The organism is Tardiphaga sp. 866_E4_N1_4 (assembly GCF_052076075.1).
In the GTDB taxonomy this organism is placed as follows: Bacteria; Pseudomonadota; Alphaproteobacteria; order Rhizobiales; family Xanthobacteraceae; genus Tardiphaga; species Tardiphaga robiniae.
Genome location: NZ_CP197242.1, coordinates 1,406,804 through 1,463,219, shown reverse-complemented (window position 1 = coordinate 1,463,219; position 56,416 = coordinate 1,406,804). Strand labels below are relative to the sequence as shown.

Sequence of the window (56,416 nt, the reverse complement as noted above, 5' to 3'; positions counted from 1 at the left end):
AATAGTGCGTGCGACGCGCCCCGTGAAGCGGGCTTCGTCGAATGGAGTATTCTTGCATTGCGATTTCAGGTCCGCGGGATCCAGCACCCACGGTACGTCGGCGTCAATGACGATGATGTCGGCGACAGCGCCGGGGCGTAGCGTGCCCCCCGGCAGGCCGAGCAGTTCGGCCGGGCGTGTCGACATCGCACGGATCAACTGGGTGAAGGTGAGCTCGCCATTGTGGATCAGCCGCAATCCCGCCGACAGCATTGTTTCGAGGCCGATGGCACCCGGCGCGGCTTCGGCGAATGGCAGGCGCTTGGTTTCGACGTCCTGCGGATTGTGATCGGACATGATGACGTCGATCAATCCTGACGCGACGGCCTCGACCAGCGCACGGCGGTTCTCTTCGGTGCGGAGCGGCGGCGACAATTTGAGATAAGAGCGATAGGGCCCGATATCGTTTTCGTTCAGCGTCAGGTGATTGATCGATGCGGAGGCGCTGACACGCAAGCCGGCGTCGCGGGCACGCTTCAGGATCTCGATGGATTCGATGCAGGTCAGTGAGGCCGCATGGTAGCGCCCGCCGGTGAGGGCGACGAGACGCATGTCGCGCTCCAGCATGATGGCTTCGGCGGCATTGGGAATGCCCATCAGGCCGAGCCGTGACGCGCGCTCGCCTTCATTCATCACGCCTTCGCCGACGAGGTTGGGATCCTCGGTGTAATGCACGATCAGTGCGTCGAAATCGCGCGCATAGGTCAGCGCACGGCGCATGATCTGCGCGTTGGTGATGCTCTTGTCGGCATCTGTGAAAGCGACGGCGCCGGCCGCTTTCAGCAGCCCGATCTCGGTCATCTCGTGGCCTTCGAGGCCCTTGGTCAGGGCGGCCATCGGATGGATGTTGACGATGGCGGTGTCGCGGGCGCGGCGCAGGACGAAGTCGACGGTGGCAGAATTGTCGATGGTCGGCGAGGTGTCCGGCTGGCAGATGATGGTGGTGATGCCGCCGGCTGCGGCTGCACGGCTGGCGGAGGCGAAAGTCTCGCGGTGGCTGGCGCCGGGTTCGCCGACGAAAGCGCGCATGTCGACGAGGCCGGGGGCCACGACCTTGCCGACGCAATTGATGATGTCGGTGCCTTCAGGCACACCGGCCGCGCCGATGCCACGGCGGGCATCGCGGATCACGCCGTCGGCGATCAGGACGTCACCGACGCCGTCGAGATCGCTGGATGGATCGATCAGGTGCGCATTGGCGAGGAGGATAGGGCGGCGATCTGTCAGCATGGGCATCACGCGTTCGGCAGGTTGCGCGCGAGCGCTTCGAGCACGGCCATGCGGACCGCTACGCCCATCTCGACCTGTTCGCGGATCAGCGACTGCGCGCCGTCCGCGACGAGGGAGTCGATCTCGACGCCGCGGTTCATCGGGCCGGGATGCATCACCAGCGCATCGGGCTTGGCGTAAGCGAGCTTCTTCTGATCGAGGCCGAAATATTGGAAGTATTCGGCGGACGACGGCACGAAGGAGCCGTTCATGCGCTCGCGCTGCAGCCGCAGCATCATCACGATGTCGGCGCCGTTGAGGCCCTCGCGCATGTCGCGCGCGACCTCGACGCCCATGCGCTCGATGCCCGGTGGCAGCAGCGTGGAGGGCGCGACCACGCGGACGCGTGCGCCCATCGTGTTGAGCAAGAGAATGTTGGAGCGGGCGACCCGCGAATGCAGCACGTCGCCGCAGATCGCAATCGTGAGACCTTCGAGGCGGCCCTTGTTGCGACGGATGGTCAATGCGTCGAGCAGGGCTTGCGTCGGATGTTCATGGGCGCCGTCGCCGGCATTGATGACGGAGCCGTCGACCTTGCGCGCCAGCAGTTCGACCGCGCCGGAGGCATGATGGCGCATCACGAGAATGTCCGGATGCATCGCGTTCAGCGTCATCGCGGTGTCGATCAGCGTCTCGCCTTTTTTGATCGAGGACGACGACACCGACATGTTCATGACGTCGGCGCCGAGCCGCTTGCCGGCCAGTTCGAACGACGACTGGGTGCGTGTCGAATTCTCGAAAAACAGATTGATCTGGGTGCGACCGCGCAGGCTGGAGCGCTTCTTGTCGACCTGGCGGTTCAGCTCGACATATTCCTCGGACAGGTCGAGGAGGCCGGTGATATCCGCGGCGGAAAGGCCCTCGATGCCCAGCAAATGCCGGTGTCCGAGGACGAAAGAGGATTTCGTGGCTTGGGTCATTAAAACGAAAGCTATAGGCAGAGTTGAAAAGCGGAGCAAGCGCGATTCGGCCGGTTTCGGGTTATCCCCCGGTCAGTCCAGCGGCAGGGTAAAGATGGTGAGGCCAAATTCCCGCGGAATCGCCTTGGTTGGAGCTCCGGAACCCGTCATGAGACATGCTCTAAACCAGGTGGTCGCGACGGTTTCGGCGGGGCTTTTTCTGGCCTTCGGCGCTGTAGCCGCACATGGGCAAAATCTGCCTGACGATTTCGTGTTCCTGCGCGATATCGATCCCTCGATCCGGCAGGACATCCGCTATGCCGGCGTCAACAATTTCGTCGGCCGCAAGCTCAGCGGCTATGATAGCGCGGAATGCGTGGTGAAGCGCCCGGTCGGCCTCGCTCTGCAGAAGGTGCAGCGCGAGTTGATGGCGCAAAACCTGTCGCTGAAAATGCTGGATTGCTATCGGCCGGCGCGGGCGTCGCGCGACATGGTGGCGTGGGCGCGCGATGGCAACGAGACGCCGGCGCAGAAGCGCTATAATCCAGCCTTCAGTAAAACCGATCTGTTCAGGCTCGGCTATATCGCCGAGCGCTCGGGCCACTCCACCGGCGCGGCGCTCGATCTGACGTTGGTCGATCTGCGTGCGCCTGCGTCGGCGGCATTCGATCCGAACAAGGCCTATGCAAGCTGCATCGCGCCGGAAGCACAGCGCGCGCCCGAGGGCAGCGTCGACATGGGCACGGGTTACGATTGCTCCGATGCCAAGGCGCATACCGGATCGCGCGCGATCTCACCCGCGCAGCGGCGCTGGCGCGATCTCCTGGCGACTGCGATGGGCAGGCAGGGCTTTGTGAATTATTCCAAGGAATGGTGGCACTTCTCGCTCCCGGGCACAGGTGCGCGCGCCTACGATTTCCCGATTGCACGGCAGGCAAGATAGCCCCGTGAAATCCCGGTCGATCCGGCGTAAAATGATTCGCAATACCGCCTCCAGCCGGAACTGATTCATGACCGACGCCACCTCTGCCATTCATGCGGTGCTCAACCAGTCGCCACCATTCGAGGACGTCAATCTGTTCGAGCTGGACCGGCCGCTCGTGGAAGCGGTTGCGATGAATGAGGGCTCGTTCGCCTATGTCGACCACGCCGAATTCGGTCAGCTCTGGGGATCGGCCGAGATGGCGCAACGCGCGCGGCTGGCCAACGAGAATACGCCGAAGCTGCGGACTTTCGATGCGCGCGGCAATCGGCGTGATGAGGTCGAGTTTCATCCGGCCTATCACGAGCTGATGGCACAGAGCATTGCAGCGGGAATTCACAATTCGACATGGACGCGTGACGGCAAGTCCGCACGCGGCGCGTCCGAAGTGGCGCGCGCCGCAAAATTCTATATAGCGGCGCAGGTCGAGACCGGGCATCTATGCCCGATCACCATGACGCGCGCTGCCGTGGGGGCATTGGCGATGCAGCCGGATGTGCTGGCGCAGGTGATGCCGGTCATTGCCAGCCGCGACTACGATCCGAGCTTTGCGCCATGGTCGGCTAAGCGTGGCATGACGCTGGGCATGGGCATGACCGAGCGGCAGGGCGGCACGGACGTGCGCAGCAACATGACGCGCGCCGTGCGCGACGGCGATGCGTATCGGATCAGCGGGCACAAATGGTTCATGTCGGCACCGATGTGCGACGCGTTTCTGGTACTCGCGCAAGCCGAAGATGGCCTCAGCTGTTTCTTCATGCCGCGATTCCGGCCCGACGGCTCGCTCAACGCGCTGAACTTCCAGCGCCTGAAGGACAAGCTCGGCAATCGCTCCAATGCGTCGTCGGAAGTCGAGTTCAACGATGCCTATGCACTGCGCGTCGGCGACGAGGGCAAGGGCATCCGCACCATCATCCAGATGGTGCAACTGACGCGGCAGGATTGCGCCACAGCATCCGCCGGTTTGATGCGCTCGGGTCTGGTCCATGCGCTGCATCACGCAAGACATCGCAGCGTGTTCCAGAAACACCTCGCCGATCAGCCGATGATGCAAAGTGTGCTCGCCGACATGGCGCTGCATGTGGAGGCGTCGACGGCGCTGGTGATGCGGCTGTGCCGCGCCTTCGATCTCGCGCCGGAGGATACGTCCGAGGCGGCGTATATGCGTTTCCTGACGCCGGTGGTGAAGTACTGGGTCTGCAAATCGGCGCCGGGCTTCCTCTATGAGGCCATGGAATGCATGGGCGGCAACGGTTACGTCGAGGAGGGCATTCTGGCGCGGCATTATCGCGAGGCGCCGGTCAATGCGATCTGGGAAGGCTCCGGCAATGTGATGTGCCTCGATGTGCTGCGGGCACTGTCGCGCGAAGGCGACGCATCGACCGCGGTGCTGCAGGATCTGATGCTGGAGACGCGCGGACTGCCCGGCGCGGCCGACACTGCGGCCTTTATCATTCGCACCTTGCTGCGGCCCGATAGCGAGCGTGTAGCGCGGCAAGCAGTGGAATCGCTGGCGTTGCTGGCGGCCTGCGCCGCGCTGAACATGGTGCATCCGCCCCATGCTGAACTTTTTGCGCGGACACGCCTCGATGGTGCGCGCAACGCGATCTACGGCACCGCTGAATTGACCGAAGCTCAGGGTCGGGGCCTGCTCGAGCGGGCGTTGCCGCAGTGAGTGCACTGGAGACGCCGATCGCTCCCATCGCACCCTCGGATCTGCCACCCGCGACGAAGCCGCCCCGGGTCTGGAAATTCTGGGGCACCTGCCTCTGGGGGCTGTTCGCTTTTGCCGCGATGTTCGTCGGTCAGTTGACCGTCGTCGCCTATTACCTGCTGATCAAGGATGCGCCACTCGATGCGACGCTGTTGATCAAGGCGATGAGCAGCGGTACGACCATCGCTGCGTCGGTTCTCATGGGGCTTCCGGCAGTGTGTCTGGCGCTGTGGCTGGCGACGCGCATGGCGCGGCAATCCTTTGCGGACTATCTGGGGCTACGCGGAACATCCTGGAAAAACTACGTCATCGGCACGGTGGCGCTGATCGCGCTGGTCGGCGCCTGGGAGCTGGTCGCAAAAGGCATGGGGCGCGACTCCGCGCCGACTTTCATGCTGGAAGTGCTGAAGTCGGCCCGCGCCGACGGCGCTCTGTGGCTGCTCGTGATCGCGTTCTGCGTCGGGGCGCCGATGACCGAAGAGTTTTTCGCGCGTGGCTTCCTCTATCGCGGCTGGTCGGAATCGTTTTTGCGGCCGTTTGGCGCCATCGTGGCGTCATCGCTGGTCTGGACGGCGATGCATCTGCAATACGATTGGTTCTTCTTCGGCGAGATTTTCACCATCGGCCTGCTGTTCGGCTATATGCGCTATCGCAGCCACTCGACATGGCTGACGATCTATCTGCATGGCCTCAACAATCTGGCGGCGACTGTTCAGACGCTGCTCATCGCGAACGGTGTGATATCGCCCTAGACCATGATCCCGAAAAGTGGGAACCGGTTTTCGGGCAAGATCATGCTCAAAAAAAGAAAAACCTATTCCGCCAGCGCAATGAAGACGGGCATGGTCAGGACCGCCAGCGTGGTCTGAATGGTCAGGATCTGCGCCAGGAGGGGCGCGTCGCCGCCCATCTGCCGCGCCAGAATATAGCCGTTCGACGCCGACGGCACCGACGCGCAGCAGACGACCACCGCGAGATTGGCGCCGGACAGGCCGAAGGCGATGCCGAGGCCCATGGCGATCAGCGGCATCACGGCCAGTTTCAAGACGACCGTCAGTGCTGCAGCCATGCCGGGTCTGTGTAGGCCTTCGAGTTGAAGACCTGCGCCGACAATGAGCAGGCCCATCGCCAGAGAGCAGCGCCCGAGCGCATCGAGGAATTCGTGTGCGGGGCGCGGCACGGGCAATCCGGCCAGGTTGATCGCGAGGCCGATCACGCAGGCCCAGATCAGCGGGTTCTTGGCGATGGTCAGCAGCAGCGCTGGCCACGCCATCCGCTGCGGTGAGGCGTAATGCGCCAGCACCCAGACCGCCAGAATATTCAGCAGCGGGATCATCGCCACCATGGCGACGGAGGCCAGCGTGATGCCGAGATCGCCCCACAGATTGCCGGCGACCGATAGTGCCACGAAGGTCTGCCAACGCGTGGCGCCCTGAAACAGCGACGTAAATGCCGGCCCATCGAGGCCGATGGCCCGCGCCAGCAACGGACGCAGCGCCAGACATAGCGCGGACATCAGGATGACGGAGAGCAACAAGGCACCGCCGACACCTGCGATGGGCACCGACGCCAGATTGGCGCGCGCCAGTGTGTCGATGAGCAGGGCGGGGAACAGGACATAATAGACGAGCTGTTCCAGCCCGACCCATTCGATGTTCTGTTTCAGCAGCAGGCGCCGCAGCGCGTAGCCGAGCACGATGAGCAGGAAGACCGGAACGAGGGCGGCAAATACCGTCAGCATGGGGTCAGCGAATATCCGGCGTGCGCAGCAAGGCGGCGAGGCGATCTAGCGCGCCCTGAAGAATGAAGATCGCGGCATGTTCGTCGATGACCTTGGCGCGTTTGGCGCGGCTGACATCATTGGCAATCAGTTCGCGCTCGACCGCAGATGTGGAGAGCCGCTCGTCCCAGAAGGCGATCGGCAGTTCAGTCAGTTTCGAGAAGTTGCGGGCGAAGGCGCGTGTCGATTGCGCGCGCGGTCCCTCGCTGCCGTCCATATTGATGGGAAGACCAAGGACGAAGCCGCAGATATTTCGCTCAGCGGCAAGCTTGATGAGGCGTGCGGCATCGGCCTTGAAGGCAGTTCGCTCGACAGTCTCAATGCCGGTCGCGAGACGGCGATCGGGATCGGACGCCGCGACACCAATGGTCTTGGTGCCGAGATCGAGACCGATCAGTGCGCCGCGGGCGGGCAGATATGCGGCGGCTTCGACGAGGGGAAGGATGACTGCAGGCATGGTCCCGCATAACACGCGGAGCCATCAGATCAAACGCTGCGCCGCAATTATCGGAGCGGACGGCGGCTGCGCCATTCCTCGGCGGTCATTTCCCAGATTTCCGAGGGCCAACGGCCGGAGACGTAGTCGCGATCCTCGGTGGCGATCACGCGCGTGCCGGACGTTTCCGAAATCCGGCGCGATGCGGTGTTGGCGATGGCCTTGATGACACGCAGGACGGGCCGCTGCAGGGTGTCGAACCAGTAATCGGTGACGGCGTCGCTGGCCTCGGTCATCAGGCCTTGTCCGTGCCAGGCGGGATCGAGCCAGAAGCCGCGGTTGTCGTCGCCGCTGTCCCTGACATTGATCATGCCGATCAGTTGCTCCGGTGCGCTCTTCAGGCGGATCGACCAGTGCCATTCGGTGCCGCGCTCCATGCCTGGCAGCACGACATCGCGCAGGAAAGTGAAGGCGCCGTCAGCCGGGTAGGGCCATGGCACGCGGCTGGCCAGGAAACGCACGACATCCATCTGCGGAAAGAGCCGTTGCACGGCATCGGAGTCACCCAGCACGAGTGGGCGCAGGATCAGTCTGGGCGTGATGAGTTCGGGAATGGCAGCGGTCATCGGTCGCGTTTCACATCGGTGGTGATTTGCGGCAAGGTAGCATCGTTCCCGCGTTTCTGCGTCTTACGTCACGAGCCCGATCTATGGACGCCCTCAGCCTGTTTGGATTGTTCGCGGTCAGCGCCATGCTGGTCTGCTACGCGCTGGAGGCGCGCAGTCCGTGGTTCACACTGGCCTTTGCCGGCGCTTGCGGGCTTGGATCGCTCTATGGCTTCCTGCAGGGCGCCTGGCCGTTCGGGCTGGTGGAGGCAATCTGGGCTGGCGTGGCGCTGCGCAAGTGGATGCTCATCCCCCGCGCAACCGCATAGCTCGCGCGGGTGCGGCCGTGTTAGCCTCAACGTGGCTCGGCAATGACGCGCGTGCCATTTCCTCACGTTTGTCTCAAGATCGTCACTGCTTTGCCGCTGGATTCAGAGGCATTGCCGCAAGATTGTCGCAAGAATCCGGAGATCCCCCATGTGGCCCGACCGCCGACTGATCGACCTTTTCGGCACCGAATTTCCCATCGTGCAGGCGCCGATGGCCGGTGTGCAGGATGCCGACATCATGATCGGCGCAGCGGAGGGCGGCGCGCTGGCCTCGTTGCCGTGCGCAATGATCTCGCCGGAGAAAGCCCGTGAGCAGATCAATATAGTGCGCCAACGCGTCTCCGCGCCGGTCAACATGAATTACTTCTGCCATACGGCGGTGGACGCCGATCCGGCACGCGAGGCCAACTGGCGCAAGCGGCTGTCGTCCTATTACGCCGAACTCGGGCTCGATCCGAATGCAGACATCAATGCGGCCAACCGCGCGCCGTTCGATGAGGCGATGTGCGCGCTGGTGGAAGAGCTGAAGCCCGAAGTGGTCAGCTTTCACTTCGGCCTGCCGGACCCGGCGCTCTTGAAGCGCATCAAGGCAGCCGGCTGTCGGGTCATCGCCTCGGCGACCATCGTCAAGGAAGCTGTCTGGCTCGAAGAGCGCGGCGTCGACGCGGTCATTGCGCAGGGGGCGGAGGCCGGCGGTCATCGCGGCATGTTCCTGACCGAGGATATCGCCACGCAGCCCGGCCTGTTCGCGCTGTTGCCGCAGGTGGTGGATGCGGTGAAGGTGCCGGTGATCGCGGCCGGCGGTATCGCCGATGGGCGTGGCATCGCGGCGGCCTTTGCGCTCGGCGCGGCCGGTGTGCAGATCGGTACCGCCTATCTGCGTACGCCCGAATCGAAGGTCAGCGGGCCGGGTCGTGCGGCCCTGGCCGGGGCGTCGGATGCCTCCACCGTCATCACCAATGTCATGACCGGGCGGCCGGCGCGGGGCGTCGTCAACCGGGTGATGCGGGAAGTTGGACCGGTCTCGCCCGATGCGCCTGCATTCCCGCATTCGGCGACCGCGCTGGGGCCGCTGAAAGCCGCCGCCGAGAAGCTCGGTCGGGCCGATTTTACCAATCTCTGGGCCGGACAGTCGGTCGGAATGGGCAGTGAACGGCCTGCGGCAGAGCTGACGCGGTCGCTGGCGGCGGCGGCATTGGCGCGGATGGCCGAATTGCGGGGCTAGGGCGTCAAACAAGGCGGAGGCGTCCGCCGGTTGCGGCGCGAAACCTCCGTCTGCTATACGGCGGGCAGATTTCGCCTGAGGCCCTATATAATGTCCGTCGATGCTGCCACCGTTCGCCGTATCGCGCATCTCGCGCGGATCGCGGTCACAGACGCTGAAGTTCCCCATCTGCAGGGCGAGCTGAACGCGATGCTGGCCTTTGTCGAGCAGTTGCAGGAAGTGAATGTCGACGGCGTCGAGCCGATGACCTCGGTGATGCCGATGGAGATGAAGAAGCGCGCCGACGTGGTCAATGACGGCGAGATCGTCGATGCGGTGACGGCGAATGCGCCGGAGTCGGAGGATCACTTCTTCCTGGTGCCGAAGGTCGTCGAGTAATCGAGCAAGAACCGTTTGGACGGAAACCGCCATGTGCCTGCTTTGCGACGATGAAAAGTCCTATCAGCTCTATATGGACTACCTCGACGAGATGGAGCGTCAGGGGAAGGTCAAGGACGTCGACGCGGCCATGGATGCCATCCTCGACAAGGTTCAGGCCGCACAGGAGACTGACGACAAGCTCCGCCGCAGCTCTTTCAAAAAAGATGCACCTGAAAACGACAAGACGCTCTCTCCCTTCTTTTGCAGCCCGGTCAATAAATAGATGACAGATCTGACGTCGCTGACACTCGCCGAGGCGCGTGACGGCCTTGCGACCAAATCCTTCACGTCAGTCGAACTGACCGATGCGCATCTCAAGGCGATGGAAGCCGCACGCGTGCTAAACGCCTATGTGCTGGAGACGCCGGATCAGGCGCGCGCCATGGCGCAGGCGGCCGACGCGAAACTCGCCAAGGGCGAGGGCGGCTGGCTCGGCGGCGTCCCGCTCGGCATCAAGGATCTGTTCGCGACCAAGGGCGTGCGCACAACCGCATGTTCGAAGATACTTGGCAATTTCGTGCCGCCTTACGAGTCGACCGTGACCGCACAGCTATGGCGTGACGGTGCCGTGATGCTCGGCAAGCTCAATAACGACGAATTCGCCATGGGCTCGGCGAACGAGACTTCGTTCTTCGGTCCGGTGATCAATCCGTGGCGGCGCGACGGCTCCGACGTCAATCTGGTGCCCGGTGGCTCGTCCGGCGGTTCGGCATCGGCGGTCGCTGCAGGTCTGTGCCTCGGTGCCACCGCGACCGACACCGGCGGTTCGATCCGCCAGCCCGCGGCCTTCGCCGGCATCGTCGGCATGAAGCCGACCTATGGCCGCTGCTCGCGCTGGGGTACCGTCGCTTTCGCATCGTCGCTCGACCAGGCCGGGCCGATCGCGCGCACCGTGCGCGATACCGCGATCCTGATGCGTTCGATGGCCGGCTACGATCCGAAGGACTCAACGTCCGTGGATCGTGACGTGCCGGACTACGAGGCGGCGATCGGCAAGTCCGTGAAGGGCATGAAGATCGGCATTCCCAAGGAGTATCGCATCGACGGCATGCCGGCCGAGATAGAAAAGCTTTGGTCGGAAGGCGCTGCGCAGCTCAAGGCCGCCGGTGCCGAACTCGTCGATGTCTCCCTGCCGCACACCAAATACGCGCTGCCGGCCTATTACATCGTGGCGCCCGCCGAAGCTTCGTCGAACCTCGCGCGCTATGACGGCGTGCGCTACGGCCTGCGCGTGCCCGGCCGCAGCATCAGTGACATGTATGAGAATACCCGCGCTGAAGGTTTTGGCGCGGAAGTGCGTCGCCGCGTCATGATCGGGACTTACGTTCTCTCGGCCGGCTATTACGACGCCTATTATCTGCGCGCGCAGAAGGTGCGCACGCTGATCAAGCGCGACTTCGAGGAGTGCTTCGCCAAGGGCATCCATGCGATCCTGACGCCGGCGACACCGTCGGCCGCCTTCGGCATCGGTGAGAAGGGTGGCGCCGATCCGATCGAGATGTATCTCAACGACATCTTCACGGTGACGGTGAACATGGCCGGCCTGCCGGGCATCGCGGTTCCCGCCGGCAAGGACGCGCAGGGATTGCCGCTCGGGCTGCAGCTGATCGGGCGTCCATTCGACGAGGAAACGCTGTTCTCGCTCGGCGAAACCATTGAGCAGGCATCGGGGCGTTTCACGCCGCCCAAGTGGTGGGCCTGACATCATCCGCCTGGAGTTCTTGTGTGGCGCGCGTTTTCTTGACGCGAGCCAGCTGCCACTCCGCTCAAGAACGCTTTAGGGTGTTGCGCGTTTGACATTGCGTTTTGCGGTGCACTTGGCCATGCTTTGCCTATGAGCATGGACCGTGCATGAGCACCGACGACGGGCTTCCGCCTTCCCAACAGGTCGATCAGATTCTGGGTTCCCCGAAGCTTGCGCAGGCGATCGAGAATGATCGCTACAAGCATCTGCTGGATCATGTTCCCGTTGCGCTCGCCATCTCGCGCGGGTTGGGCAGCGATCAGCAGGTTGTCTATATCAACAAGGCCTTCGAGCAACTGATGACAATGGCGCCGGCCGATGTCGAAGGCCAGAGCTGGACCTGTCTCGACGGCTTTCTCAACGAAGACAACCAGAGCCAGACGCTGGGCGAAGCGATCCGCGACGGCGAGGATTTCATCGGTGTTTTCCGTCCGTCGGTGCCGGTCGATCGGCTGGTGATCGTGCAGGCCTATGCCTCGGTGATCGAGAGTGACGACGGCGTCGAGAATTTCCGGATCGCCGCGCTGGTCGATGTCGGCGGCCGCGAGCGGGCGCAGATCGAGCAATTCGAGAACCAGATACGCGACCGCGACATGCTGATGCGCGAGCTGCAGCATCGGGTGAAGAACAATCTGCAGCTCATCACGGCGCTGGTGCGGCTCGAAGCCCGCTCGGCAGTAGAAGGCGAGGCTGTTGCGCTTGGCCGGCTGGCGAGCCGGATCGATGCGCTGACAGTACTGTACCGGACGCTGTCCGACGAGAATGCGACGCCCGAGATCGATCTTGGCCAGTATCTGTCGGACATCGCCAATGCCGTGATGGCTGCGAGCGCGACGGCGGATATCACGCTCGATCTGCAGGTTGGCTATTGCCCGATGTCGATCAATATCGCGATGCCGGCGGGACTGCTGGTCAACGAGATGCTGACCAATGCGCTGAAATACGCCTTCGTCGGCCGTGCCGGCGGTCAGATCAAACTGATCTGCAAGCTGGAAGGCGGCCTCGTCGCGGTGGTTGTCGCCGATGACGGCATCGGCCTTGGCGAAGGACAGGACTGGCCGTCGCCGCGCAAGCTCGGGGCGCTGATCCTGCAGACGCTCAAAGAGAATGCGCCGAACGTGAAGTTCAACGCCGAGAGCATTCGCGGGCAGGGCAGCTGGTTCACGCTGGTATTCGATGCCGCGCCGGGCACGCAGCTGAACTGAGGATTGGCGCCGCGCCATTTGGCGCGCACCTTGTTTCACCATTCATTAGCCACGTTACTGGCGCGATTGGTGCCGGATCGTCAGTTTGCATCGAATTGCAATGCTTTACGGTAATATCTGATTGAGATTCCGGATTGGGGACCGTCCGGACACGGTCCGTGCCGTTTGGTGCGGCCGTCTTGTGGGATCGGTAGAGAAGTGATGAGTGCGTTGCGTTCCATCGGTGTCGTGGTCACGACCTGTGCGCTGCTGCTGGGCTGTACGTCGGTCTACAACCTTCCCGCCAACGTGCCGCTGGCCGGCGCCTCCCTCGATCCCAATCTCGACGCCGTTTTCAAGGATGCTGCCGAGCAGGACGACCTGTTGATCGGATTTTCGTTCTCAGGCGGTGGCACGCGCGCTGCGGCGTTTTCGTTCGGTGTCCTGGAAGAACTGGGCAGCATCCGCATGCGCGGCGGATCCGACACCATGCTGGAGCGCATCGACTTTCTGTCCGGCGTTTCCGGCGGTTCGGTCACGGCGGCCTATTACGGTTTGAAGAAGCGCGCGGCGCTGTCGGACTTCCGTGAACGTTTCCTGCTGCAGAATGCCGAGGCCGGACTGACGACGCAGTTGTCGCTAGGTACTATCGGCCGTGCCTTGGGCGGTGGCATCAATGACTCCAAGGGCTTCACCAGTTGGCTCGACGCCAACCTGTTCCAGAATGCGACTTTCGGCAGCCTGCGAAATAGCGGTTCTCCACGGGTCTGGATCAACGCCTCGGATATCTATAACCGCGTGCCGTTTGTGTTCGACAACACGGCCTTCGCTGCGATCTGCAGCGATCTCAGCAAGTATCCGCTGTCGGGCGCCGTGGCTGCGTCGGCCGCGGTGCCGCTCGCCTTTGCGCCGGCCGTGGTGCAGGCCTTCCCCGGCACATGCAACGAGCCGCTACCGCCTTGGGTCGCGCGCGCAGCCGCGAACCGCAATGCGTCGCCGATGTTGAGTGCCTATTCCAAGGCAGTGATGCGTTACCGCGACGGCGCGGTGCCCTACATCAAGCTGATGGATGGCGGGCTGGTCGACAACTACGGCGTCTCTGCGCTGACCATCGTGCGCGAATCCTCCGAGACGCCCTATGGCCCGATGACACCGCAGCAGGCGGTCCGGCTGCGCCGCGGGATATTCATGGTGGTGGATTCCAAAGTCGGCCTCTCCGGCAACTGGATCAATACGGTGGAAGGGCCTGAAGGCGTCGATCTGATCAAGGCTGCGGTGGACACCACTATGGATGCGAGCATCGGCTCCAGCTACACCGCATTCGACCGAACCATGAAGGACTGGCAATCGTCGCTGATCAAGTGGCGCTGCGGCTTGTCGGCGGCAGAGCGAGTCCGCTATGGCGCGCGGCCCGGCTGGCGCTGTACCGATCTGCAGCTCTTCGTCGGCCGGCTTGGGTTCGATCAGCTAGATCCGGCGCGTGCCGCAGTGCTCGAAGCCGTTCCGACGCGTTTCCAGCTGCCGCAGGGACAGGTCGATGACTTGATCCTGGCCGGTCGCGAGACGTTGCGTGCCAGCTCCGTGTTCAGGGCCTTCGCTTCGGGGATATAGCCGGCCTCCTAACGGAATGCGACAAGCGGCTCGGACCCGCCCGTGCATTCCGGGATTGGATGTTACGCAGCGCGATCGAGATTAAGCGGGTGGCGATAGATTGCATCGCGAATATCGACCTTGCGTGGCAGCAGACCAAACCTGAAGAAAAGATCGGCTGCCTTCTGCTGCTCGGCGATGAACCTGTCGTCGACCTGATGGATGCCCCATGGGCGCTGTGCGATGTGCTTTTCCCATTCGGCGGCGTCGAGCGGCCCCCCGGCGACGCGTGCGAGGATCGCTGCAGCGTCCGCCGGATGCTGCGCAATCCAGCCATCCGTTTCGTGCAAGGCGCTCGCTGTGTCCGCAATAATGTTCGGATTATCATCGGCGAAATCGCGGCGTGCGAAGAACACCGACGGGTTGGTGACGAGATCGCGGGTGTTGGCGATGGCCCGGATCTCATCCGCGCCGCCACGAAGTCCTCCGCCTGAAACCCACGCATCGATGTCGCCAGCCAACAATGCCTGACGTGACTCCGGCTCGGTAAGATCAAGCGGCACAATATCGTTCCAGGTCAGGCCGGCACGGTCGAGCGCCGTTGCTAGCAGGGCCTGCAGCCACGAGCCGACACCGAGCGAGATCGTCTTGCCGGCGAGATCGGCAACCGTTTTCACCGGACTGTCCTTGCGAACATAGATGCCGCCGACTGCGCGCGCTTCTGATGCGGCGAAAGTAACGATCGGCACGCCTTTGGCCTGCGCGGCGATAGGCGGTGTCAGGCCGGTGCCGCCGATCTGGATCAGATTGGCGCCGACATATTCGACAGTGCGTGCGCCTGCCGCGATCTTCACCCATTCGACGCTTCCGCCGTGCGCCGAGATCCGTTTTTCGAGCAACCCGTTGTTGCTGAGCACAAGAAGAGACGGATTGTTGGCGTGGACGCCAATGCGAAGAACAAATGTCATTACATCTCTCCTGATAGCAGCGTGTTCATTTCAAACTACACTTCGATGCTCTTTTTCGGTCGTTCATCCATCGATGATGGTCTATCGAAGTTTCACAACGCGCTCGATTTACTTACAGGAGATGCCGATGACTGTAACGACGGAACGTTTGGCAACGTGTGAGTTTGAAAAATCATCCTCCGTCAATGAGCTCTGGTACACGCGTTGTCCTGTGCCGACGGCGTCCGGCATAGCGCTTGATCTAGGGCTGCTGCGCGATGAATTCGCGACGTCTGGAATCGTACTTCGATCGATCCGCGATTCCGAAGATCCGCGCATCAACATTTCGCATTTCGATCATTCGCTGCCCGGCCTGTTTCGCGAAGGCGGCAACATTCCCGCGATCTGGGCGCGCTCCGAAGGACGCGACACGGTAACCGTGGCGCTGACGTGGATAGATGAATACCAGGCCATCGTCGTTCGCGCGGATTCGGACATTCATTCTCTGGCCGACCTTCGCGGCAGAAGGATCGGTCTGCCGCGGCAGGATGGTCAACGCGTCGATTTCGCGCGCGCCATGTCGCTACGCGGCATCGAGACCGGTCTCGGGATTGCCGGGCTGCACCTCGCGGACAGCGAACTCGTCGATATCACCAGCGATCAGCCGACATTCGCCGTGGCGGCTGGCGTCGCCAATGGCCGCTTTCACGAGCTCGAAGCCGCCGCGCTCGCGCGCGGTGAGGTCGATGCCATTTATGTGAAGGGCGCGCCGGGGCTCGGAACCGTGGGGACGCATGGACTGCGGTCGCTGATCAATCTGGCGGAGCAGGACGATCCGTTGCTGCGCGTCAACAACGGCAATCCGCGGCCGGTGACGGTCGATCGGCGCACCGCGCTCGAGCGCCCGGATCTGGTGGCACGCTATCTCGCAGTGCTGTTGCGGGCGTCGCACTGGGCACAGGGGCATCCGGCCGAGGTGTTCGACATCATCGGCAAGGAGGTCGGGCGCTCGGCCGACGAGGCGCGCGCGGCCTATGGATCGGCCGCGCCGCGAAGTTTCGGGCTCGATCTCTCGGATGTGAGGAAACGGGGCCTGGCAAGCCAGAAGGATTTCCTGCTGCGCCACGGCTTCATCGTCAGGGATTTCGACGTGGCCGGCTGGATCAACCCGGAGCCGCTCGCGCTCGCGCATGAGCTGCTCAAGTAAGGCTGGGAGGTTACGATGGAGATCTATTGGTACCTGATCCCGCAAGATGGCCCGTATCCCTGGAACGCCAAGGGCCGGCGCCCGGTCGATCATGACTATCTCGCGCAGATCGCACGCGCGGTCGATCAGCTCGGCTATACGGGCGCGCTGCTGGCGACCGGTGGCGGCGAGCATGATGCCTGGGTTCTGGGCGCGTCGCTGATCCCGCTCACCAAGCGCATGAAGTTCATCATTGCCGTGCATCCGGGCATCGTCGCGCCGCTGATGCTGGCGCAGAAGGCGGCGACCTTCGACCAGTTTTCGGACGGCCGACTGATCCTCAACATGGTCACCGGCGAGCAGCACCAGATGCCGCCTTACGGCATCGAGCTCGCTCATGACGAACGCTACGCGCTCACCGACGAATACTGGGGCCTGTATCGCCGGCTGATGACGGGCGAGGTGGTCGATTTCCAGGGCAAGTACCTGAACCTGCGCAACGCCCAACTCAAATTGCCTGCGGTGCAGAAGCCGTATCCGCCACTGTTCTTCGGCGGTTCGTCGGAGCCCGCGCTGTCCGTCGCGGCGCGCCATGCCGACACCTACCTGACATGGGGCGAGCCGCCGCCCCAGGCTGCGGAGAAGATCAAGGTGGTGCGCGAGCGTGCCAGGGCGCTCGGTCGCAACGTGAAATTCGGCATCAGGATCAATCTGATCGTCCGTGAGACGAAGCAGGAAGCGTGGGATGCCGCGCAGTGGCTGCTCGATCGCATGGACGACACTGCGGTGCAGGGCGCCCAGGCGCGCAATGCCGCCTCCGACTCCGTCGGCCAGCGCCGGATGCGAGAGATTGTCGGCACGCGGAAGCCTAAACACGCGCAGGAGCTGGAGATCTATCCGGATATCTGGGCCGGCTTCGGACTGGTGCGGAACGGGCCGGGCACCGCCATCGTCGGAGATCCGGAAACGGTCGCGGCGCGCATCCTGGAATATCGCGATGTCGGTTTCGACACTTTCATCGTCTCTGGCCAGCCTCTGCTCGAGGAAACCTACCGCGTGGCGGACCTGCTGCTGCCGCTGCTTCCTTTCGATCGTGGTGACCGGCGACAAACGGCACATCCGATCGGTCCTTTCTTCAACGCTGCACGAGGTTGACGATGTTGCGCTCTACTTTCCTGCGGGCGGCTGTCGCCGCGTTTCTGATCGGGCTTGCCTCCACGTCAGCGAGCGTGGCCGCATCTCCGGCGACGCCGGTGACAGTCCGGCTCGGCTTCCTGCGCGGACCTGAACCGCTGTCGATCAGCCGCCTGCGCGGCACGCTGGAGAAGCGTCTGGCGGCCAGGAACGTCAAGGTTGCCTGGGTCGGGCCGTTCATCGCCTATGCGCCGGCGGCGGAAGCCTTGAATGCCAATGCGATCGACATCACGATCGGAAGTTCAAGCGCGGCAATCTCGTCGCTGGTCGGCACCGCACCGATTTCGCTCTTTGCCTATCAGTGGGATGCCGGGGATTCCTCGGGCATCGTGGTCAGGAACGGGTCGGACATCAAGACCGTCGCGGATCTCGCCGGCCGCTCGGTGGCGGTCAATCGTGGCGGCACCGGCGACTATCAACTGACCAAGGCCCTGGAAAAGGCGGGTGTGCCGTCCTCGGGGGTCAAGCGCGCTTTTCTCAGCCCGGTGGATTCCGCTGCAGCCTTCGCCAGCGGCCATGTGGACGCATGGTCGGCCTGGAGCATCTTCTTTCCGACCGCGCTGGTCGACGGGGATGCCCGCGTGATTGCGCAGGCGAGCGATTTCGGTTCGCAGAACGCTGTTGTCTATGTCGTGCGGACGCCGTTTGCCGCGGAGCATCCGGATATTCTGAAGGATGTCCTGGAGAATCTGCGGGAGTCGGCGCGGTGGGCTCAGCAGAATCGCGAGGAAGCCGCGCGCCTGTGGGTGCAGGAGCTGAAGCTCAGCCCCGCGGTCGCCACCCGGGTGGCAAATTACCGGAACGACGAACCCGTTCCGGTCGGCGAGAAGGAACTGGTGGCGCTGGAGAGCCTGAATGACTGGCTGGTGGGCAGCAAGCTGCTGCCGAAGCCTGCGGCAGTCAAGGATCACGTCATCGCCGTGGCCCGCTGACGCTCGAAAGACCGGCCCGGTCGTGCCGTGGCAATGCTGCGGGAACGCGCGAGGAGGGGTTTTCCCGCGCCTCGTGTCGCGGTAGAAACCGCTCCATGAACGCACCTGTCAAACCTTCGAAGCTCATCAAGGGCGCCACCGGCGACTGGGAAATGGTCATCGGTCTGGAGATCCACGCCCAGGTCAATTCTCAAGCCAAGCTGTTCTCCGGCTCGTCCACGGAGTTCGGGGGCGCGCCGAACAGCCACGTGTCGCTGGTCGATGCGGCCATGCCGGGCATGCTGCCGGTCATCAACGAGGAATGCGTCCGGCAGGCGGTGCGTACCGGCCTTGGTCTGAATGCCGTGATCAACCGGCGCTCGATCTTCGACCGCAAGAACTACTTCTATCCGGACTCGCCGCAGGGCTATCAGATCAGCCAGTACAAGTCGCCGATCGTCGGCGAGGGCGAGGTCACCGTCGAACTGTCCGATGGCGAGACCATCACCATCGGCATCGAGCGGCTGCATCTGGAGCAGGATGCCGGCAAGCTGGTGCATGACCAGAGCCCGACCAATACCTTCGTCGACCTCAACCGCTGCGGCGTGGCGCTGATGGAGATCGTCTCCAAGCCGGACATGCGCTCAAGCGAACAGGCGCAGGCCTATGTGTCGAAGCTGCGCACCATCCTGCGCTATCTCGGCACCTGCGACGGCGATATGGAGAAGGGCAACCTGCGCGCCGACTGCAACGTCTCGGTTCGCAAGCCAGGCGATCCCTATGGCACCCGCTGCGAGATCAAGAACGTCAACTCGATCCGCTTCATCGGCCAGGCCATCGACTATGAAGCCCGGCGCCAGATCGGAATCCTCGAGGACGGCGGGGCGATCGAACAGGAGACCCGGCTCTACGACCCCAACAAGGGCGAGACGCGCTCGATGCGCTCCAAGGAAGAGGCGCATGACTACCGCTATTTCCCGGATCCTGACCTGCTGCCGCTGGAATTCAGCGAAGACTATGTCGCTGAACTGAAGGCCGGGCTGCCGGAACTACCGGACGAGAAGAAGGCACGCTTCATCAGCGCCTTCGGCCTGTCCCCCTATGACGCCAGCGTGCTCGTCACCGAGCGCGAGAGCGCCGAGTTCTTCGAGACGACCCTGGATGGTCTCGCCAACAAGGCGCGTGACGGCAAGCTGGCCGCCAACTGGGTGATCAACGAGCTGTTCGGCCGTCTCAACAAGGAAGGTCAGGACATCACGTCCTCCCCGGTGTCGGCTGTACAGATGTCCGCCATCGTCGATCTGATCGGCGAGGGCGTGATCTCCGGCAAGATCGCCAAGGACCTGTTCGAGATCGTCTGGACCGAGGGCGGCGACCCGCGCGCGCTCGTCGAAGAACGCGGCATGAAGCAGGTGACGGACACCGGCGCGATCGAGAAGGTGGTCGACGACATCATCGCAGCCAATCCCGACAAGGTCGCACAGGCGCAGGCCAAGCCGGCGCTGATGGGCTGGTTCGTCGGCCAGGTGATGAAATCATCTGGCGGCAAAGCCAATCCGCAGGTCGTCAACGACATCCTCAAGAGCAAACTCGGGATCTGACAATTACCCTTTCGATGACCGCGGCGCCGCCTTGAGCGGCGCCGTTTTCGTTTCAGCGGACCGCGTTGGCGCGTCGTAACGTGGGCGATGAACGGTCGCGCGCGCGATATTAGATCGCGAATCGGCATGCCGTCAGTCGACAGAAAGTGCGGTTGTGGCCAGCACCGATAAGTCGCGAACGCGTTTTCCCGAAAAATATTTTCATTGCCAAAAATACCGACTCAGAGTCCGCAGCACCTGTTTTGAGTGCCTCGACTCACGTCTGGGAGCGGCAAAAGTTTGTGTAGTTGTTTGGTAGTACGAATCGCGGGCGCTCGGAAAAAATAAGCACTTTCTGCAATCTTGACATTTGTGGACGCAGCGTTTCCGGGCGTTTCTCGCGCCGCCCCGCATGCCGGATTTCAAGTTGTGACTGAGCCCGTGGGGGAAGTGGCGCGTTGCGCTCATCAACACTTCCTTAAGCGAGAGACTGTTCTTTTGAAATCGTTGGTGTATTCGGGATGAAGTGCATTTCGATTCCCGAGTGCACGCAGCGATCAAGTCATCTCTTTATGGAGGGCAACATGGCCAAGAAAGCTACGAAGAAGGCAGTCAAGAAGACCGTCAAGAAGGCAGCGAAGAGCGCTGTGAAGAAGACCGCGAAGAAGACCAAGAAGGTCGCCAAGAAGAAGTAACTTCTTCTGCCACGATCGACGCCGGTGGCAACGCCGGCGACGTCACGAGAGCCTCGACGACAATTTGCTTCTCGAAGCGGATATTGATCGCAGCTCTGGTCGACGAAAGAGGGTGTCGGCGAGACATCAGGTCAAACGGCTGGACCGTCACTCCGGGGCAGGGCTTGCTCTTCCCGCGAGCCGGTCCGGCAAAGAAGCCGGTCATTCCGTGATTGGCGTTCTTTATTCGGTGCGGATCATTGGTCCGCAGTTTCATCGGTGGCTCCGGCCACATGAGATATGATCCTGACGTGTTGCCGACGCCCTCGTTTTTGCCGGTGCGGTTCATCCCCGGCGCTTTGAATGTCCCGATCCCGAATAGCTTTTGATCTGCTCGCTGTGACGTATCTCGCATTGGCGTCGTCGCATGCGCGGAGCAGGCCTTTTAATATCCCTGGTCGCCGACGCTGCCGAGATGGTTACGGCATCCCCAAACAGCAGGGTAAACCGAATTCCGCGAAAATGCAGAAAACCCGCATAAATGCTGGGTTTTTGGCGGCGTATGAGCCGGTTTCGGCTTCGGCTCTTCAGATTTCGTTCATCCCGATACTTAAACTGCTCTTCAAATTTGATCGGTCATATTGATCCCAACAAGCCGGCAAACGGCGGTTGGGATTGCATCAAATAACGGACAGGAGCCGCGCTCGGTTGGGGGCGGCAAAACTAAAAAAAGGAATGACCGATGTTTCAGGGGCAGATCGATTTTGAAGCTGCGATGCCGATCGCAGAGACCGCCATCCAGGACGTGCTGTTCGAGCGCGGTCTGTACTGGGCGTCGGGTCGCTCGGGGATCGTTGACCTCGTCGCCGCCCACAAGTGGTTCAACCTCGCTGCCCTCAAGGGCCGGGTCGACGCCATCCCGATGCGCCGCGAAGTCGCCGAGATGATGTCGGATGTCGAAATCGCTGCCGCGCAGCGCGATGCCCGCGCCTGGTTGTCGACGGTTCACTAAGCCGACTGCGTGTTTTCGCGGTGGTTCGGCAGGCGCGATGCCCACCGGGGCAGGGTGATGAGCCGCTACTTCTTGACGATGGTGAAGATGCCGTCGGTCTCCGGCTCCGCCACATAGCGGTTGTCCGGCGTCGAGAACTGGATGCGCAGTTTGCGGGTCGCGTCGGCAAAGCCGATCGTCCAACCCTCATAGAGCCGCCACGCCGCGATTTCGTCCATGACGGGGAAAGTCCTGGCGCAGTCCTTGGCCACGTCGATCTGTGAGCCGCCGATGGTGCTTTCGCTCTTCAAAACCACGCGGCAGCGTTTCCTGCCCTTGGCGTCCTGGAGTTCCCAGGTCCCGTAGATATCCCTGAGCAGCGCCGGATCGACCTCCTTGAGATCCATCAGCTTGAGGGGCTGCCCCGAGGCGGCAGATGCGATCGCCATCGCGGCGGCCATCACGGCAGCCCATTTCATATCGCGCACTCCCCTCGCATGTTTCCAAATGTACCGTAGCCACGTCACGGCCTTGTTACGAGCATCGCGGTTGTAACGGGCATGTGCGCCCCAATGTCTGTCTCGTCGCTTGCACAGCGAGGCCGGGAGGCCGCGCAACAAAAAGGACAATGCCATGTCGACGAAGAAACTTACGCTCCCATCGATCATCCGCGCCAGCGGCCTTGCGAGTCTGGTGGTTATTGCCGTTGGCGCAGCCCAGCCTGCAGTTGCTGCATCGGCGCCCGCATATCTGCAATCGATCAACGCGTCCGCTGTTGTCACATCCACCGATATCAGTGCGGCACGCAAGAACCGGCAGGTGAGGCGCACATCTCCGCGTGATGCCTATGGCAGCTATGTCGGCGGGGCAGGCGGGGTATCGCAGTCCTATCCCGGCTACGGCTATGGCGTTGGAGACAATTCGCGGAACCAGACTTGGTAGATCCGTTATCTAGGATGTGACGCCACGGCGGCGACCGCGAGCGTCGTCCGGGGAGGGTGCGTGCTGTCGTGGCAGGTGATGGCGGATTCGTACCCGGCTTCGTCTATCATAATCATGTCTCGCAGCGAGGACGGCGGATGTCAGACCTGAATCCAAAAAGCTTAGGCCGACTTGCTTTGGGCGGCTTCTTTGTTGCCTTTGCTGACGTCGAAATGAGAATTGGAGAAGTACTGAAATCTCTGCTCAAGGCTGAGGGGCCGCATCAGGATTTTATACTTGCAGCGATCGGAAATTTCGCCGCCAAGACCAATGCTATTAAAGCGGGTCTTGATAATGCGACTTCGTATGGCAGCCAGCCGGGCACTCAGGACAGACCCAAACTAGAGCAACCCGTTGTCGAGATGGCTAGGAAGGCAATGAGCAAGGCTCTGGCACTGAACGAAATGCGGGTAAAACTCGCACACGGCCATCTCGCGCAAATGGATGATGGCTCATTTGTCGTAACCCACCTGAAGATTCAGGATGGCCGACAAAGAAGGACCCTTACGAATTTTCGGTCCAAGCTTTGGAGGATAAATGCACGGAGCTGGAAGGTCTGGCCCGGGACATTGCCGAGATCAGGAGGCGGCTTGCCTCCACGGTCATCTTGTTTCCGGCAATTCGGCTCAATCTCTCCACAGGACGGCTACGAGGCGTTGCTAGCGTCGGCTCAGCCGAGCCGTTTGGGCTACTCTAATCGCGCGCGTTTGGGGCACGTCTTGGGGCAGAATCCAATCGACGAGCCTAAATCAATGATTTCAGATAGTTGCAGGAAGTAATGGCGGAGCCGGAGGGATTCGAACCCTCGATACCCTTGAGAGGTATGCCGCTTTAGCAAAGCGGTGCCTTCAGCCACTCGGCCACAGCTCCATCATTGCTGCATATGCCCGACACCGTCGCGAGCCGCAAGCGCCAGATCGCAGTCTTCAGCGCATGTTCGCAGAAATCGGACACGTCCGATGTGGATGTGTCTTTATAATCTTCCGATGCCGAGCCGGCCTGTGGTGCATTTGCCTTTGGGAAATAGGCCCCGGGGCCGTCTATCGATTGTCATCCACCGTTCCGCACTTGCCGGAGTTTATCGCCCCGGCAGATACGAGACGATTCGGCGATGGACCAGGAAAGCCGGTCAGATACATCGAATGCGAGTGTGGATGTGTTGCTACTCGTTACGGGATGAGTCGGTGCCTCGAAATGTGGCGCTTGAAATTCTGATGTTGAAACAATTGCTTGCGAAGAATGCCCATTCACGAGTCCGTGTGATTTAAGCAACACAGCCCGGGAAACGGCCGAATGGAGGCCGCTTTGAGGCGTTCCATTGTTGCGGAGCGAGAAACCTTAGGAGATGGTCTCGGTGCGACGGAGGGGGGCATCCCGAGGTCGTCCCGTAAGGTGGTTCGTCCTGAACCTCGTCGGCACACTTGTGCGACGGGTTTTGCGATTCGGAGCGTTTGCGGGTTGTCAGGGATTAAGGGGACTTGTCTTCAGGGTGGCCTCCACCCCGTTGCAGAACCTTCCCTAAAGCAACTTGGAGGTTTACATGAAGACGATTAAGGGCCTTATTCTCGGCTCGACGGCAGCTCTGCTCGCCGTTGGCGGAGCTCAGGCAGCCGATCTTCCCGTCAAGGCCAAAGCGGTCGAATACGTGAAGATCTGCTCCCTCTACGGCGCGGGTTTCTACTACATCCCGGGCACCGACACCTGCATCAAGATCGGCGGCGCGATCCGTTTGGACACCTCGTTCAACGCCGCAGCTTACGACACCCCGTTCTGGCAGGGTGGCGCTGGTGGCAATAATCTTTGGACCAAGGATTATTTCATCACCCGCGAACGTATCAACCTGACCACCGATACCCGCACTGCCACCGAATACGGTGTCCTTCGTACCTACGCGAACATGCAGTTCGACTTCTCGCAGAACCGTGAATCGATCGCTGGCGGCTTCACCGAAGTCGACTACGCCTTCATCCAGTTCGCCGGCTTCACCTTCGGTAAGGCCGTCTCGCAGTTCGACCCGCAGTGGGCCCTCAACAAGCCTTACATTTCGTCGGGCTTCATGGCTGGTTCGAACAACACGACCGGTATCGCGCAGATCGCCTACACCGCTTCGTTCGGTAACGGCGTGTCGGGCACGATCTCGCTCGAAAACGCTTCGGCCTACCGTAACGCCGGCCTCTGGAATACCAATTCCTTCATCACGGGACCGGGCGCGAGCACGTTCACGGGTGCGTTCTACGGCACGACCTCGAACACGTTCCTGGGCAATGCCTACGGCGGCAACCACATTCCTGACGTCGTCGGCAATATCCGCCTCGACCAGGCTTGGGGCACGCTGCACTTCGGCGCTGCGATGCACGCTGCTACCCCGGGCTTCTACGGCACGACCGAAGCTACCGGTCATGCTGACGACAAGTACGGTTTCGCAGTCAACGGAGCGGTTGAATTCAAGAACCTGCCCACCGGCGCAGGCGACACTCTGAAGCTCGAAGCAACCTACGCTAAGGGCGCAGCGAAGTACGCAATCGCTGGCGGCACCACCGACACCTCGGGCGGCGGTCGTTTCGCGAAAGTCGACGGCAACACCATCGGCTTCGGCTACGTTCTCGATGGCGTCTACACCACCAATGGCCAGATCATCCAGAGCGAAGCCTGGTCGGTCGCTGGCTTTTACGAGCATTACTGGAACCCGGCATGGCGCACGTCGCTGTTCGGCAGCTACAGCAGCATCTCCTATGGTGACGGCAATGCTCTGATGCTCGCCGCATTCCAGGGCCTCACCACGGGTGGCCCGGGCACCAGCAGCTCGACGGCTGCAGCATCTCGCGCTGGTACCTTCGCCGGCACGGGCAACTTCGACTTCGCCGTGGCCCAGATCGGTACCCGTACCGCCTGGACCCCCGTCAAGAACCTGACCCTGTCGGCTGAATTCACCTACAGCCGCCTCGAGCAGAACCTGAACGGCACCTACACCGTGACGAGCATGTCCGGCAAGCCGGCCGGCACGCTTCTGAACACGAGCAACCAGAACCTCTACAACGGTTCGGTGCAGATCCTGCGCTCGTTCTAATATCGACTGCCTCACGGCAATCGCTATCTGAAACAAAGACCCCCGGCAGGAAACTGCCGGGGGTTTTTGCTTACGTGATTGATCGCTATGCCGAGGCGCAGGAGGGGTTTCGCTTCGACGCTTACGCGTCTGCGGTCTACCCATCCGACATATTCGCACTGTCCTGGTTGACGCTATTCGACGCTGCTGCTGGCACCGCGATGCAGATCGGCCTCGATCTGCAGCCGTGAGCCACCGCCGAAGCGGGCGCGATAAACCTGCAGATTTTCCATAATGCGCTGGACGTAGTTGCGCGTTTCCGAGAACGGAATCGACTCGACCCAGTCGACCGGATCGACCTTGGGGTCACGTGGATCACCGTAGCGTTCGATCCATTTGCGCACGCTACCGCGGCCGGCGTTGTAGCCGGCAAAGGTCATGATGTAGGAGCCGCGATAGTCTTCGAGCAGGCCACCGAGTTCGGCGGCGCCCAGCGTCGCATTGTAGACCGAATCGCCCTTGAGGCGTGAGAGGTCATAGGTGCCGCCGTGCCGCTTGGTGACGTATTGCGCCGCGCTCGGCGTCACCTGCATCAGACCATAGGCCTGGGCCGGCGACACGACGGCCGGATTGAAGGCGCTTTCCTGCCGTGCGATCGCATAGACCACGGCAGACTCGACTTCGGGCCCGATCGGGCGGTAGCTCGGAATACCCGTCGTCGGATAGGCATAGTGATCGAACGGCAGGCCGCGATTGAGCGCCGCCTTGCCGACCAGCAATGTGCCGCGGGCATCCTTGTTCTGTTGCGCCAGTTCAGCAAGGCCGAGCACCGCTTCTGGATCGCCGTTCTCGCCGACGTCGGCGAAGATCGGGATGGCGACTTCGCGCTCGTCCATAGCGTAGAGCAGTTGCACCGCGCGGACGATTTCCAGTCGATCGAGCCCGCGCGCGCGGGCGGTCAACGCGCCGCTGATATCAAGCTGCTGCAGGCCAAGCTTGGCGCGCGCGAGCTGGCCGTAATAGCTGGTGGATTGCTCTGCTGCGCGCGTGTAGGCGGCACGCGCTTCCTGGCTGCGGCCTGCGGCTTCCGCAGCACGGCCCTGCCAGTATCCGGCGCGGGCGAGAGCTGTCGGATTGACGCTGCCGACGCCGATACGTGCGAAGTGCTGAGCGGCAGTTGCGGGATCTTTCAGGAAGCGCAGCGCGATCCAGCCGGCAGTGAACTCCTGCTCGGTCTTGTAGATGTCGCGCGCCGGCAGGGCAGCATCGCGTGCCACGAGATAGGCAGAGCGATGTTCGCCGACGTCGAGTAACTTGCGCGCCGTGAGACGTCGCTCGATCCACCATTCGTCGAGATTGTGCAGGCGCTGCGGTTCGCGCGGCGCTGCAATCATCAGCCGCGCTGCTTCGCCGAATTTCTCCTCGCGGCGCAGCTGCTGAATGTGGCTGAAGATGTAGCCGGGGTCGCTATGCAGCTCGGACGGCACTGCAGCGAGCAGCGCGTTGGCGTTCGATGCCTTCTTGGTGACGGCGATGCGCGCCCGCGCGAGCGCCATCTGCGCGCCGCCGAGGCGCTTGGCAGAGCGCAGCGCAGCATCTGAATCGCTGCCATAGAGCAGCATGTCCATGCGCGCCTTGTGATCGCCGGGTGTGATCAGCGGACCGAACATGTCGATGGCCATGTTCTCGGTATCGCCCGATAACGGATCGCTGCGCCATGCATCACGGATCAGCCGCTCCGCGCCGGCACGGTCGCCGCGTGCGAGCAGCGACTTGGCGAGCGCGAATTTGCCCTTGGCGGAAATCGGCTTCTCGCTCTCGAAATAGGACTGGATTGCGGAGTCGTCGCGCTTGTCGTCCCACAGCGCCGCTTCGATGCGGCGTCGCAGGAAGGTCTGCGACGGCCAGCTCGGATTGGCGGCGACGAAAGCGCGGTAGCGCTCGACCGAAGCGCCATTGTCATCGCTGCGCAGATAGATCCATTCGCCGAGCTTGCGCGCCACCGGATCGCCAATCGTCTGCACGACCTGCGCGGCTTCCGACCCCTTGCGCTTGCGGATCAGCTCGATGACGTTTTCGAGCGTTTCGGCATCCGCCTGTGGGGTGGATGTCGTCGCCGCGACGGCAGCGCGGGCGACCGGCTTCTTGGCAGCCGGCGGAAGCGCCGCGTGCTGGCGGGTGGCGGGCTGGATCGCGGGAGACGGGCTCGCAGCATCCGGCGCGAGCGGCTTCGCCGGGGTCGCCACGGCCGTGGGGGCCTGTGCGGCACTGCGCGCAATGGGGCGCGCTTTCGGCAATGGAACCTTGGTGGCCGCCCAGGCCTCGACGGCCAGCACCGATACTCCGACCGCCAGCGCCAGACCGGAGCCCAAGGCTGTCCGTTGCAAGGCCGTCCGCCGCGCAGTCGAGGTGAGGAGCAGGTGCTTCACGGCGTTCCCTCGCGGCGAATCAGACAATCGCACGCATTCCCATGATGTATTTGATTGAAACGGTGACCAAATCGTCAATTTCTGTAACCGCTTGCTCCTCTCTGCCCGGCCACGGCGGCGAAATCACGGCCAAACAGCCGGTAAACCGCGCTGAAACCGCTTCGGGCGGTCTTTCGCCGCAGCCACAGACTCGGTAAGACTTGCTGTTCAATCAATCGGTTCAAGCAGACGGCTAAAGCCGCATCGCGTTCGGAGCAGACCATGGCAGCCACCAAGACGAATTTCCGGGGGTCTTACACCGCGCTGGTCACGCCGTTCAAAGATGGCGCGCTGGACGAGGCAGGCTTTCGTGCGCTCGTCAGCTGGCAGATGGCCGAGGGCAGCAACGGCCTCGTTCCGGTTGGCACCACGGGCGAGAGCCCGACGTTGAGCCACGAAGAGCATTACAAGGTCGTCGAATGGTGCATCGACGAAGCCAAGGGCCGCGTGCCGGTGATCGCTGGCGCCGGATCCAACTCCACCAAGGAAGCGGTAGCTTTGGCGAAGCACGCCGAGAAGGCCGGTGCGGATGCGGTGCTGGTGGTGACGCCGTATTACAACAAGCCCACGCAAGAGGGCATGTATCAGCACTTCAAGGCGGTGAACGACGCGATCGGCATTCCGATCATCATCTACAATATTCCGCCCCGTTCGGTGGTCGATATGTCCGTGGACACCATGGCGCGCCTGTATGAGCTGAAGAACATCGCCGGCGTGAAGGATGCCACTGCCGATCTCGCGCGTGTGTCCAAGCAGCGTCACGCGATGGGACCGGATTTCATCCAGATGTCCGGCGAAGACATGACCGCGCTGGCCTATATGGCGGCGGGTGGTCATGGCTGCATTTCGGTGACGGCGAATGTTGCGCCGAAGCTGTGTGCCGAACTGATGTCGCTGGTGCTCAAGGGCGACTATGCCGGGGCGCTCAAGGTCCAGGATCGCCTGACGCCGCTGCATGACACGATCTTCAAGGAGCCGGGCCTTGCCGGCGCCAAGCACGGCCTCGCTTTGCTGGGCCGCATCAAGGAAGAGGTACGTCTGCCGCTAATGACGGTGACGCCGCCGACCGGCAAGGTGATCCGCGACGCCATGGTCTTCGCCGGCCTCATCAACTAGGCATCTGCATCAACCGGATGTTGAGTGATTTTGGCTGCGTCATCTCTCCCTATTTGTAAGCGCGTACTTGTCGTTCGTTGAAAACAAAAAGGAATTGCAGATGCTGAAGGAATTTCGCGATTTCGCGATGAAGGGCAATGTGGTCGATCTCGCGGTCGGCGTGATCATCGGCGCGGCCTTCGGTGCCATCGTCTCGTCGATGGTGGCCGACGTCATCATGCCGATCATCGGTGCGATCACCGGCGGTCTCGATTTCTCGAATTACTTCACGGGTCTCTCAAAATCCGTTACGGCAACCAATCTGGCCGACGCCAAGAAGCAGGGCGCCGTGCTGGCCTGGGGCAGCTTCCTGACCCTGACGCTGAACTTCATCATTGTCGCCTTTGTCCTGTTCTTGGTGATCCGCTTCATGAACCAGCTGAAGCGCAACGATGCCGCCAAGCCGGTTGAACCGCCGAAGCCGACCCGTGAAGAAGAACTGCTGACCGAGATCCGCGACCTGCTCAAGAAGGCCTGAGCCCAAGGCTTGGGTCGGGCATTCGGGGCACCTATATTCGGTCAGCACGCTGAAAGTATTGAACGATGGCCGAAAAGAACGAACGCCCGATCAAGGTGATCGCCGAGAACCGCAAGGCGCGGTTCAACTATGCCGTCGAGGACACGGTCGAGGCGGGTATCGCCTTGACAGGCACCGAGGTGAAGTCGATCCGCAACGGCAAGAGCACCATTGCGGAATCCTACGCCGATCCGAAGGACGGCGAGATCTGGCTGATCAACTGCAACATCCCTGAATATCTGCAGGCCAACCGCTTCAACCACGAGCCGAAGCGGCCGCGAAAGCTGCTGCTGCATCGCAAGCAGATCAACAAGCTGATGGGTGCGGTAGAACGCCAGGGCATGACCCTTGTGCCGTTGAAGATGTACTTCAACGAACGCGGCCGGGTTAAGCTGCAGCTCGCGCTGGCAAAGGGCAAGCAGCTCCACGACAAGCGTGCGAGCGAGAAGGACCGTGACTGGGGCCGCGAGAAGGGCCGTCTGTTACGCGCGCGGGGATAAGGCTGGGCGTCGCCCATTCTTTCAAACAAGAGGATGAGATGACGCAAGGCAACCTGCTCGAAGTCGACTGGAGCAAGATTCCGGCACCGGAAGACGACGGTGCCGCCAATCATCTGACCGGCATGACGATCCCTCCGGTCAGCCTGCGCGCCACGAACGATACGGCGGTCACGCTGTCCGAACTCACCGGCCGCACCGTGGTGTTCGGCTATCCGCGTACAGGCGAGCCCGGTAAAATTGGGCTGGTCGATGACTGGGACATGATCCCGGGCGCGCGTGGCTGCACACCGCAAACCTGTTCGTTCCGGGATCTGTTCGCGGAGCTGAAGGCCGCTGGCGCCAAGCATGTGTTTGGCCTGTCGACGCAGAGCAACGAATATCAGACCGAAATGGCCGGGCGGCTGCATCTGCCGTTTCCGGTGTTGTCCGACGAGCAACTTGAGCTGAGCGACGCACTCAGCCTGCCGACCATGGAGGTCGCCGATCTCACGATGATCAAGCGCTTGGCCATGATCATCGACGACGGCAAGATCACCCATGTGTTCTATCCGGTGTTTCCGCCGGACCGGAACGCAGGCGATGTTCTGGAATGGCTGAAGGCGAACCCGGTCTAGCCCAGGCTAGGACGAGCCTGCTTTGACGGGTGTCTCGACAACGAGCGCTTTGATCGCTTGATCGATTGTGATCGTGCCCTTGCGCGATTCCGCCTCGCGTTTGGGGAAGTCGATCCAGCCTTCGTTGAAGCCATCGAGCATCTGCATTCGCGGTGTCGGATTCGTCATGCCTTGCTCGCGAAATAGTCTGTCCCAGCCATCGCGCGCAACGATGCGAGTTTTGACGGGACCGCCGAGCGCGTTCGTGAACGCCTTGGCGATATCGTTCGGCGACACGCGGCGGGGGCCTTCGAGATCGATCACGCGATGGCCCACCCAGCTTTCGAGCAAGAGCTCTGCTGCTGTGCGGCCGACGTCTTCCGCGGAGACCATCGGGAAGGTTTTATCCAGCGGCTGGAGATAGCTCGAAATGACGCCATCCGTGCGTGCAGGTGTGACATCCCACGCCGCGTTCTCCATGAACCATGCCGCGCGCAGGAAGGTCACGGGCATCGGCAAGTCGGCGAGTGCGTGTTCCAGCAGTCCGAGCTGGTTGAGCAGGTTCGGCTGCGGCGCATCCGCTCCAATAGTTGAAAGCACAACCAGTTTCGGCGGCTGCGCCACGCGGAGTGCGGTGTGGAGGGCTTCGATCATCGCGCGGCCCTCGGTAAAACCCGGGCTCGGGTCAAATGTCGGCGGCAGCATCGCGAACGCGCCGTCGACGTTCGAGAGAGCTTTTGTTAGCGCCGAGGCATCGCGAGTGTCGGCGAGGGCGATATCCGCGCCGCATGCTGCCCATGTCTTGCTTTTGCTGAGATCTCGAACGACGACGCGGATGGATTGATCGGCGGCAAGCAGCGTGCGGGCGACAGCGCCGCCGACTTTGCCGGTGGCTCCTGTGATGGCGAACATGGTGGCTCTCCGAATGGGTGGGACTGCCGGTGTTGTCCCATTTTTCGATATTTGACTGAAACGAGAACACGTCACATCATTGCTGACAAAACATCAGGAATAGCGTTGCGATGGACGGACGACTCTTGACCGGCGTGACCGTGCTGGATGCTGTGATCGCAGGTGGAGGTTTCTCGCGGGCGGCAGAGGCGCTGGGTATGTCGGCATCCGGCGTCAGTCACGCGATCGCGCGGCTGGAGGCCCGGCTCGGCGTAAGACTGCTGGACCGCACGACGCGTTCGATCGCGCTCACGGATGAGGGGCGCCGGTTTTACGAGCGGGTGCGGCCGTCGCTGGAGGAGATCGAGGAGGCGGCAGTCGATGCCTCCGGCGCTTCGGCTCGGGTGCGAGGTCGGCTCCGGGTCAATATCGATCCGTTCTTCTCACGCCTGGTGCTGGCCGGGCATCTCGGCGGGTTTCTCGCGACATATCCTGAATTGGCACTGGAGACGATCACCCGCGAACACGTCGGCGATCTGGTGGCGGATGGTGTTGATGTGGCCGTGCGGTTCGGAGAGCCACTCGGCGCATCTCTTATCTCGCGCAAGCTTGCAGACATTCAGGTGCTGACCGTTGGGTCACCGCGCTATCTGAAACGCCATGGCCGACCGCAGGCGCCAATGGATTTGTTGAAGCACCAATGCATCGATTTTCGCGATCCGCAGACCGGTCGCCCCTACGACTGGGAGTTTCATCGCAAGGGCAAGGTCCTTCCTGTCAGGATCTCAAGCCGGCTGGTATTGAGCGATGCGGGGACCATGCTGACGGAGTGCCTGGCGGGGACGGGGATTTGCCAGGTGCTTGCCATTGCCGTGAAGGATCAGCTCGCGGAAGGCAGCCTGGTCAACCTGTTTCCGGATTGGGCCGACGAGACCTTTCCGCTCTACGCGCTATATCCTTCACGGCATCATCCGCCGGCGAAGGTACGCGCCTTTATCGACTTTGTGTCGCGAACGGTTCGCTGACTTACTGCGCCAGATCCGCCTTCACCCGGGCAAACACTGCACGGAACATCTCGGGCGTCAGTACGCGCGTGTTCGTGTTGTAGCGCGAGCAGTGATAGCTGTCGTAGAGCTTGAAGCGGCCGACATCGTGAACGGCGCCGTGCGCAAAAGGCGCTGTCACGGCGCGAATGCCGAGCGTCCTCAGCATCGTGTCATGGGCGACGCGGCCCAGCAGCACGATGGCGCGCAATCGCGGCATGGTGTCCATCGTGGCAATCAGAAACGGCCGGCAGGTGGTGATCTCGACGGGCAGCGGCTTGTTCTGTGGTGGTACGCAGCGCACGGCATTCGTGATCCGGCAATCCTGCAGCAATAGCCCGTCATCAGGGCGTGCTTCATAGGTGCCGGACGCAAAGCCGAAATCGAGCAAGGTCTCGTAGAGCAGATCGCCGGCATAGTCGCCCGTAAAGGGACGCCCGGTACGATTGGCGCCCTGCACGCCGGGGGCGAGGCCCACGATCAGGAGGGCAGCATCGGACATGCCGAACGACGGCACGGGTCCGTTGTAGCCGTCGGGGTCGCGCTCGCGCACCTCCAGCCGGTACTCGACGAGGCGGGGGCACAGGGGACAATCGCGCCCGGGATCGGTGGAAGTGCCAGCGGAAATCGCGGTTGCGACCACCGCCGGCTGTTGTCTGCTGAGTTGCGTCTTAGTCTTCGAAATCTTCATCGCCTCGTGGCGCCATCGTGGTCGCGCGCTGCAGGAATTGCGGCGTCTGGTGACGCGGTTCGCGCGGAGCAGGGCGTTCTGCTGGATCGCGGCCGAGCTTGCTCTGCAGCTCCATGAGATCGGTAAACACGTCTGCCTGCCGGCGCAACTCGTCGGCGATCATGGGGGGCTGGCTCGAGATGGTGGACACCACGGTGACGCGGACGCCGCGACGCTGCACGGCTTCGACCAGGGAGCGGAAGTCGCCGTCACCCGAGAACAGCACGATCTGGTCGACATGTTCGGCCAGTTCCATGGCGTCGACGGCGAGCTCGATGTCCATATTGCCCTTCACCTTGCGTCGGCCGGACGCATCGATGAATTCCTTGGTGGCCTTGGTTACCACCGTATAGCCGTTGTAATCGAGCCAGTCGATCAGCGGCCGAATCGACGAGTATTCCTGATCCTCGATGATGGCGGTGTAATAGAAGGCCCGGACGAGGGTCCCGCGGCTCTGAAATTCCTTGAGGAGGCGCTTGTAGTCGATATCGAAACCGAGGGTCTTGGCGGTGGCGTACAGGTTGGCGCCGTCGATGAAGAGTGCGATCTTGTTAGATGTGAGGGACATCAAGTTTTCTCATGTGGTTTGTTGTTGTTAGCGTTTTTGGCGCGACTTCGTCGTTGCGCATTTGAATCACATTTGTCGTCCGCTCTTCGTCGGATCGGCCTTATTGACGCCACGCAATCAGCTGGTCTGGAACTGCCCGAATATGCCGATCCATCTTCCCTTGCAATGAAGCCTTTTGGTGTCGAGATATCCGCTTCTGGCCAGATGGTGCCACCGCTTCTGCGGTCTTTTTGAGGGTACCATAGTGCGGCAGAAAACCAAGCCAAGAAGGACGCAATTCCAAATTGGTCCTTGCGAATGCCGCAAAGCCCCTATACTTACGGGACTTAATCATCATATTCGGTCCCACAACAAACGGAGCGACATTTTATGGCGCGCGTAACCGTCGAAGATTGCATCGATAAGGTCGACAACCGGTTCGACCTGGTGTTGCTGGCAGCACACCGGGCACGAATGATCTCGTCCGGTTCACAACTTACGATTGATCGCGACAACGACAAGAATCCGGTTGTTTCGCTGCGCGAAATCGCTGATCAGACCATTTCCCCGGAAGATCTCCGTGAGGAACTGGTCCATTCGCTGCAGAAGTTCGTGGAAGTCGACGAGCCAGAACCGGATACGATTCCGCTGATCGGCTCCGCCGGCGCCAGCGTCGATGCCGACGATACCGAAGTGGCCGTCGAGCGCATGACCGAAGAAGAGCTCCTCAAGGGTCTCGAGGGCCTCGCTCCGCCGGAAGAGCAGCCCGAAGAAGACGAGTAAAGCGATACACACGGTCTTTTGCTTAACCGTTTTGATTATCAGTCATCACAAAGGCCCGGACATGCGTCCGGGCCTTTGCTTTTGCAGTCCGTTTCGGGGCAAACTTGAGACGAAGAATCCAGGTCGCTGCTGACCGGATCGAACGAGGCTAGGATGGCGACTTCGCGCCGTAATAAACGGCAGATGCAGGCTGCGAACGACACGGTCGCCGCGGTCTCGCCAGTTTCGCCTGAAGCGCTGTCTGCAGAGACGCCAATTCCGGCCAAGGTGCCGCGGACGTCCCGTGTCCGGATGATGCGGCAATACGATCTGGTGGACCGGGTCCGGGCCTATAACCCGAACACCGATGAGGATCTGCTCAACCGCGCCTATGTCTATGCCATGGTCGCCCATGGCGAGCAGACACGGGCCTCCGGCGACCCGTATTTCTCCCACCCGCTGGAAGTGGCGGCGATCCTCACCGACCTCAAGCTCGACGACGCCACCATCGTGGCGGCGCTGTTGCACGACACGATCGAGGACACCGAGGCCACCCGGACCGAAATCGACAAGCTGTTCGGCGCCGAAATCGGCGCGCTGGTCGAGGGCCTGACCAAGCTGAAGCGGCTCGAACTGGTGTCGCGCGAAGCCAAACAGGCCGAGAACCTGCGCAAGCTGCTGCTGGCGATCGCCGACGACGTCCGGGTCCTGCTGATTAAGCTCGCCGACCGTCTGCACAATATGCGGACGATGGAGTTCATGCCGCCGGCCTCGCGCCGCCGCATCGCCGAGGAAACCCTCGACATCTATGCGCCGCTCGCCGGCCGCATGGGTATGCAGGCGATGCGCGAGGAGCTCGAGGAACTGTCGTTCAAGGTGCTCGATCCCGACGCCTATCTGGTGGTGATGCAGCGCCTGGACTCGCTGACCGAACGCAATCGCAACCTCATCGACATGATCGAGAGCCATCTCTCCACGAAGCTGGAGAAGAACGGCATCGCGGCGCGGGTCACCGGCCGACGCAAGAAGCCGTTTTCGATCTGGACCAAGATGAAGCGCAAGTCGGTCGGCTTCGAACAGCTGTCGGACATTTACGGCTTCCGCGTCGTGCTGCAGGACATGGAGGCGTGCTACCGCGCACTCGGGGTGGTGCACACCACCTGGCCCGTCGTGCCGGGCCGCTTCAAGGATTACATCTCGACGCCGAAGCAGAACGATTATCGCTCGATCCACACCACGGTGATCGGCCCCGGCAACCAGCGCGTCGAACTGCAGATCCGCACCGAGGACATGAACAGCATCGCCGAATACGGCATCGCCGCGCATGCGTTCTACAAGGATGGCATCGGTTCGCCGACCGAAATGCTCAAGCGCGAGTCGAATGCGTTTTCATGGCTGCGCCATACCATTGGCATTCTCTCGGAGAGCACCAATCCGGAAGAATTCCTTGAGCATACCAAGCTCGAACTGTTCCACGATCAGGTGTTCTGCTTCACCCCGAAGGGCAAGCTCATCGCGCTGCCGCGCAATGCCAATGTGGTCGACTTCGCCTATGCCGTGCATACCGACGTCGGCAACAGTGCGGTGGGTTGCAAGATCAACGGCAAATTCGCGCCGCTGTCGTCCGAACTGCAGAACGGCGACGAAGTCGAAGTGCTGACTTCGGCCGCACAGCAGGCGCCGCCATCCGCATGGGAAGGCCTGGCGGTCACTGGCAAAGCGCGCGCCGCCATTCGCCGTGCGACGCGAACAGCGGTCCGTGATCAATATGCCAGCCTTGGCCGCCGGATCGTCGAGCGCCTGTTCGTGCGCGCCAAGATGGAATATTCGGACGACCAGTTGAAGGGCGCGCTGCCGCGTCTGGCGCGCACGTCTATCGACGATGTGATGGCCTCGGTCGGCCGCGGCGAATTGCGCGCCGCGGACGTCGCGCGTGCGATGTATCCCGACTACAAGGAAGAGCGCATCGGCCGCTTTTCGGCCAACAACAAGAAGTCGACGGCGGACAAGGTCAGAACGCCGGATGGCGCGGCACGCTTCACCTCAATCATCTCGATCGGTGGCGTCGATTCCGATCTGCCAATTAAATTCGCTCCGAACGGTGGCGCCGTGCCGGGCGACCGCATCGTCGGCATCGTTACGCCGGGCGAGGGCATCACGATCTATCCGATCCAGTCACCGGCGCTGAAGGATTTTGAAGAGGAGCCGGAGCGCTGGGTCGACGTGCGCTGGGATATCGATGAATCCTCGCCGCAGCGTTTCCCGGCCAGACTCTTTTTGCAGAATGTCAACGAGCCGGGCAGCCTAGCGCAGATCGCTCAGGTCATCGCCGACCATGACGGCAATATCGACAATATCAGCATGCATCGCCGCTCGCCCGATTTCACCGAACAGACCATCGACCTCGGTGTCTACGACCTCAAACATCTCAGCGCGATCATCAACCAGTTGCGCGCCAAGGCCGTTGTCGCCAAGGTCGAACGGGTGAATGGATAGCGTCTCCCTTTAGGCACCTTCTGGAATTTCGTCATGTCTTCATCCTCGCTGCGCCTCGGCGTCAACATCGATCACGTCGCGACCCTGCGCAACGCGCGGGGCGGCAAGCACCCGGATCCCGTTCGTGCTGCGCTGGAAGCCATTTCGGCCGGTGCCGATGGCATCACCGCGCATCTGCGGGAGGATCGTCGCCACATCCGTGACGCCGATATGGAACGACTGAAGGCGGAGATCTCCAAGCCGCTGAATTTCGAAATGGCGGCGACGCCTGACATGGTGCGGATCGCGCTGGCGGTGAAGCCTCATGCCGTCTGTCTGGTGCCGGAGCGGCGCGAAGAATTGACGACCGAGGGCGGCCTCGACGTGGTCGGCCAGCGTGAATCGCTGGAGCCGTCGATCGCGCGCTTCACTGAAGCCGGCATACGGGTGTCGCTGTTCATAGCGGCAGATCTCAAGCAGATCGAAATGGCCGCTAAACTAAAGGCCCCCGTGATCGAACTCCACACGGGCGCCTGGTGCGACGCGATCACCGATGGCGATACCGCGAAGGCCGCTCATGAATGGCAGCGCATTGCCGCCGGCGCGAGGCTGGCGAAATCCGCAGGCCTGGAAGTACATGCCGGCCATGGTCTCGACTATGCCACCGCCGAGACGATCTCAGCGCTGCCCGAAATCATGGAGCTGAACATCGGCTACTATATGATTGGCGAGGCACTGTTCATCGGTCTGTCCGATACGGTGCGTCTGATGCGCGCGGCGATGGATCGCGGGCGGATGCAGTCCAAGGGCGCCTCATGATCATCGGCATCGGTTCCGATCTGATCGACATTACGCGCGTCGCCAAGGTGATCGAACGCCATGGCGATCGCTTCCTCGATCGCATCTTCACCGAGGCTGAGCGGGCGAGGGCGCAGCGCCGCGCGAAGAGCGAGAGGATGGTGGTGGCGACATATGCCAAGCGTTTCGCTGCCAAGGAGGCCATGTCCAAGGCGCTGGGCACCGGCATCCGTCAGGGCGTCTGGTGGCGGGATATGGGCGTCGTCAATCTGCCGGGTGGCAAACCCTCCATGAAGCTCACCGGCGGCGCGCTGGAACGCCTGCAGGCCCTGATACCGCCCGGCCACGAGGCCCAGATCGATCTGTCGATCACGGACGATTGGCCCCTGGCGCAGGCTTTCGTCATAATTTCGGCCGTCCCGTCGCCCAAGCCCTGAGGGCTGGCCGGGAGCCGCACCTGAAGCGGTGCGATCACAAGCCGGCACGTCAAACTGGCGGGAAATAGCGGCTTTTCGGGGCGGTTCATTGCACCGTTACCAACAACCGTTTAAACCTGCGAGGACACCGAACCGACGCCAATTCTCGCTGACGCCGCTCATGGCATTTGCAGGACTTTGCCGTAATTATATGAATCTAATGCATTTTTCGTGCGAGGCGCGACGCCGCCTTGCCCCAAAATGCGCTACCAGCCGCGCGGCGACGCTGCGGGAATCGGGAAAGCGATGAGTGTGACATCCGGGACCAAGACTGAAAGCGGCGTCGGCGAGACCATCCGTGTTGTCATCAACGCACTGCTGATCGCGCTGGTGATCCGGACCTTCCTGTTCCAGCCCTTCAATATCCCGTCGGGCTCGATGAAGGCCACGCTTCTGGTCGGCGATTACCTGTTCGTCTCGAAATATTCCTACGGCTACAGCCACTATTCGATCCCGCTGTCGCCGAATATCTTCTCAGGCCGCGTCTTCGGTTCCGAGCCGTCGCGCGGTGACGTCGTGGTGTTCCGTCTGCCGAAGGACGACTCCACCGACTACATCAAGCGCGTGATCGGTCTGCCCGGTGACCGCGTCCAGATGAAAGAGGGGCTGCTCTACATCAACGAGAAGCCCGTGCAGCGCGAGCGTATGAGCGACTTCGTCGGCGAAGATCCGTGCGGTTCCGACGCAACGGCGCGCGTCAAGCGCTGGAAGGAAACGCTGCCCAATAACGTCACCTATGAGACGCTCGATTGCGTCGACAACGGTTTCTACGACAACACCAATGTCTACACCGTGCCGCCCGGCAACTTCTTCATGATGGGCGACAACCGCGACAATTCGACGGACAGCCGGGTGCTGTCGGCCGTCGGCTATGTGCCGTTCGAGAATCTCGTCGGTCGCGCGCAAATGATCTTCTTCTCGATCGCCGAAGGCGAACATGCTTGGCAGATCTGGCGCTGGCCGACCGCCGTACGCTGGAATCGAATTTTCTCTATCGTGCGATGACCGACGACTCCAACAATCCCATCGAGACCGCGCCGAAGACCGACGAAGTTAGCTCGACGACCGAGGCTACGCCGGAGACGGCTGCTGCCCGGAAGAAGAAGGCACGCGCAGCGGCGAAGGTCGCCGCAGCCGAGATCGAAACGCGCATCGGCCACAGCTTCAAGGATCCTCTGCTGCTGGCGACAGCCTTCACCCATGTGTCGGCCCTGAAGTCGCAGCGCAGCCGGACCGAGAGCTACCAGCGTCTCGAGTTTCTGGGCGATCATGTGCTCGGCCTCGTGGTGTCCGACATGTTGTTTCGCGCTTTCCCGAATGCGGATGAAGGCGAGTTGTCGAAGCGGCTCGCCGACCTCGTCCGCAAGGAAGCATGCGCCGACGTCGCACGGCTGTTGGGTCTCCTCGAGGGTATTAAGCTCGGCACGGTCGGCGCCGGCGCCGGTCAGCGGCTGCGGAAGTCCGTGCTCGGCGATATCTGCGAAGCCGTGATCGGCGCGATCTTCCTCGATGGCGGCTATCCGGCTGCGGAAAGCTTCGTGCAGCGCAACTGGACCGAGCGCATGCGCAAGCCGGTGCGTCCGTTGCGCGATCCCAAGACGGTGCTGCAGGAATGGGCCCAGGGCCGCGGTCTGCCGACACCGGCCTATCGGGAGGTCGAACGCTCCGGTCCGCACCACGATCCGCATTTCAAGATCGAGGTGGATGTGAAGGGGTTTGCGCCGGCCGAAGGCGAGGGCGGCAGCAAGCGCGCCGCCGAGAAGGCCGCGGCGCAGGCAATGATTGCGCGTGAAGGCGTCAGCAGTGGCGGCAATGAAGGATGATGTCGTGAACGATGCTGAACCAGATCATGAGTCCGAAGGGACGCCCGTTGAAACCCGCTGCGGCTTTGTCGCACTGATCGGCGCGCCCAATGTCGGCAAGTCGACACTGGTCAATGCGCTGGTCGGCTCCAAGGTCACCATCGTGTCGCGCAAGGTGCAGACCACCCGCGCGCTGATCCGCGGCATTGTGATCGAGAACCACGCCCAGATCATTCTGGTCGATACGCCCGGCATCTTCCTGCCGAAGCGGCGCCTCGACCGGGCGATGGTCAAGACGGCATGGAGCGGTGCGCATGATGCCGACGTCGTTTGCGTGCTGCTCGATGCCAAAGCGGGCATCAACGAGGAAGCCGAGGCGATCTTCGCGCAGCTTGCGAGCGTCAATCACCCGAAGATCCTCGTGATCAACAAGGTCGATATCGCCTCCAAGGAAAAGCTGCTGAAGCTGGCGCAGATGGCCAATGAGCGGCTGAAGTTCGAAGAGACGTTCATGGTCTCGGCGATGACCGGTGACGGTGTCGACGACCTGCGCCGCAGGCTCGCAGCCGACGTTCCCGCCGGCCCGTATCATTATCCCGAAGACCAGATGTCGGATGCGCCGATGCGGCATCTCGCGGCGGAAATCACCCGCGAGAAGATCTTTCGTCAGTTGCATCAGGAACTGCCGTACCAGTCGACGGTGGAGACCGATAGCTGGACCGAGCGCAAGGACAAGTCGGTGCGGATCGAGCAGACGATTTTCGTCGAGCGCGAAAGCCAGCGCAAGATCGTGCTCGGCAAGGGCGGCGCGACGATCAAGCAGATCGGTGCGGACTCGCGCAGGGAGCTGACCGAGATCGTGGGCGCGCCCGTGCATCTGTTCCTGTTCGTGAAGGTGCGCGAAAACTGGGGCGACGATCCCAATCGTTATCGCGAAATGGGCCTCGAATTTCCTCACGAGTGATCGGGGAGCGATGATGGAAGTGCAGCCGACAAGATGACCGCTCCCGCCAACCTTCCGAAGAACGTCTTCTATTTCGAAGTCCTGCTCTACATGTCGCTGATCCTCGACGCGCTGTCGATCGCGTTCCAGGACCGCACGCCTGACCTTGCGATGTCCGAGAGCACCATCATGGCGGCGAATCTGGTCGCCGCTTGCATGCTGTTGTTCTTCGTCTGGCTCGTCTGGCTCGCCGCCTATCACCGCAAGGGCTGGCCGCGCTGGGTGCTGGTGGTGTCGCTGGCGTTCTCGGTATTGTCGCTGTTTCAGGTGCTTGGCCTGTACGGACTGCAGTTCGACAGTGCGATCGAGATCGTGTCATGCATCCTGACCGGGCTCGGGCTGTATTGCGCTTTCACTGGCGACGCGAAAACCTGGTTCAAGGCCTGATAGCATTTACTGCGGCGGCTCCCGAATTCCTGTAAACTGCCCCCATGGAATGGACCGATGAAGGCATCATCCTTGGCGTGCGGCGGCATGGGGAATCCAGTGCCATCGTCGAATTGCTGACGCGTAGCCATGGCCGTCATCTCGGTTTGGTGCGCGGTGGTGCCGGGTCAAAGATGCGACCGCTGCTGCAGCCCGGCAACAGCGTGCAGGCGATATGGCGGGCGCGGCTGGACGAACAGCTCGGCTATTACCTGATGGAAGGCACGTTGATGCGTGCCGCGACGCTGCTGGGTTCGTCCCATGCGGTCTACGGCATCACCCATCTCGCCTCGCTGGCGCGGTTGCTGCCTGAGCGCGATCCGCATGAAGACATCTACGAGACGCTGGAGCGCATCCTGGATGACTTCGATGATGTCGGCGAAGCCGCGCTCCATGTGATCCGGTTTGAGCTGGCGATGTTGACCGAACTCGGCTTCGGCCTCGATCTGGAGAATTGCGCTGCCACCGGCGTGACCTCTGACCTGATTTACGTGTCACCCAAATCTGGCAACGCGGTGTCCCGGACCGCGGGTGAACCGTATCGCGACCGGCTGATGCGGCTGCCGTCATTCCTGCGCGAGAGTGAAGACGGCCAGAACAGCATCTCCGACCGCGACCTGCAGGACGGCTTCGACCTGACCGGCCGCTTTCTGCTCCGCAACGTGCTGGAACCGCGTGGGCAGGGCCATTCCGACGCCCGCGAAGGGTTCATCAATGCGGTGACCCGGCATCTCGCGCGAATCTCATCGTCCTGAGGCAAGTTCGACATTGGCGAATGCCGGATTCGCGTCTATGTTCCGCGCGTTGACGGGTTGATAGGAAGATATCGCATCCAGATGCTGGTTCGTCTGACCAGAGTACAGCGACTAAGGGCAGGGTGGTTCGTCGCCTTGGCCTATTTGTTGTGCGTGCTGGCGCCGACAATCTCCTTTGCCTTGCCGGGACAGCACCCGGTCGCGCCGTGCCTGACTGGCGAAAGTCATATGACCGGCATGGTTCATGTTAATAGCAGCGCGTCTGCGCACATGCATGGGGATGGTCACGCGCACGATCATTCTGTCGCGCACGCATCAGCCGCACACTCTGCAGCCGCACATGCTGATGGCGACCACGCATTGACGGCGATCGACGATGCCTCCGGTTCGCACAAAGTGCCGCATTCACCGAACGGTCCATGCTGCGGGCTGATGTGTATTTCCGCACTGCCGGCACCGCTGACTGACATCGTGACCCCTTCGGTGCCGACGGTCCTTCGTGTCACCGAAGGCTATCGCGCGGTCACCGACAGTGCGCCCGCCCGGCTCTACCGCCCTCCCATTTCCTGATCTGATCGTATCGACGCGGTGCCGTGCCCGCTAAGGGCACGCGCACCTGTGATCCATCGTCATTTCAGGAAAATAACATGCTTGCGCAGCTTGGGGCGAAGCTCGCCGCCGTTTGTTCGGTGGCCGGGAAGCTATTCGATATCAGATTGGGAATCCTTGCAACGACGACCGCTGCCGGTATGGCGCTCGGTGGCTGTATGCCAAGGACCGTGCCATTGGCTGGCGCCGATCCGGCAGATCCCGGCGCCAAGGTCGCTGGCGTCGGCTATCGTTCCACGGTGGCTCCTTACAGCAGCCTCCGGCCGGTTGCCGCGTCGGCATGGCGGGAGCAGAACGACCGCGTCGCTCCTGTGCCGAAATCTGGCCGGTAGGGGCACGTCATGTTCAGCAAACATCACAAGTCGGGCGCGTGTGTGCGCCAATTGGGCTCAAGGTCTGCCGCGGGCATCGCGTTGCTCTCTACGCTGCTGCTGGCGGGATGCGCGTCGTTCTCGCCGGATCGCGGTATGGGCGTCGTCGCCGGGGTCGCGAGCGAGACCATCAACAAGGACGTGATGGCGATCCGGACGCCGGATGACGCACAACGTGCCGATGCGACCGTCAAAGCCCTGCTGCGGCGACCGCTGACAGTCGACAGCGCAGTCCAGATCGCGTTGCTCGGCAATCGCGGCCTGCAGGCTGCGTATAATGAACTGGCGCTTGCGGAAACGGATCTCGTCGGCGACAGCCTGCCGCCCAATCCGACATTCTCGATCTCGCGCATTTCCGGGAATGGCGCGCTGGAGATCGAGCGACAGGTGGTCGGCGATATTCTGGCGCTGGCGACCCTGCCGTTCCGCTCGGAAATCGCCCGTCAGCGATTCCAGAGGGCGCAATTGCGCGCTGCAGAGGAGACGCTGCGGCTTGCCGCCGACGTCAGACGTGCCTACTACCGCGCCGTCGCTGCCAACGAGCTTGTCGGTCTGCTGACGGACGCCAAGTCGACGGCGGAAGCCACAGCGCAACTCGCGCAGAAGCTGGGCGAGACCGGGTCGCTGAACAAGCTCGATCAAGCCCGCGAGCAGGTATTTTACGCGGAGACGACCGCCGATCTCGCAACGCTCCGCCAGGAGGCCACGAGTTCGCGCGAGCGTTTGATCCGTCTGCTCGGTCTGTGGGACGCCGACATCGACATCAGGTTGCCGCAGAAACTGCCGGTGTTGCCGCGCCGGCCGCTGTCGTTGCCGGGGATCGAAGTCGATGCCGTCGCGCACCGGACTGACCTGCAGATCGCCCGCATTGAACTCGCCGCTCTCGCCAAGTCGCTGAACCTCACCGAGGCAAGCCGGTTCGTGACGTTGCTCGACGTCGCCGGCATCGATCGCAAGACGCGTGATCCGGAGGGGGCGCCGTTCCGCGAACGCGGCTTCGACGTGCAGTTGCAGATTCCGATCTTTGACGGTGGTGAAGTGCGCGTTCGACAGGCCGCAGAAACCTACAATCAGGCGTTCAACCTGTTGACCGAGAAGGCGGTGAATATCCGCTCCGAAGCCCGCGATGCCTTCAGGGTCTATCGCTCGACCTACGATATCGCCGGTCACTACCAGCGCGAGGTGTTGCCGCTCCGCAAGATCATCTCGGAGGAGATGCAATTGCGCTTCAGCAGCATGCAGGTCGATGTATTCGCGCTGTTGACCGAGGCCCGCCAACGCATCGCAGCTTTGCGCGCCGCCATCGAGGCCAAGCGCAATTTCTGGCTCGCGCAGTCTGAACTGCAGACCGCGATCAATGGCGGCGGTCGCAGCGAACCATCATCCGAAACAAGATCCGCGACGGCCGCGCAGGCGTCCAGTGGAGGAGGGCACTGAAATGGAGAAAACCATGTTGTCCCGGCGAAACTTTCTCGGCACCGCCACGGCGCTTGCCAGTGCGGCTGCGGTCACCGGCCGCGTGCAGGCCGCGAATATTCCCGAAGCGCCCATGATGGACAAGGTAACGATGCAGCCACCGCTGCATCCGCCGAGCGGGCCCGACTACAATCCGGTGGTTACGCTCAACGGCTGGACATTGCCGTGGCGTATGAATGGCGACTGGAAGGAGTTCCATCTGGTCGCCGAACCCGTCGAACGCGAATTTGCGGACGGTATGAAGGCCTATCTCTGGGGCTACAACGGCCAGTCGCCGGGGCCGACGATCGAAACCGTCGAAGGCGACAAGGTTCGTATCTTCGTTACCAATAAACTGCCGGAGCACACCACCGTGCATTGGCACGGCCTGATCCTGCCGAGTGGCATGGACGGCGTCGGCGGCCTGAGCCAGCCGCATATCAAGCCCGGCAAGACCTTCGTCTACGAATTCGAGATGAAGCACAGCGGCACGTTCATGTATCACCCGCATTCGGACGAGATGGTCCAGATGGCGATGGGCATGATGGGGATGATGGTCGTGCATCCTCGCGACAACAGCTTCCGGCCCGTCGATCGCGATTTCGTCTTCATCATGAGCAGCTATCTCATCGATCCGGGCACCTATCTGCCGAAGGTCAACGAGATGACCGACTTCAATATGTGGGCGTGGAACAGCCGCGTCTTTCCCGGCATCGATCCGTTGCCGGTTCGTCTCGGCGATCGCGTGCGGATACGCGTCGGCAATCTCACGATGACCAACCATCCGATCCATCTGCATGGCCACAAGTTCGCGGTCAGCTGTACCGATGGCGGATGGGTGCCTGACAGCGCGCAATGGTCGGAAGTCACCACTGACGTGCCGGTGGGGGCGATCCGCGCATTCGATTTTGTCGCCGACAATCCCGGCGATTGGGCGTTCCACTGCCACAAGTCGCATCACACCATGAATGCGATGGGTCACGACGTCAGAAACCTGATCGGCGTCTCCAAAAAGGATCTGGCGAAGGCAGTCGGCAAGCTGGCGCCGGACGCGATGGTGATGGGATTCACCGGCGGTGCCATGGGTGAGATGGAGATGCCGATGCCTGACAACACTCTGCCGATGATGACGGGATCAGGTCAGTTCGGTCCGATCGAGATGGGCGGCATGTTCAGCATCATGAAGGTGCGGGACGGGCTCGCGCGCGACGATTACCGCGATCCCGGTCCTTACGATTTCCCGAAGGGCACGGTGGCCTATGAGATCGAGGCGCCCCCAAGCGAAGCGCCACGACAGACGAGCGTGAAGGACAAAACCATCAAAGGCCAGGGATCGAAGCCGATGGATATGAAGAAGGGCATGAAAATGAAGGGAATGTAGGGCCAGGACTGCACATCGCCATCACAGACAACAAGCAACATGGAAAAGCTGAAATGAACAAGACTCAAAAATACATCGGTTGCGGCGTCATGCTGGCCGCGATGGCTTACTCGGCTGCTGCGGCAGCCCATGACAAGCATGGAGGGTATTCGGCCGGCTAACCCGGCGATCCCAAGAAGCCGGCGCGGGAGATCGTCGTCAGCATGAACGAGATGGATTATTCGCCTGCGGTCATTGAGGTGAAGCGCGGCGAGCAGATTCGCTTCGTCATCCGTAACGCCGGGACAGAAGCACATGAATTCCTGCTGGCGACCACGGCAGAGAATCTGAAGCACGGCGAAGCGATGAAGAAAAATCCCGATATGGAGCATGACGAGCCCAACGGCCTGCGTCTCGCTGCCAAGAAGTCCGGGGAATCCTGTGGAAGTTCTCGAAGGCAGGGACGTTCGAATATTCATGCCTGATCCCGACGCATCGCGAATTGGGGATGACCGGCAAGGTCATCGTGAAATAGCCCGATGCAAACAGCTCAATCTCACGCAAAGGACTGCACTATGAAGACCAAGGGATCTGTCGCGCTTGTGGCGTTTGTTGCGCTCTCAATGTTCTGCGTCGCGGGTTATGCGCAGGACGCTGCGGTGCGCGGAGAAGTGAAGAAGATCGATGAAGCGGCAGGCAAGATCACTCTGAAGCACGGTCCGATCAAGAGCCTCGATATGGACGAGGGTATGACCATGGTCTTTCGCGTGAAAGACCCGGCGATGCTGAAATCGGTCAAGGTGGGCGACAAGGTGAAGTTCGATGCCGGTCGCGTCGATGGTCAGATCGTCGTGACCTCCATCCAGAAATCCAAATAGCCGCCGGAAGATGGCGTCCAGGCTGAGCCTGGAACCGCCATCTATCCATCGCCTAATGGCTGACGAAATGACGTGGGCGTCCTCTCCTGAGGCGAGGGCGCCCCGATATCGATGGAACTTGATCAGTGGCGCATGATTCATTTCTTGCCCGATTCGCCGGGAGGCGCTAACCCCTCGCCATGGGAAAAAGACTGATTCCGCCGGAGCCGGCTGAAATTCACGAAGTGCAGCTGCGGGACGCGCTCGAGGAGCGCTATCTCGCTTATGCGCTGTCAACGATCATGCATCGGGCGCTGCCGGATGCGCGGGACGGCTTGAAGCCGGTGCACCGCCGCATCCTCTATGGCATGCGCCTGCTGCGGCTCGATCCGGGTACGCCGTTCAAGAAATCCGCCAAGATCGTCGGTGACGTGATGGGCTCGTTCCATCCGCATGGCGACCAGTCGATCTATGACGCGCTGGTGCGCCTCGCGCAGGATTTCTCGTCGCGCTACCCGCTGGTCGACGGCCAAGGCAATTTCGGCAATATCGACGGCGATAGCGCGGCAGCCTATCGTTATACCGAAGCACGCATGACCGACGTGGCGCGGCTGCTGCTCGAAGGCATCGACGAAGACGCGGTCGAGCTGCGCCCGAATTACGATGGCCAGACCAAAGAGCCGGCCGTGCTGCCGGGCGGTTTCCCGAACCTGTTGGCCAATGGCGCGCAGGGCATCGCGGTCGGCATGGCCACCTCGATCCCGCCGCACAATGTCGCCGAACTCTGCGACGCCGCGCTGCATCTGATCGACAAGCCCGACGCCAAATCGAAATCGCTGATGCGCTGGGTGAAGGGACCGGATTTCCCGACCGGCGGCATCATCGTCGATTCCAAGGAAAGCATTGCCGAGGCCTATATGACCGGGCGCGGCTCGTTCCGCACCCGCGCCAAGTGGCATGTAGAAGAGGGCGCCCGCGGCGCCTGGAATGTCGTCGTCACCGAGATTCCGTGGTTGGTGCAGAAGTCGCGGCTGATCGAGAAGATCGCCGAGCTCCTGAACGACAAGAAGCTGCCGCTGATCGGTGACATCCGCGACGAGTCCGCCGAAGACATCCGCGTCGTCATCGAGCCGAAGACGCGCAATGTCGATGCCGGTCTGGTGATGGAGTCGCTGTTCAAGCTCACTGAGCTCGAAAGCAAGATTCCGCTGAACCTCAACGTGCTGGTCAAGGGCCGCATCCCCAAGGTGCTCGGCCTCGCCGAGTGTCTGCGCGAATGGCTCGACCATCTGCGCGACGTGCTGCTGCGCCGCTCCAACTTCCGCAAAAACCAGATCGAACATCGGCTGGAAGTGCTCGGCGGTTACCTGATCGCCTATCTCAATATCGATGAAGTCATCCGGATCATCCGCACCGAGGATGAGCCCAAGCCGGCTTTGATGAAGGCATTCAGCCTCACCGAATTGCAGGCCGAGTCGATCCTGAACATGCGGCTGCGCAGCCTGCGCAAGCTCGAAGAGTTCGAGATCAGGAAAGAAGACAAGGAGCTCCGCGCGGAGCTCAAGGGCATCAACGCGATCCTGAAGTCCGAGACCGAGCAGTGGGCCAAGGTCGGCGAGCAGGTCCGCAAGGTGCGCGACATCTTCGGACCAAAGACGCCGCTCGGCAAACGCCGCACGGTGTTCGCCGATGCGCCGGAGCACGATCTCGCGGCCCTCGAAGAGTCGCTGGTCGAGCGCGAGCCCGTCACGGTCGTGATTTCCGAGAAGGGCTGGGTCCGCACGCTGAAGGGCCAGGTCGCAGATCTCTCCAACCTGACCTTCAAGACCGACGACAAGCTTGACAAGGCGTTCTTTGCCGAGACCACCTCGAAGCTGATGCTGCTGGCCACCAATGGACGGTTCTATTCGCTCGACGTGTCGAAGCTGCCGGGCGGTCGTGGCCATGGCGAGCCGATCCGCCTGTTCATCGACATGGAGGGCGATGCCGCCATCGTTTCGATGTTCGTGCACAAGGGCGGCCGCAAGTTCCTGATTGCCAGCCATGACGGTCAGGGCTTCCTCGTCAATGAGGACGACTGCGTCGGCACCACCCGCAAGGGCAAGCAGGTGCTGAATGTCGAGATGCCGAACGAGGCGCGGGCGCTGACGGTGGTCGGTGAAGGCAGCGATCAGGTCGCTGTCATCGGCACCAACCACAAGATGGTCATCTTCCCGCTCGATCAGGTGCCGGAGATGGCGCGTGGCCGCGGTGTTCGTCTGCAGAAATACACCAGTGCAGGTCTGTCGGATGTCGCCACTTTCGTGGCCAAGGAAGGCCTGACCTGGAAGGATTCGTCCGACCGCGAGCATCGTCTGACCTGGAAGGAACTGGCGGACTGGCGCGGCAACCGTGCGGATGCCGGCCGTCTCGCGACAGGCCTGCCGAAGTCGAACAAGTTCGGCCGCGTGATCGAGTAGGCATCGAGTTCGTAACTCGTAATATGTCGTCCCCGCGAATGCGGGGACGACATATAGAGCGTGCTGCGACTACAAATTTAACCGAGCGCCTCTTCAGTCACCCGGCTGGCCAGCACCTTGTCGATGCGGCGGCCGTCGAGGTCCATGACCTCGAACCGCCAGGCATGCGAGACGATCTCGTCGCCGACCTCGGGAATCTTGCCGAATTCCTGCAGCAGAAATCCTGCAAAGGTCTGATAGGGGCGCGACTGCGCGGGCAATTCGATGCCGAGCAGGGCGGCGAATTCCACCGCGGGCATCCAGCCGGAGATGAGGTAGGAGCCGTCCTCGCGTTTGTGGAAGGCGACCTCGGCCGGGCCTTCCTCGGTGTGAAAGGCGCCGACGATCGACTCCAGAATATCCGCTGATGTCACCACGCCTTGGAACACGCCGTATTCGTCATGTACGAGGCCGATATGGAATGGCGAGTCACGCAGGATCGCCACCACGTCGCGCGCATCGACCGTGTCGGGAATGACCGGCGCCTCGCGCACCAGCGCGCGGATGTCCGGCGTCTTGCCGCTCAAATACACATCGAGCAGATCCTTGGCCTGCACGATGCCGATGGCGGAATCGCCGTCGCCATCAAACACCGCAAAGCGCGAATGCGAGCTGCCCGCGAGTTCGGCCTGGATGGTCTCGATGGGATCGGCAAGATCGATCATCGCCACTTCATGGCGCGGAGTCATGACGGCACCGACGGGTAGGTCGCCGAGGCGCATCACGCCTGCGATCATTTCCTTTTCGCCGGGCTCGAGTACGCCGGCGGTTTCCGCTTCGGTCACGAGCGTGCGGATTTCGTCTTCGCTGACCTTCTCCTCGGCTTCACCGCGCTGGCCCAGCAGAAAAAGGATCGCCTTGCCGGAACGATCGAGCAGCCACACCAGCGGCAGTGAGATTTTTGCGAGCAGCACCATGGCCGGCGCAACGCGCACGGCCACCGCTTCGGGATCGCGCAGCGCGATCTGCTTCGGCACGAGTTCGCCGATGATGAGCGAGGCGTAAGTAATGATCGATACGACGATGCCGACGCCAAGCGTATCGGCGAGGCCTTTCGATAGACCAAGGTCAAGCAACAATATCGTGAGACGCTGGCCCAGTGTCGCGCCGGAGAAGGCGCCTGACAATACGCCGATCAGCGTGATGCCGATCTGCACGGTGGAGAGGAACTTGCCGGGATCGGAGGCCAGCGCCAGAGCGCGGCGAGAGCCTGTCACACCTTTTTCAACCAGAGCGGCGAGGCGGGCAGGACGGGAGGATACGATCGCCAGCTCCGACATTGCGAGCAGGCCGTTGACGACGATCAGGATCGCAACGATCCCGAGTTCGAGAGATAACACGCTTTATCCTTTTGGGTGATGTGCCCTTATTGTAGTCGATCCGCTGCTCCTGCGCCACGGTCGAGCGTGCGGCGCGACACATGGGCTCACACCCCTTGAAACGGAGATAGTTCGGCTGCGCGACAGCACCATCGCATTGATGCACTTGCTGTGACAATCAGAGATGGTATTCTGAAGCCGTCGCGGATTTGTACGCATAGACAATCGATGCGGGGCGGGTGTGCCGATGATGTCCTTTAATGGTCCGCTCCGACAATTTGATCGTAATCACGCTTGTATTTCGCACATACGCTCGAGCGTAATAAGCGGCATCGTTCTGGCTGGACTAATGTCACTGTCTGCATTGGCTGCCGACAAGCCGCCGCTTAGCCCCGATATCCTAGCTCCGACATCGACGTCCTCCAAGATCTCGGCGATCATTGAGTTCGGTCTCGTGGCTATCGATAGTGCACTGGAACGCAAGATCCCGCGCCGGCTGGCGACGTTCGAAGATGATGGGCGCAGTTGTTGGAACAGGAGAATTCTTGGCCGCGATGTGAACATCGATTGCAGCTATGAGGGAACGATCGATCGCACCGGTCCGATCTCGCTCCGTGCGGAGGCTGGCAAGCTGAATGCATCGATGCCGCTGTTCGGAAGTGTCGAAGGGCAGGGCATTGGTCGCTTCGCGCGGCTGCTGCATGGTGAGGGCGAGGGCGCGATGATGGTCTATGCCAGTGCGCGGCCGCGGCTTCGACCGGACTGGTCGGTGTTGCTGGACATGAGCGAAGGCTTCCGCTGGCAGGAGCCGCCGACGTTGCAAATCCTCGGTTTCCGGATCAACTTATCGAGGTATGTCGAGCCCAAGATCCGCGCGCAGCTGTCGCGCGTGCAGGGCGATGTAGCGAAAAACATTGCTGCGCTGAATATTAAGGCCAAGGCGACATCCGCGTGGCAGCACGCGTTTGCGACGGTGCCGATTGTCGATCAGCCAGCGATCTGGCTGCAGACGACGCCACAGAGTGTCGCTTTCTCGGGCGTGCGCGCCGAAGGCAAGGTGCTGGAAGGCTCGCTCGAGATCGCAGGCACAACCGTTACGGGGATCGGAACGCCGCCACCGGACAATGCGCCGACACCGTTGCCGGCTCTGGGCAGCGAGGTCAGCGATCCCGGCCGTTTCGAGATCATCGTGCCAGTCACCATCGACTACGCAGCGATCAAGCAGAAAGTGCAGGACGCTATCGCCGCCAATGCGGGCGGTGGGCCGAACATCAATGGCTTCGACATTTATCCGTCGGCGGGCAAACTCGTGGTCGGCCTGCGCGTCGGTGCGTCGTCCACAAACGCTGCTGGCGAATGGATCTATCTCACCGCGACGCCAAAGGTCGACGATGCGACGCAGATGGTCGCTTTTCCGGATTTGGCATTTCAGGCGGATGCGGCGGCAGCATCATCGGACATCGCAGCGATACTCGGCAATTCGGCCTTTCTGCAACAGCTGCGACAACGCCTCAGCGTCGGCTATCAGGCCGAGCGCGATCGTTTCATCGCATCGGCGAATGCGAAGCTGACGCGGCCGCTCGCCGACGGCTTTCGGAGCGAAGGACAATTGCAGTCGGCAGGTCTCGCGAACTTGCAGCTGCTATCTGACGGACTGCGGATTAACCTGCGCGTCAACGGCCGGCTGAAGTTGCTTTACGGGCTTTGATGCCGCGAAAGCGCGTTCGTTTACAACAAGAATGCTATAAATTTGACGAGGCGCCGATGACAATCCAGCTTCAACCCGCACTTCGAATAATCGCGGCATTGGCGACTGTAGGGTTCTCATTCCTCGCACAAAGCGCCTCGGCGCAAACGCCATTCTATCAGGCCTCCGCGCAGGAACTCACCGGTTCCCCCGGCACGTTGATCCGCTCCGAGCCGATGGCTTTCGCGCCGGTGGGCGCGCAAGCCTGGCGCATCCTGTATCGATCGACCGGTCTCGAAGGCCAGCCGATTGCGGTCTCTGGTGTCGCCGTCATTCCCGCAGGCGAGCCGCCGGCCAATGGACGGCCGATCGTGGCATGGGCTCATCCGACCACAGGCGTCGTTCCGCATTGTGCACCGTCGCTGGCGCTGTTCGTGTTTCAGCAAATGATGGGCCTGCGACCACTGATCGAGCGTGGCGCGGTCGTCGTCGCGACCGATTATCCGGGACTCGGCACTGCCGGACCACACCCTTACCTTGTCGGGACCAGCGAGGGCCGCGCGGTGCTCGATTCCGTGCGCGCGGCGCGGATGTTGCCGGGCTCCGGCGGCGCCCGCAGTTTTGCAGTGTGGGGCCATTCGCAGGGGGGCCACGCCGCGCTCTACACGGGCCTGCTGGCAAAGACCTATGCGCCGGAACTCAACCTGGTCGGCGTTGCGGCGGCGGCGCCCGCCACCGACCTGATCACGTTGATGGGCGACGACTTCAAGACATCCGGTGGCAAGAACCTCACCGCGATGACTCTGTGGTCCTGGACGCGTGTCTTCGGGGCGCCGATCGACAAGGTCGTACTTCCGGCCGCTATTCCCACCGTCGACCGGCTAGCGAACGATTGCATCGAGTCGATCTTCGATATCATCGAACGCGGCGCTGCCGAGAAGACCCTCGAGCAGACGTTCCTCTCCGTGTCCAACATCGCCACGATCGACCCGTGGAAGACGTTGGCCGCGCGCAATACGCCGGGTGTTCTGCCGAAGACCATTCCGCTGTTTCTGGCGCAGGGTGCTAATGACGATCTCGTGCAGCCCGCGGTGACAAAAGCTTACTTCCAGCGCCAGTGCAAGGCCGGCAGCCGCGTCACCATGTTGCTGATGCCGAACGTCGGTCATGGCTTTGCCGGCCGCGATGCCGCCAATGACGCCGTTAACTGGATGAGCGAACGCTTTGCTGGCAATGCAGCGCCAAGCGACTGCTGAACGCCAACTCTGCGCAATATGTGATGTCGCTACGCGATGTCACCGTACACGCGTCATCATCGCGACGATGTGACCGCCGCGTGACGTTTGATAAGTCAACTATCCCGTCGGATAGGGCAGATACCTCCGCATCGCACTTGCGGCGGCGCGCCTTGATATTATTTCGCTTGATGTCGAATTGATATAGCGCATGATGCGGCGATATCGGATGTCGCCGCGGGGGTCTGGTTTTGAAGAATTCAATCGGTTTTTCTCGCGTTCTTTCTCGATTATATGACACTGGCAATGCCTTTGCGTCGTGTTTGTCGGTCGCAGCGCCTGTTGTGGCTCTTCTCCTGCTCGCCGGCTGCGGCAAGAAGGAAGAGGCCGCTGCACCTCCGCCGCCACCCGTCACGGTCGCCAATCCCACCAAGAAGGTCACCACCGACTGGGATGAATTCACCGGCCGCTTTGATGCAATCGAACAGGTGCAGATTCGCGCCCGCGTAACCGGCTTCGTTACCAAGGTTGCTTTCACGGACGGCGCCGTCGTCAAGGCCGGCGATCTGCTGTACGAAATCGATCCGCGCCAGTATCAGGCTGCAGCGGAGCAGGCGCAGGGCCAGCTCGACGATGCCAAGGCCAAGGTCGTGCTGGCGGAGAAGGAGCTGGAGCGCGCGACCACGCTGATCAAGACCCAGGCGATCTCCGAGAATATCGTCGATCAACGCAGCCAGGCAATAGCCGCCGCGCAGGCCGCGACGCTGCAGGCCGAAGGTGCACTGAAGCAAGCTCAACTCAATGTCGAATATACCAAGGTGGTCGCGCCGATCGCCGGCCGCGTCAGCCGTCATCTCGTGACGGTCGGCAACCTGGTGCAAGGCAGCGAGAGTGGCGCGACGCTGCTGACCTCGATCGTGTCGCTGAGCCCGATCTATGTCTATTTCGACACCGACGAAGCCACTTATGTCCGCAACAGCAAGCTGTGGTTTGAGGGCAAGCGGCCGAGTTCGCGCGATACGCCCAATCCCGTGCAGATCACGCTGGTCGGCGAAACCAAGCCGTCGCACGAAGGCAAGATGGATTTCCTCGACAATCGGCTCGATGTCGGCACCGGCACGCTGCGCGGCCGCGCCATTGTCGATAACAAGGACCTCTCCATCCTGCCTGGCCAGTTCGCCCGGGTCCGGGTCATTGCCAGCGGCGAATATGAAGCGCTGTTGATTCCTGATGCTGCGGTTGCCAACGACCAGTCACGCAAGATCGTGATGGTGGTGAAAGCCGATGACACGGTGGAGGCGCGGCCTGTGACACTCGGGCCGCTGGATGGCGGATTGCGGGTGATCAGGGAAGGGCTCAAACCCGACGATCGGGTAATCGTCGACGGGATTCAGCGCGCCCGTGTGGGCGCCAAGGTGGCGCCGAAGATGGCTGCCGCGACGCCCGCACCAGCAGCTGGCACAAAGCCATGAATCTGGGCAGCCTCTCCGTCAACCGGCCCATCCTGGCGATGGTGCTCTCCATTGTGCTGCTGATCGTCGGCGCGCTTGCTTACACGACCTTGCCGGTTGCGGAATATCCGCAGGTGGCGCCGCCGACCGTGGTCGTGACCACGCAATATCCCGGCGCATCGGCACAGACTGTGTCGGATACCGTCGCGACGCCGATCGAGCAGGAGATCAACGGCGTCGAGGACATGCTGTATATCTACAGCCAGGCCACCTCGAACGGCCAGCTCAACATCACCGTGACTTTCAAGCTCGGCACCGATCTGGATAAAGCCCAGGTGCTGGTGCAGAACCGCGTGGCCATCGCGCAGCCGCGGCTGCCGGAGGAGGTCCAGCGCAACGGCGTCGTCACCCGCAAGAACAGTCCCGACCTGATGATGGTCGTGTTCATGCTGTCGCCTAACGACACTTACGACCAGCTCTACATTTCGAACTACGCGCTGCGTCAGGTCCGCGATCCGCTCCTGCGCCTCGATGGCATCGGCGACATTACCATCTTCGGCGCGCGCGATTATTCGATGCGGCTGTGGCTGGATCCTGACAAGATTGCCACGCTGGGCATGACCGCAGGCGACGTGCTGACTGCTATCCGCGCACAGAATTTGCAGATTGCGGGCGGCCAGGTCGCCGAACCGCCGATTGCAGATCGCGCGTTTCAGCCTAACCTGACCTTCACCGGTCGTCTGAAGGAGCCGAGGCAGTTCGAGGACATCGTGCTGAAAGCCGGCGACGATGGCCGTCTGGTGCGTCTCCGTGATGTCGCGCGCGTCGAGATAGGCGCGCTGTCGTCGACCACCAACGGCTTCCTGTTGCGCAAGGAAGCGGTGGCCATGCTGGTCTATCAGCGTCC

54 protein-coding genes, 1 tRNA gene and 1 pseudogene (2 of these 56 cut by a window edge) are annotated in these 56,416 nt (G+C 61.9%); 43 read left to right on the top strand and 13 right to left on the bottom strand.

Going from position 1 to position 56,416, the window contains the following annotated elements; genetic code table 11:
• Nucleotides 1-1,269, bottom strand: partial view of a dihydroorotase gene (locus AB8B20_RS07275; protein WP_439073040.1) — the 5' portion only. 33 nt of this gene lie to the left of the window's left edge; 1,269 of the gene's 1,302 nt are visible here — the first part of the coding sequence; the start codon lies at nucleotides 1,267-1,269; the stop codon falls past the left edge of the window.
• Between the two features lie 5 nt (nucleotides 1,270-1,274).
• On the bottom strand, nucleotides 1,275-2,228 hold the full coding sequence (locus tag AB8B20_RS07270) for an aspartate carbamoyltransferase catalytic subunit (RefSeq protein WP_320444538.1): 954 nt from the start codon (nucleotides 2,226-2,228) through the stop codon (nucleotides 1,275-1,277).
• A 148-nt stretch (nucleotides 2,229-2,376) separates the two neighbouring features.
• Between AB8B20_RS07270 and AB8B20_RS07265 the strand changes: the two genes are divergently transcribed.
• The 3 genes from AB8B20_RS07265 to AB8B20_RS07255 all read left to right on the top strand — a co-directional run bounded on the left by AB8B20_RS07265 (nucleotide 2,377) and on the right by AB8B20_RS07255 (nucleotide 5,655).
• Nucleotides 2,377-3,150, top strand: coding sequence for a M15 family metallopeptidase (locus AB8B20_RS07265; protein WP_439072137.1), 774 nt, complete (start codon nucleotides 2,377-2,379; stop codon nucleotides 3,148-3,150).
• 67 nt (nucleotides 3,151-3,217) lie between these two features.
• Entirely contained in the window at nucleotides 3,218-4,864 is a 1,647-nt protein-coding gene (locus AB8B20_RS07260) for an isovaleryl-CoA dehydrogenase (protein WP_439072136.1), read from the top strand.
• Complete coding sequence (locus AB8B20_RS07255) at nucleotides 4,861-5,655, top strand: lysostaphin resistance A-like protein (RefSeq protein WP_439072135.1); 795 nt, start codon at nucleotides 4,861-4,863, stop codon at nucleotides 5,653-5,655. The genes AB8B20_RS07260 and AB8B20_RS07255 overlap by 4 nt, the downstream gene beginning before the upstream one ends.
• Before the next feature lie 62 nt (nucleotides 5,656-5,717).
• On the opposite strand, the gene AB8B20_RS07250 is transcribed toward AB8B20_RS07255, so the two are convergent.
• From AB8B20_RS07250 to AB8B20_RS07240, 3 genes are read right to left on the bottom strand one after another with little or no spacing between them, the layout of a single operon-like run.
• Entirely contained in the window at nucleotides 5,718-6,644 is a 927-nt protein-coding gene (locus AB8B20_RS07250; protein ID WP_093761352.1) for an AEC family transporter, read from the bottom strand.
• 4 nt (nucleotides 6,645-6,648) lie between these two features.
• Entirely contained in the window at nucleotides 6,649-7,140 is a 492-nt protein-coding gene (ruvX, locus tag AB8B20_RS07245; RefSeq protein WP_439072134.1) for a Holliday junction resolvase RuvX, read from the bottom strand.
• Between the two features lie 47 nt (nucleotides 7,141-7,187).
• Complete coding sequence (locus AB8B20_RS07240; RefSeq protein ID WP_439072133.1) at nucleotides 7,188-7,745, bottom strand: GNAT family N-acetyltransferase; 558 nt, start codon at nucleotides 7,743-7,745, stop codon at nucleotides 7,188-7,190.
• Nucleotides 7,746-7,828: 83 nt separating this feature from the next.
• Here AB8B20_RS07240 and AB8B20_RS07235 point away from each other — a divergent pair, with 83 nt between their 5' ends.
• From AB8B20_RS07235 to AB8B20_RS07205, 7 genes are all read left to right on the top strand, one after another.
• Nucleotides 7,829-8,053: a hypothetical protein gene (locus AB8B20_RS07235; protein WP_068732430.1), complete on the top strand. Its 225-nt coding sequence runs from the start codon at nucleotides 7,829-7,831 to the stop codon at nucleotides 8,051-8,053.
• A 148-nt stretch (nucleotides 8,054-8,201) separates the two neighbouring features.
• Nucleotides 8,202-9,278 (top strand): NAD(P)H-dependent flavin oxidoreductase, encoded by a 1,077-nt coding sequence (locus AB8B20_RS07230; protein WP_439072132.1) that lies wholly within the window; start codon nucleotides 8,202-8,204, stop codon nucleotides 9,276-9,278.
• Nucleotides 9,279-9,368: 90 nt separating this feature from the next.
• Nucleotides 9,369-9,656: an Asp-tRNA(Asn)/Glu-tRNA(Gln) amidotransferase subunit GatC gene (gene gatC, locus AB8B20_RS07225; RefSeq protein ID WP_093761362.1), complete on the top strand. Its 288-nt coding sequence runs from the start codon at nucleotides 9,369-9,371 to the stop codon at nucleotides 9,654-9,656.
• 31 nt (nucleotides 9,657-9,687) lie between these two features.
• Entirely contained in the window at nucleotides 9,688-9,921 is a 234-nt protein-coding gene (locus AB8B20_RS07220; protein WP_089263777.1) for a hypothetical protein, read from the top strand.
• Entirely contained in the window at nucleotides 9,922-11,400 is a 1,479-nt protein-coding gene (gatA, locus tag AB8B20_RS07215; RefSeq protein ID WP_184517720.1) for an Asp-tRNA(Asn)/Glu-tRNA(Gln) amidotransferase subunit GatA, read from the top strand.
• A gap of 149 nt (nucleotides 11,401-11,549) precedes the next feature.
• On the top strand, nucleotides 11,550-12,647 hold the full coding sequence (locus tag AB8B20_RS07210) for a sensor histidine kinase (protein WP_439072131.1): 1,098 nt from the start codon (nucleotides 11,550-11,552) through the stop codon (nucleotides 12,645-12,647).
• Nucleotides 12,648-12,848: 201 nt separating this feature from the next.
• Entirely contained in the window at nucleotides 12,849-14,237 is a 1,389-nt protein-coding gene (locus tag AB8B20_RS07205) for a patatin-like phospholipase family protein (protein WP_439072130.1), read from the top strand.
• A 62-nt stretch (nucleotides 14,238-14,299) separates the two neighbouring features.
• Here the strand turns inward: AB8B20_RS07205 and AB8B20_RS07200 are convergent, their stop codons facing one another.
• A complete protein-coding gene (locus tag AB8B20_RS07200) occupies nucleotides 14,300-15,184 on the bottom strand; it encodes an aliphatic sulfonate ABC transporter substrate-binding protein (RefSeq protein WP_439072129.1) in 885 nt (294 codons plus the stop codon).
• 127 nt (nucleotides 15,185-15,311) lie between these two features.
• Here AB8B20_RS07200 and AB8B20_RS07195 point away from each other — a divergent pair, with 127 nt between their 5' ends.
• The 5 genes from AB8B20_RS07195 to AB8B20_RS07175 all read left to right on the top strand — a co-directional run bounded on the left by AB8B20_RS07195 (nucleotide 15,312) and on the right by AB8B20_RS07175 (nucleotide 21,720).
• Nucleotides 15,312-16,370, top strand: coding sequence for an ABC transporter substrate-binding protein (locus AB8B20_RS07195; RefSeq protein WP_439072128.1), 1,059 nt, complete (start codon nucleotides 15,312-15,314; stop codon nucleotides 16,368-16,370).
• A gap of 15 nt (nucleotides 16,371-16,385) precedes the next feature.
• Nucleotides 16,386-17,504, top strand: a complete 1,119-nt coding sequence (locus tag AB8B20_RS07190; protein ID WP_093761370.1) for an LLM class flavin-dependent oxidoreductase — start codon at nucleotides 16,386-16,388, stop codon at nucleotides 17,502-17,504.
• Between the two features lie 2 nt (nucleotides 17,505-17,506).
• Nucleotides 17,507-18,475, top strand: coding sequence for an aliphatic sulfonate ABC transporter substrate-binding protein (locus AB8B20_RS07185; RefSeq protein ID WP_439072127.1), 969 nt, complete (start codon nucleotides 17,507-17,509; stop codon nucleotides 18,473-18,475).
• 95 nt (nucleotides 18,476-18,570) lie between these two features.
• Nucleotides 18,571-20,055 (top strand): Asp-tRNA(Asn)/Glu-tRNA(Gln) amidotransferase subunit GatB, encoded by a 1,485-nt coding sequence (gene gatB, locus AB8B20_RS07180; protein ID WP_439072126.1) that lies wholly within the window; start codon nucleotides 18,571-18,573, stop codon nucleotides 20,053-20,055.
• Nucleotides 20,056-21,450: 1,395 nt separating this feature from the next.
• Nucleotides 21,451-21,720 (top strand): hypothetical protein, encoded by a 270-nt coding sequence (locus AB8B20_RS07175; RefSeq protein WP_068732448.1) that lies wholly within the window; start codon nucleotides 21,451-21,453, stop codon nucleotides 21,718-21,720.
• A gap of 65 nt (nucleotides 21,721-21,785) precedes the next feature.
• Here the strand turns inward: AB8B20_RS07175 and AB8B20_RS07170 are convergent, their stop codons facing one another.
• Nucleotides 21,786-22,178: an AprI/Inh family metalloprotease inhibitor gene (locus AB8B20_RS07170; RefSeq protein WP_439072125.1), complete on the bottom strand. Its 393-nt coding sequence runs from the start codon at nucleotides 22,176-22,178 to the stop codon at nucleotides 21,786-21,788.
• 154 nt (nucleotides 22,179-22,332) lie between these two features.
• On the opposite strand from AB8B20_RS07170, the gene AB8B20_RS07165 reads away from it, so the two are divergent.
• Nucleotides 22,333-22,641, top strand: a complete 309-nt coding sequence (locus tag AB8B20_RS07165; protein WP_439072124.1) for a hypothetical protein — start codon at nucleotides 22,333-22,335, stop codon at nucleotides 22,639-22,641.
• A gap of 137 nt (nucleotides 22,642-22,778) precedes the next feature.
• Nucleotides 22,779-23,459: a hypothetical protein gene (locus AB8B20_RS07160; RefSeq protein WP_439072123.1), complete on the top strand. Its 681-nt coding sequence runs from the start codon at nucleotides 22,779-22,781 to the stop codon at nucleotides 23,457-23,459.
• Here AB8B20_RS07160 and AB8B20_RS07155 read toward each other — a convergent pair.
• Nucleotides 23,460-23,550, bottom strand: a tRNA-Ser gene (locus tag AB8B20_RS07155).
• 670 nt (nucleotides 23,551-24,220) lie between these two features.
• Between AB8B20_RS07155 and AB8B20_RS07150 the strand changes: the two genes are divergently transcribed.
• The gene (locus AB8B20_RS07150) at nucleotides 24,221-25,747 is read left to right on the top strand and encodes a porin (RefSeq protein ID WP_439072122.1); all 1,527 of its coding nucleotides are present in this window, start codon (nucleotides 24,221-24,223) and stop codon (nucleotides 25,745-25,747) included.
• A 173-nt stretch (nucleotides 25,748-25,920) separates the two neighbouring features.
• On the opposite strand, the gene AB8B20_RS07145 is transcribed toward AB8B20_RS07150, so the two are convergent.
• Nucleotides 25,921-28,080 (bottom strand): transglycosylase SLT domain-containing protein, encoded by a 2,160-nt coding sequence (locus AB8B20_RS07145; RefSeq protein WP_439073039.1) that lies wholly within the window; start codon nucleotides 28,078-28,080, stop codon nucleotides 25,921-25,923.
• A 336-nt stretch (nucleotides 28,081-28,416) separates the two neighbouring features.
• Between AB8B20_RS07145 and dapA the strand changes: the two genes are divergently transcribed.
• The 4 genes from dapA to AB8B20_RS07125 all read left to right on the top strand — a co-directional run bounded on the left by dapA (nucleotide 28,417) and on the right by AB8B20_RS07125 (nucleotide 30,980).
• On the top strand, nucleotides 28,417-29,310 hold the full coding sequence (gene dapA, locus AB8B20_RS07140; protein WP_093761388.1) for a 4-hydroxy-tetrahydrodipicolinate synthase: 894 nt from the start codon (nucleotides 28,417-28,419) through the stop codon (nucleotides 29,308-29,310).
• A gap of 100 nt (nucleotides 29,311-29,410) precedes the next feature.
• Complete coding sequence (mscL, locus tag AB8B20_RS07135) at nucleotides 29,411-29,827, top strand: large conductance mechanosensitive channel protein MscL (protein WP_089263809.1); 417 nt, start codon at nucleotides 29,411-29,413, stop codon at nucleotides 29,825-29,827.
• 65 nt (nucleotides 29,828-29,892) lie between these two features.
• Nucleotides 29,893-30,366 (top strand): SsrA-binding protein SmpB, encoded by a 474-nt coding sequence (gene smpB / locus AB8B20_RS07130; protein ID WP_068732465.1) that lies wholly within the window; start codon nucleotides 29,893-29,895, stop codon nucleotides 30,364-30,366.
• A 38-nt stretch (nucleotides 30,367-30,404) separates the two neighbouring features.
• On the top strand, nucleotides 30,405-30,980 hold the full coding sequence (locus AB8B20_RS07125) for a peroxiredoxin (protein ID WP_439072121.1): 576 nt from the start codon (nucleotides 30,405-30,407) through the stop codon (nucleotides 30,978-30,980).
• A 6-nt stretch (nucleotides 30,981-30,986) separates the two neighbouring features.
• Here AB8B20_RS07125 and AB8B20_RS07120 read toward each other — a convergent pair whose 3' ends face one another.
• Nucleotides 30,987-31,871: an NmrA family NAD(P)-binding protein gene (locus AB8B20_RS07120; protein ID WP_439072120.1), complete on the bottom strand. Its 885-nt coding sequence runs from the start codon at nucleotides 31,869-31,871 to the stop codon at nucleotides 30,987-30,989.
• Nucleotides 31,872-31,981: 110 nt separating this feature from the next.
• On the opposite strand from AB8B20_RS07120, the gene AB8B20_RS07115 reads away from it, so the two are divergent.
• The gene (locus AB8B20_RS07115) at nucleotides 31,982-32,875 is read left to right on the top strand and encodes a LysR family transcriptional regulator (protein ID WP_439072119.1); all 894 of its coding nucleotides are present in this window, start codon (nucleotides 31,982-31,984) and stop codon (nucleotides 32,873-32,875) included.
• 1 nt (nucleotide 32,876) lies between these two features.
• Here the strand turns inward: AB8B20_RS07115 and AB8B20_RS07110 are convergent, their stop codons facing one another.
• Nucleotides 32,877-33,584, bottom strand: coding sequence for a uracil-DNA glycosylase (locus AB8B20_RS07110; protein ID WP_439072118.1), 708 nt, complete (start codon nucleotides 33,582-33,584; stop codon nucleotides 32,877-32,879).
• Entirely contained in the window at nucleotides 33,565-34,191 is a 627-nt protein-coding gene (locus AB8B20_RS07105) for a LabA-like NYN domain-containing protein (protein WP_068732474.1), read from the bottom strand. Before AB8B20_RS07105 ends, AB8B20_RS07110 begins: the two co-directional genes overlap by 20 nt.
• Nucleotides 34,192-34,560: 369 nt before the next feature.
• On the opposite strand from AB8B20_RS07105, the gene rpoZ reads away from it, so the two are divergent.
• From rpoZ to parC, 16 genes and pseudogenes are all read left to right on the top strand, one after another.
• A complete protein-coding gene (rpoZ, locus tag AB8B20_RS07100) occupies nucleotides 34,561-34,953 on the top strand; it encodes a DNA-directed RNA polymerase subunit omega (protein WP_068732476.1) in 393 nt (130 codons plus the stop codon).
• Nucleotides 34,954-35,106: 153 nt separating this feature from the next.
• On the top strand, nucleotides 35,107-37,428 hold the full coding sequence (locus AB8B20_RS07095; protein ID WP_120292108.1) for a RelA/SpoT family protein: 2,322 nt from the start codon (nucleotides 35,107-35,109) through the stop codon (nucleotides 37,426-37,428).
• 33 nt (nucleotides 37,429-37,461) lie between these two features.
• Nucleotides 37,462-38,226, top strand: coding sequence for a pyridoxine 5'-phosphate synthase (locus AB8B20_RS07090; protein ID WP_439072117.1), 765 nt, complete (start codon nucleotides 37,462-37,464; stop codon nucleotides 38,224-38,226).
• Complete coding sequence (gene acpS / locus AB8B20_RS07085; RefSeq protein ID WP_093761400.1) at nucleotides 38,223-38,642, top strand: holo-ACP synthase; 420 nt, start codon at nucleotides 38,223-38,225, stop codon at nucleotides 38,640-38,642. The genes AB8B20_RS07090 and acpS overlap by 4 nt, the downstream gene beginning before the upstream one ends.
• 285 nt (nucleotides 38,643-38,927) lie before the next feature.
• Nucleotides 38,928-39,686 carry a signal peptidase I gene (gene lepB / locus AB8B20_RS07080; protein WP_089264616.1) on the top strand — a complete coding sequence of 253 codons (759 nt, stop codon included), beginning with the start codon at nucleotides 38,928-38,930 and terminating at the stop codon, nucleotides 39,684-39,686.
• Nucleotides 39,683-40,504, top strand: coding sequence for a ribonuclease III (gene rnc / locus AB8B20_RS07075; RefSeq protein ID WP_089263817.1), 822 nt, complete (start codon nucleotides 39,683-39,685; stop codon nucleotides 40,502-40,504). The genes lepB and rnc overlap by 4 nt, the downstream gene beginning before the upstream one ends.
• Entirely contained in the window at nucleotides 40,494-41,447 is a 954-nt protein-coding gene (gene era, locus AB8B20_RS07070) for a GTPase Era (protein ID WP_439072116.1), read from the top strand. The genes rnc and era overlap by 11 nt, the downstream gene beginning before the upstream one ends.
• A gap of 33 nt (nucleotides 41,448-41,480) precedes the next feature.
• Complete coding sequence (locus AB8B20_RS07065; RefSeq protein WP_120292114.1) at nucleotides 41,481-41,873, top strand: hypothetical protein; 393 nt, start codon at nucleotides 41,481-41,483, stop codon at nucleotides 41,871-41,873.
• Between the two features lie 44 nt (nucleotides 41,874-41,917).
• Entirely contained in the window at nucleotides 41,918-42,667 is a 750-nt protein-coding gene (gene recO / locus AB8B20_RS07060; protein ID WP_089263820.1) for a DNA repair protein RecO, read from the top strand.
• Nucleotides 42,668-42,802: 135 nt separating this feature from the next.
• Nucleotides 42,803-43,237 carry a hypothetical protein gene (locus tag AB8B20_RS07055; RefSeq protein ID WP_439058717.1) on the top strand — a complete coding sequence of 145 codons (435 nt, stop codon included), beginning with the start codon at nucleotides 42,803-42,805 and terminating at the stop codon, nucleotides 43,235-43,237.
• 77 nt (nucleotides 43,238-43,314) lie between these two features.
• On the top strand, nucleotides 43,315-43,608 hold the full coding sequence (locus tag AB8B20_RS07050) for a hypothetical protein (RefSeq protein ID WP_439072115.1): 294 nt from the start codon (nucleotides 43,315-43,317) through the stop codon (nucleotides 43,606-43,608).
• A 9-nt stretch (nucleotides 43,609-43,617) separates the two neighbouring features.
• On the top strand, nucleotides 43,618-45,084 hold the full coding sequence (locus tag AB8B20_RS07045) for a TolC family protein (protein ID WP_439072114.1): 1,467 nt from the start codon (nucleotides 43,618-43,620) through the stop codon (nucleotides 45,082-45,084).
• Nucleotides 45,085-45,097: 13 nt separating this feature from the next.
• Entirely contained in the window at nucleotides 45,098-46,483 is a 1,386-nt protein-coding gene (locus tag AB8B20_RS07040; protein WP_439072113.1) for a multicopper oxidase family protein, read from the top strand.
• Between the two features lie 101 nt (nucleotides 46,484-46,584).
• A pseudogene (locus AB8B20_RS07035) lies at nucleotides 46,585-46,997 on the top strand (cupredoxin domain-containing protein).
• An 88-nt stretch (nucleotides 46,998-47,085) separates the two neighbouring features.
• A complete protein-coding gene (locus AB8B20_RS07030; RefSeq protein WP_244528470.1) occupies nucleotides 47,086-47,340 on the top strand; it encodes a copper-binding protein in 255 nt (84 codons plus the stop codon).
• Between the two features lie 179 nt (nucleotides 47,341-47,519).
• Nucleotides 47,520-49,778: a DNA topoisomerase IV subunit A gene (parC, locus tag AB8B20_RS07025; protein WP_120292122.1), complete on the top strand. Its 2,259-nt coding sequence runs from the start codon at nucleotides 47,520-47,522 to the stop codon at nucleotides 49,776-49,778.
• Nucleotides 49,779-49,855: 77 nt separating this feature from the next.
• Here parC and AB8B20_RS07020 read toward each other — a convergent pair whose 3' ends face one another.
• Nucleotides 49,856-51,157 carry a hemolysin family protein gene (locus tag AB8B20_RS07020; RefSeq protein ID WP_439072112.1) on the bottom strand — a complete coding sequence of 434 codons (1,302 nt, stop codon included), beginning with the start codon at nucleotides 51,155-51,157 and terminating at the stop codon, nucleotides 49,856-49,858.
• A gap of 328 nt (nucleotides 51,158-51,485) precedes the next feature.
• Between AB8B20_RS07020 and AB8B20_RS07015 the strand changes: the two genes are divergently transcribed.
• The 4 genes from AB8B20_RS07015 to AB8B20_RS07000 form a co-directional block, all read left to right on the top strand.
• Complete coding sequence (locus AB8B20_RS07015; RefSeq protein ID WP_439072111.1) at nucleotides 51,486-52,844, top strand: DUF4403 family protein; 1,359 nt, start codon at nucleotides 51,486-51,488, stop codon at nucleotides 52,842-52,844.
• Between the two features lie 56 nt (nucleotides 52,845-52,900).
• Complete coding sequence (locus AB8B20_RS07010) at nucleotides 52,901-54,079, top strand: alpha/beta fold hydrolase (protein ID WP_439072110.1); 1,179 nt, start codon at nucleotides 52,901-52,903, stop codon at nucleotides 54,077-54,079.
• 323 nt (nucleotides 54,080-54,402) lie between these two features.
• Nucleotides 54,403-55,530: an efflux RND transporter periplasmic adaptor subunit gene (locus AB8B20_RS07005; protein ID WP_244528462.1), complete on the top strand. Its 1,128-nt coding sequence runs from the start codon at nucleotides 54,403-54,405 to the stop codon at nucleotides 55,528-55,530.
• Nucleotides 55,527-56,416 carry the beginning of an efflux RND transporter permease subunit gene (locus AB8B20_RS07000; protein ID WP_439072109.1) on the top strand. It continues 2,278 nt past the right edge of the window, so only the first 890 of its 3,168 coding nucleotides appear in the window; its start codon is at nucleotides 55,527-55,529; its stop codon lies off the right edge, out of view. The genes AB8B20_RS07005 and AB8B20_RS07000 overlap by 4 nt, the downstream gene beginning before the upstream one ends.

Excerpts from the sequence above, each read along its gene's own strand:
- AB8B20_RS07270 (WP_320444538.1), bottom strand. The coding sequence starts at position 2,228 with ATGACCCAAGCCACGAAATCCTCTTTCGTCCTCGGACACCGGCATTTG.
- AB8B20_RS07265 (WP_439072137.1), top strand. The coding sequence starts at position 2,377 with ATGAGACATGCTCTAAACCAGGTGGTCGCGACGGTTTCGGCGGGGCTT.
- AB8B20_RS07260 (WP_439072136.1), top strand. The coding sequence starts at position 3,218 with ATGACCGACGCCACCTCTGCCATTCATGCGGTGCTCAACCAGTCGCCA.
- AB8B20_RS07250 (WP_093761352.1), bottom strand. The coding sequence starts at position 6,644 with ATGCTGACGGTATTTGCCGCCCTCGTTCCGGTCTTCCTGCTCATCGTG.
- ruvX (WP_439072134.1), bottom strand. The coding sequence starts at position 7,140 with ATGCCTGCAGTCATCCTTCCCCTCGTCGAAGCCGCCGCATATCTGCCC.
- AB8B20_RS07240 (WP_439072133.1), bottom strand. The coding sequence starts at position 7,745 with ATGACCGCTGCCATTCCCGAACTCATCACGCCCAGACTGATCCTGCGC.
- AB8B20_RS07235 (WP_068732430.1), top strand. The coding sequence starts at position 7,829 with ATGGACGCCCTCAGCCTGTTTGGATTGTTCGCGGTCAGCGCCATGCTG.
- AB8B20_RS07230 (WP_439072132.1), top strand. The coding sequence starts at position 8,202 with ATGTGGCCCGACCGCCGACTGATCGACCTTTTCGGCACCGAATTTCCC.
- gatC (WP_093761362.1), top strand. The coding sequence starts at position 9,369 with ATGTCCGTCGATGCTGCCACCGTTCGCCGTATCGCGCATCTCGCGCGG.
- AB8B20_RS07220 (WP_089263777.1), top strand. The coding sequence starts at position 9,688 with ATGTGCCTGCTTTGCGACGATGAAAAGTCCTATCAGCTCTATATGGAC.
- gatA (WP_184517720.1), top strand. The coding sequence starts at position 9,922 with ATGACAGATCTGACGTCGCTGACACTCGCCGAGGCGCGTGACGGCCTT.
- AB8B20_RS07210 (WP_439072131.1), top strand. The coding sequence starts at position 11,550 with ATGAGCACCGACGACGGGCTTCCGCCTTCCCAACAGGTCGATCAGATT.
- AB8B20_RS07205 (WP_439072130.1), top strand. The coding sequence starts at position 12,849 with ATGAGTGCGTTGCGTTCCATCGGTGTCGTGGTCACGACCTGTGCGCTG.
- AB8B20_RS07200 (WP_439072129.1), bottom strand. The coding sequence starts at position 15,184 with ATGACATTTGTTCTTCGCATTGGCGTCCACGCCAACAATCCGTCTCTT.
- AB8B20_RS07195 (WP_439072128.1), top strand. The coding sequence starts at position 15,312 with ATGACTGTAACGACGGAACGTTTGGCAACGTGTGAGTTTGAAAAATCA.
- AB8B20_RS07190 (WP_093761370.1), top strand. The coding sequence starts at position 16,386 with ATGGAGATCTATTGGTACCTGATCCCGCAAGATGGCCCGTATCCCTGG.
- AB8B20_RS07185 (WP_439072127.1), top strand. The coding sequence starts at position 17,507 with ATGTTGCGCTCTACTTTCCTGCGGGCGGCTGTCGCCGCGTTTCTGATC.
- gatB (WP_439072126.1), top strand. The coding sequence starts at position 18,571 with ATGAACGCACCTGTCAAACCTTCGAAGCTCATCAAGGGCGCCACCGGC.
- AB8B20_RS07175 (WP_068732448.1), top strand. The coding sequence starts at position 21,451 with ATGTTTCAGGGGCAGATCGATTTTGAAGCTGCGATGCCGATCGCAGAG.
- AB8B20_RS07170 (WP_439072125.1), bottom strand. The coding sequence starts at position 22,178 with ATGAAATGGGCTGCCGTGATGGCCGCCGCGATGGCGATCGCATCTGCC.
- AB8B20_RS07165 (WP_439072124.1), top strand. The coding sequence starts at position 22,333 with ATGTCGACGAAGAAACTTACGCTCCCATCGATCATCCGCGCCAGCGGC.
- AB8B20_RS07160 (WP_439072123.1), top strand. The coding sequence starts at position 22,779 with ATGTCAGACCTGAATCCAAAAAGCTTAGGCCGACTTGCTTTGGGCGGC.
- AB8B20_RS07150 (WP_439072122.1), top strand. The coding sequence starts at position 24,221 with ATGAAGACGATTAAGGGCCTTATTCTCGGCTCGACGGCAGCTCTGCTC.
- dapA (WP_093761388.1), top strand. The coding sequence starts at position 28,417 with ATGGCAGCCACCAAGACGAATTTCCGGGGGTCTTACACCGCGCTGGTC.
- mscL (WP_089263809.1), top strand. The coding sequence starts at position 29,411 with ATGCTGAAGGAATTTCGCGATTTCGCGATGAAGGGCAATGTGGTCGAT.
- smpB (WP_068732465.1), top strand. The coding sequence starts at position 29,893 with ATGGCCGAAAAGAACGAACGCCCGATCAAGGTGATCGCCGAGAACCGC.
- AB8B20_RS07125 (WP_439072121.1), top strand. The coding sequence starts at position 30,405 with ATGACGCAAGGCAACCTGCTCGAAGTCGACTGGAGCAAGATTCCGGCA.
- AB8B20_RS07120 (WP_439072120.1), bottom strand. The coding sequence starts at position 31,871 with ATGTTCGCCATCACAGGAGCCACCGGCAAAGTCGGCGGCGCTGTCGCC.
- AB8B20_RS07115 (WP_439072119.1), top strand. The coding sequence starts at position 31,982 with ATGGACGGACGACTCTTGACCGGCGTGACCGTGCTGGATGCTGTGATC.
- AB8B20_RS07110 (WP_439072118.1), bottom strand. The coding sequence starts at position 33,584 with ATGAAGATTTCGAAGACTAAGACGCAACTCAGCAGACAACAGCCGGCG.
- AB8B20_RS07105 (WP_068732474.1), bottom strand. The coding sequence starts at position 34,191 with ATGTCCCTCACATCTAACAAGATCGCACTCTTCATCGACGGCGCCAAC.
- rpoZ (WP_068732476.1), top strand. The coding sequence starts at position 34,561 with ATGGCGCGCGTAACCGTCGAAGATTGCATCGATAAGGTCGACAACCGG.
- AB8B20_RS07095 (WP_120292108.1), top strand. The coding sequence starts at position 35,107 with ATGGCGACTTCGCGCCGTAATAAACGGCAGATGCAGGCTGCGAACGAC.
- AB8B20_RS07090 (WP_439072117.1), top strand. The coding sequence starts at position 37,462 with ATGTCTTCATCCTCGCTGCGCCTCGGCGTCAACATCGATCACGTCGCG.
- acpS (WP_093761400.1), top strand. The coding sequence starts at position 38,223 with ATGATCATCGGCATCGGTTCCGATCTGATCGACATTACGCGCGTCGCC.
- lepB (WP_089264616.1), top strand. The coding sequence starts at position 38,928 with ATGAGTGTGACATCCGGGACCAAGACTGAAAGCGGCGTCGGCGAGACC.
- rnc (WP_089263817.1), top strand. The coding sequence starts at position 39,683 with ATGACCGACGACTCCAACAATCCCATCGAGACCGCGCCGAAGACCGAC.
- era (WP_439072116.1), top strand. The coding sequence starts at position 40,494 with ATGAAGGATGATGTCGTGAACGATGCTGAACCAGATCATGAGTCCGAA.
- AB8B20_RS07065 (WP_120292114.1), top strand. The coding sequence starts at position 41,481 with ATGACCGCTCCCGCCAACCTTCCGAAGAACGTCTTCTATTTCGAAGTC.
- recO (WP_089263820.1), top strand. The coding sequence starts at position 41,918 with ATGGAATGGACCGATGAAGGCATCATCCTTGGCGTGCGGCGGCATGGG.
- AB8B20_RS07050 (WP_439072115.1), top strand. The coding sequence starts at position 43,315 with ATGCTTGCGCAGCTTGGGGCGAAGCTCGCCGCCGTTTGTTCGGTGGCC.
- AB8B20_RS07045 (WP_439072114.1), top strand. The coding sequence starts at position 43,618 with ATGTTCAGCAAACATCACAAGTCGGGCGCGTGTGTGCGCCAATTGGGC.
- AB8B20_RS07040 (WP_439072113.1), top strand. The coding sequence starts at position 45,098 with ATGTTGTCCCGGCGAAACTTTCTCGGCACCGCCACGGCGCTTGCCAGT.
- AB8B20_RS07030 (WP_244528470.1), top strand. The coding sequence starts at position 47,086 with ATGTTCTGCGTCGCGGGTTATGCGCAGGACGCTGCGGTGCGCGGAGAA.
- parC (WP_120292122.1), top strand. The coding sequence starts at position 47,520 with ATGGGAAAAAGACTGATTCCGCCGGAGCCGGCTGAAATTCACGAAGTG.
- AB8B20_RS07015 (WP_439072111.1), top strand. The coding sequence starts at position 51,486 with ATGTCACTGTCTGCATTGGCTGCCGACAAGCCGCCGCTTAGCCCCGAT.
- AB8B20_RS07010 (WP_439072110.1), top strand. The coding sequence starts at position 52,901 with ATGACAATCCAGCTTCAACCCGCACTTCGAATAATCGCGGCATTGGCG.